A 57,671-nucleotide genomic window follows, 5' to 3' on the forward strand; every position below is an offset into this window, starting at 1 on the left:
GCTAGTGCAACGCCTTTTCGCCCACCACTAATACGGAAACTGCTACCTGGTTGAGGATAGGCTGGGTGATATCGCTCATAAAAATTTCTTTCCAACCACTGAAAATGCGTGAGCGCCCAATTACAACCAGATCGTATTCCCCTAGACGAGCTTCGCGCACAATTTCATCAATTGGAATACCGCGGCGGAGTTCGAGTTCACCATTGATATTGCGAGCATCTAATATTTCTGCACCGGCGCGTAAATGCCGCGAAACGGCTGTGTCTGTTTTGAGTAAATCTTCAAGCGATTCTTCGAAGGCAGGCAAACCTGTATACATGGTTGGCACTGCTCCTGCAGCTACGTGCAGTAATGTGGCTTTAGCCCCCAACGCTTGCGCCATATCTGCGCCAGACTCAATCACTTTGCCATGCCCTTCTGGGCCACCTGTACAGATTAGAATTCGTTTGACTTTGCGCAATGCCCCTCTCAAGATCAATACAGCCGGGTAAATTGACTGAGAAATAATATTCTCAATTGACTCAATTCGTCGGTTAGCTCGCTTCTTGCCACCAGATTGAATAATCAAAAGATCATGTTTTTCCCGGCGAGCTTCGGACAATAACACCCCAACCGGGTCACCCCATCGCAACAGCGTTCTGACAGCAACATCCGCACATTGCCCCGCTGTCTGGGCAAGAATAGCTTCACCCTGCTCCTGATCTTCCCCTTCGGATACGATATACAACAATGTTAGCGCGACAGGGAATGTTCTCGCCAACCTCTTGATGAATGCAATTGCATGATAATCTTTTTTTTCTTGATCCAAATAAATCAATATATTCATCTTAACATCTCACGCCAACACATTACTATACAGCCGTCAGCCCCAATAAGCGCAACATCACCATAATCGCCCCCAATAATGGCAAAACCGAGAAAAACAAACGAATTCGCGGCCCAGCAAAAAAACGCGTCATTGAAGCGCCAATTTGAGCGCCCAAAACCGCTCCAGTTTGCATCACCAATGCCATCAGAATATCCACATTGCCCTTCAACGCGTGCGTAATAGTGCCAAAACCTGCCGAAAATACAATTTCGAATAAATCTGTGCCAACGGCAATGTGTGTAGGGACACCGATAAAATATACCAGGAAAGGCATACGAATGAAACCGCCGCCTACCCCCAATAATCCAGCTAACAAGCCAGTGATGAACCCCACACCGACTACCACCCACAATGAAATTGCTTCAATGCCCGATTCGGGTAAAGAAATCATTGGGGGAATTTTGATACGATGTACACGACGGGCAATGCCTTCAAAACCAATCGCATCTTTGACATCTACACGATCCGTGCGCACCATTTGGATAGCTCGCAAACTCTCCCATCCAGTAAAACCACCAACGCTCAACAAAATGACGATATAGATATATCCAATAATGCTATCAATATTCCCAGAGAATTCCAATACTTCAATGATTTGAGCGCCACACTCAACCCCCAGAACCGTCCCGGCAATCATTAGAATGCCTAACTTAACATCCACATGGCCTAACGAACGATGGCGTCTGGTAGCACTCATGGCTTTACCAGTCATATAAGCCAGATCAGTGCCGACCACGAAATTCATCGGCACCCCCAGCCAAAACATCACTGGCCCGGTAAGAAAACCACCACCAACACCAAAGAAGCCTCCCAGAGTACCAACCACAAAACCTAAACCTATCAGGAATATAGGATTTACAGTAACGCCTGCAATAGGAAATTCCATTCGTGTATCTGATTACTCCACGCGTTCAAAACGTAAGTGACGTAAAAGGAATTTAATTATAGTATCCAGAAAAATGCTCTGTAAAATCACAAAAACTAAGCTCAGTACCGCGTAAAGAACCAAATTGCTGTGGAAAAGTTGGTTGAGCCAATCTCCAAGATGTTGTAACACTACAAAATAATATATCCAAACAGATATACCGTAAATTACTGTCTGGAGGAGGAACGTTTGAAGTAATTTTTTCATTTGTTCACGACAAGCAAATCACCCAATAAAGCTCGATTCACACGAATAACCGCGTGACTGATTTCGGGGAATTGAATCTCGATGGTTTCCCAAACCTGATCGCGCATACGCTGACTGTCGCATTTATCCTTCGGACGTGCCAAATCGCCTCTCAACCAAACTTCAGCTTCAATATCTCCAGGCACAAAATCCACATCCGTAGCGCGCAGCGATGACGCATACATCGGATTATAAAGGCCGTTATAATACTGATTGTGATTCGAGAAAAGCGCATTTAGCGCATTAACGACATCCACCTCCAGTTCCCCGGTTCGCGCAATGCTGGTCTCAATATACAGTAAACTGTCGCCTGTCTCACACCCAAAGGGGCCACCGGTATCTGTTGCGGTAAGGAAATAGTATATAAAATCTGTTTTCCCAAGCTGTGAGCTAGCTACTACTCCAGGCGTAGGTGATGGCGGCGGAGTAATGCGCGGCAAATTGGCAACATCACCTTCGAATGTACTCACACTGTCTGCAATCCAGCATTCTTTTCCATCTGAAAGTTGAATGAATAACCAATTCAATTGACCTTCAACCAGCCCGGAAACATGTACGCGTACATTTGCTTCCAGATACCCAGCAATCGGATAGTTTAGATCTGGCCCGGTTCGGCAAACCGCATTGGTATCTACAGATAGCGCCGGGGGCACAACCGAGGGAGTTATAGTGAATGTTGCCGTTGGTGACAATGTTACTGATGGCGTAATGGTCGCCGTGGCGGTGGGTGGAGCAGGGGTCGCGGTTACCGTGGGCGGGAGGGGGGTTTCCGTAGGTGTTACCGTGGGGGAAAGCCGCGGCAAACTGGAAATTTGGCCGGTAAGCGTAACAACGTTATCTGAAATCCAGCAATTTTTTTCATTATCAAGTTGGATCAACCACCAATTAAGCTCCCCTTCAACGACCCCGGAAACATCTGGCATTGCACCTTCAACTAGATATCCGGCAACCGGAAAATCTACACCCGGCTCAACTCGGCAAACAGCGTTCGTATTTACCAAAAGAGAGGGTGGCACAGGCGAGGGCGTTACCGTAAATGTTGCGGTTGGTTCCAACATCGCCGTAGTAGTTGCTGTTGCAGTCGCCGTCGGAGGCACAGTTGTCTCTGTTAGCGTAGGGGGAATATCTGTCTCCGAAAACAGGGGCAGCGTACTAGATGGCGAGACCGTCGGCTCCACAGCCGCAGGGAATGCACAACTTGCCAATAATACAGATAGCAATATCAAGAGTATATTGGAACGGCGAAAATTAACACACATCTTTTTCTTTTCTCCATTGGTAGACAAAAAACGAACCCTATTTCTCATGACAGATTTGAACAGTTCTCTATTCACGTTATTCGCGATATTATACTCTGCATCATAATATAAGTTGCTGCTCACGGAAATAAAACATGAACCGTCTCAAACAAAACTGGCTTTTCATCGCCATCCTGCTGATTTACGCTATCTACGCGGGCATCTACATCTACCAAACCAGTTTCATCATCGAGGGAACGCGCTATTTCGTGCTGTTCGATGATGCCATGATCTCGATGCGCTACGCCAAAAATCTGGCCGAGGGCTACGGCGCGGTATGGAATCCCGGCGAAGCCCCCGTAGAGGGTTATACCAATCCATTGTGGGTTCTATGGATGGCGTTTTTCCATCTATTCCCCATCTCGATGGCAAAAACCAGTCTGGCCGTGCAAATCAGCGGGGCGGTCTTTTTGGCGGTCAATCTCTACTTCGTCCACAGAATTGCTGCCGAACTCTCGAAGAACTGGCTTGTACCGCTCATCGCCGTGGGCCTGACCGCCTTCTACACTCCACTCAACAACTGGGGCCTACAGGGCATGGAAGTCAGCCTGCTGGTGTTGTTACTCAATATCGCCGTATTGAAATTCATCCGAGATATGCAAGCCGAAGCGTTCAGCCCGTGGCCCTTCATCGTGCTCGGATTCAGCACACTGGTACGCATTGACATGATCGTCCCGGCGCTGACCATCACTGGATTTGGCTTTCTCTTCTTACCACGCCATCGCTGGAAACATCTTGCCTGGGGGTTGGGGACGCTGATCGGCTTTATCGGCCTGCAAACCGCCGTCCGGCTGGGGTATTACGGCCAACCGCTGCCCAACACCTATTATCTCAAAGTCAATGGGCTGCCCCTGATGCAACAATTACAGCGCGGCCTGTATGTTTTTACTCAATTCGCCAAAGATATGAACTGGCTCTTGCTCGCCTTGCCCTTTTTGGCTATTTTATGGCGGCGTGAAAAGAAACTTCTCGTATTGGCATTGCTCGTGCTGGCCCAAATTACCTACAGCATCTACGTAGGCGGCGATGCCTGGGAACACAAGGGCGGCGCCAACCGCTATATTGCCATCGCCATCCCGCTCTTTTTTGTGCTATTTGTGTATGCGGTAGAGCAAATCTTGCGGACTATCTTTAACCACGATACCCTAAAGGGCACAGGCGGCACAAAGGGCACTAAGAAGTTCACAAAGGTATTTTTAAATTTTGCGCTGATCGGGTTTTCGCTGGCGGCGTTGGCGAATTTCAACTTCATCCAGCGCGACCCGGCTTATCTGCGGCGCTGGCTGCTGCTCAGGCCGCCCATCTTCATTGAAGGCAACAAGGAAGATACCCGCATTGCGCTGGCCGTGCGCAAAAGCACTACGCCCGATGCCACCATTGCCGTGGTGACTGCCGGGGCAATCCCCTACTTTTCGGAGCGGCCTTCACTCGATCTGCTCGGCAAAAACGACGCCTACATCGCTCAACTTCCCGCTCACACCGCTGTAACGCTCGAAGAGATTCGCCCCGGCCACATGAAGTGGGACTATGACTATTCGATTGGCGAACTCAAACCCGATATGATCGTGCAACTCTGGGGGGATAAAGAAATTGCCTACAACTATATCGAAGAATATTATTCCGTGATTGAAGTGGACGGGATGCTTTTCTCAGCCCGGAGCGATTCTACTGAAATTTTGTGGGATGCTGTTCAGACTCAGCCCTGAGAGGGTTTGTGATTTCCCCAAGAGATAATTTGGCCCAAAGCCGCGGATTCCAGCGCGCCATTCGCCAAACGCTGCGCCCAGATGCCATCTTCGAGGGTACAGATCGGCTTTTCGGTTCCGCGCACCACCCTGATAAAATGCTCCATTTGGTCAAGGAACATCACGTTGCGCTCGTAATTCTCCGGGATGGGGAAATCTGTCCATGCGTCCGCTTCCGCCTGATATATTTTCAGTGTGCTTTGAACATAATCCCAATAAATCGTGCCTTCGGTGCCGATGATCTCTAACTGGTGCGTGTGCGGGCGCTGAATATAACTCAAATGGACACTGCCCAACACGCCATCCACGAAACGCAACCCCATCTCGGCCACGGATTCAACTTCATCAATCTCCAGGGCTTTCACGGGCTGGGTAAAAGCCCATATTCCAACCACATCCCCAAAAAGCCAACGCAAATAATCTAACGGATGCGTCAATGTGAGGATCACACCGCCGCCCAAATCGGCGCGGGCGCTGAAACCCTTGCGGTAATCTTCCCACGGATGCCAGCCAGGCAGGTATTCACCCCAATGGACGCGCGCCGCTACGGGGCCGCCAATGGCGCCTTCGGCGAGCAAAATTTTGGCCTTGCGCAAAAGTGGATGATAGCGGTACTGAAATCCAACCAAAACCTGCCCGCCGCCGCGTTTGACTGCGGCTTCAAGCTCGTCTACGCGTTCCAGGGAGTGCGAAACGGGCTTCTCCATGAAGATATAACAGCCCAGCTCCGCGGCAGGGATGGCGACACCGAGATGCAGCGAAGTCGGGTTGGCAATCACGACAGCATTGGGTTTGTGTGTCAAAGCCGCTTCAATGCTGACTTCAACCGGGTAGTCGGCAATTTCGTCATCGGGCAGCGTGGAGCGTTGGCTACGCAGAAATACAAAGTCGCGCTCCCCGAGGGCATACAAATTACGAAAATGTCGGCGTCCGATGGAGCCGAATCCAGCGATGAGGGTTTTCATGGTCAATTACAGGTTGGTAGGTTGAAAGTTGAAGGTTATCAACATTGCTTATTCATTAAATGGCGCGTATTCCCACTCGTTAAGTACATCGCCAGCGATATCTTTGAAAATTTGTTTGTCGCGTTCTGTAAATAATTCCCGCCACGAACCTGATTTGCCTTTTTTTAGCGGCTCAACGATTTCGCTGGCTTTTTGCTGCTGCCATTTGGCATCGGGGTTTTTGTTAAGCTCGGCGTTCAGAATTTCGTTCAGTTCGGGCAATCTAGTATCTGCACCGAGAAAATCCCACAGGCGCGACATGGATTCCCAGGACGTTTTGAGTATATCTTCGTATCGCACGGCAGCATATTGTTGCTCACCAAAAAGTTCTTTCCCCATTTGATCGGTTTCGGTGACGTTCTCCACCCAGCTTTCAGCCGCCCGTCGAATGGCCTTCTCGGTGAAAATAGAACGCTCACCGCGCATAAACGGTTCGGGATCGCGTTTGAAATCCGCACGGATGGCCCAGTCCTGACGATTAAGGTGTTGCGTAGCATCAATGAAGGCCTGAAAACGATGCGAGACGGCGGCGTCGCGGCCATCGCGCACGATAAAGATCAGCTTGCCATCCGGGAAAATTTTGTGCATCCGGCGCACGGATTCGCCGTTGAGCAGGGCGTTGGGGCTTTTGTCGCCGACGATGCGCGCCCCTTCTTGCCGGGCTTCACGCTCCATCACATATTCGACGGCGGCGCGCAGCATCACGGGCGAAAGATCGCGGCCGCGGTTCCAGCGGTTGCTGCGGCGCGTCAGCCAGGATTCGATCATCGGGCTGTCCACCAGCGCTTCGAGCGTGGGCTGGCGGGTGAAGAAATGCCCCTGATAATTGCAATGCACATCCGGGTGCAGGCGGATCAGCCGCGTGAGCAGCGTGGTCCCTGAGCGGGCGTGACCGTAAAGGAAAAATTTATCCCGCGGAAAGAATTCCTTGAACTCGGCAACTTCTTCGGGGCTGATGGGTGGAACTTCGCCACGTTTTCCAGTAGTTGTTTTTCCGGTAAAAAAAACTTGTGCAACACTTTTGCTTCGGTTAATTATCTTGTGTATCACTTGTGATCCTCGCAAGTTATTTACCACGAAGACACAAAGGCACGAAGAAAAAGCAAATATTTCTTTGTGTCTTCGTGTCTTTGTGGTGAAAACTATCGAATTACTCTCCTGATCCCTTTTTTGATGAGTGGAACATTGAAATTGATCAAAAATCCCAAACGTTTTTCTGTAAGCTTAAGATAGGTCAATAATTGAGCCGTATGAACAGGGGCAATAGACGCAACCGACTTCAACTCACAAATGACCAAATTTTCGACCAGCACATCAATACGAAAACCTTCATCAAACTTGATGCTGTCAAATACAATCGGCACAACCACTTGACGTCGTGCTTCAAAGCCCTGCTTCATCAAAACATGGCAAAAAGCGGCTTCGTAAACACTCTCTAACAATCCCGGACCTAATTCGCGGTGGACTTGATAGGCAGCATCTACAACTGCAGTCGCTAGTGCTTCTTCCCGGTCTGACAATGGAGTATATTTTGCATCCATACCCTTACTCCTTTTTCTCACCACAAAAACACGAAGACACAAAAAAAGAATTTTGCAGTTCTTTGTGCCTTCGTGTCTTCGTGGTTATATTTATATTTCCAATAGTTTCAACAAAAATTCAGCCGTATGCCGCCCGGCGTGGCCATCGGTGTGGGTGCATTCACGGGCGATGAAGTCAGTGCGGGCTTGCAAATCGGCTTGGGGGTCGTCAAGGTAGCGGTTGATGGCTTCACGCAGTTCTTCAGCATTGAGCGTTTCGCGCCCGGCTCCGGAATCACGATAGCGTTGATGTGTGGGCCAGCCGCTAATCTCAGTCAGCGGCAGGGTGAATTTGCCCGGCCAGCCTGCGGGGTCATCCACACATAGGCTGATAACGGGCGTGCCGTGAATGGAGGCTTCCACCACCATCGTCGAGTAGACCGTCACCATCACATCGGAGTAGGCCATCATGGACGATTTTTCGGGCATATCTTCGCCGGAGTAGTAGCTCATGCCGCCTTCGCCCAGCGGAACGGGTTCAACGACGTGGACATGCGGCAATGTTCGGGCGAGTTCGCGGATTTTTTCGCGCTCTCCAGCATAATGCGGATGCTCTGAAAAGTGAGTAGGGTGCAGGCGAATGAGCAACTGCGCCGGTTGGGAGAGTTGGTCCTCGGCAACGAGACGCGCTAACATCGCCACATTGGGTAAGTTCGGCGAAAAGGTCACAAAACTGCTGGCATACGAAATCAGCTTGCGCGCCGGGTCAAGATTGTGCATGGCAAGGTATTCGTCACGGTCAATCAGCCACTCGCCGCGGAAATAGCCATCGTATGCCGGAACCCCCCCGATATTCACGCGTTCGGGAGGCCAATCCGCCCCGAGGGTAAGCTCCTCTTTTTGAAGCTCAGACCAACACGAAGCCCAGTCTACATTTGCGCCGGGCAGGCTGTAGCTGCTGGAGTTGTCCCAGCCAACAATCATAGCCGCAGTTTGAACTCCCCGCTCAGCCGCTTCTCGCAATAAAAAGCGGTCGTAGCGCCAGCCAGGGGTGGCAGCGACAACCAGAGCGGGTTGATATTTTTCAAAAAGGTCAGCATACAACGCCGGATTGAAGCGCGCCTGCGCCCGCATCACAATGCGGCGGGCAAGACGGCTGCGGCGCATGATGGCGACAACAGCCTGCATGAGCGGGAAGAGCTGCTTGCGGCGGGCATGGGCTTCGTCTTCGACCTGACTGATGAAACCATCCACAGCTTCGAGATTGATGCGGCTGGAAGCCCCGGCGCGGCGCAAAAAGTGCAGCCACCACTGCAACGAAGGGCTGACGGTACGCTCGTAGTGCCGCGCCTGGTCGAGCCGCAGACCTTCAATGGTCAGGCCAGGGCGAGCGAAACGCGCTTTGAGCGATTCTTGCAGGGCTTCGTCGGTGAAGAGTATGATCTCAATGCCCGCATCAAGCAACGTGGCAACAAGATCACTCTGGAGAAAATAGACAACGGCAAGACCGTGGTCGGCGCTGATAAAAATTCGTTTGGGTTGGCTCATAATGCTATAAAATTGGTTCATTCTTTACGAAGCGAGTTGTATTCACCCGAAGCGCATTCAGATTGAACCAATTTTCATTTCTTTCTATATACAATCTGATAACCCGTAGGAGCCAAGCTGATGGCTTCGTGGGGCGAGCGCACATGTCCGGGGCCAATGACCGGCTGCATAATACGCGCAAGAATACGCACACCCATCAGCAGCGCGCGCCCGACATATTGCCGCCAGCCGCGCATTTTGCGCAAAATCGGCCATTGGATATTGCGAATGCCCTCCCCCAGAAAAAACATGGGATCATAGAAACCTTCCAGCACGGAAACTTCAAGGCCGTGGTCGGTGGCCATTTGCTCGAGGGCAAAATGCGTGTAACGCACAAAATCGAGCGGAATCTGGTGCATCTTAACCATGAAGGGAATCGCCACGAGTAGCTTACCGCCGGGTTTGAGCAGTTGCGAAAGCGCGGCAAATAATTCTTTCGAATCGTAAACATGCTCCAACACGTTGAGCAGCAAAATCACATCCACGCTACCGGACTTGAAGGGGTTGGTACGCGTCAGATCGCAAACCATGTCAATCTCCGGGTAAGGGTAGACATCCAGCGCCAGGGCGTTGCGTCCTTTCAGACCATCGAAAAAATCGCCGCGGCCCGCGCCGACATCCAAAATCAGCGCATCGGGGGGAATTTCTTCGAGTTGCCGCGCCAGAAAACGCCAATTCTCTTGCCGCCAGGGGGTACCCAGCTCGGGGGAACGCTCTTGCTTCTCGGAGGGGTTGATATTCTCCGGGGCAGGGGTAAACATCGGGGTGCCGCCCACCACCGGGGTCGTCTGCCCGCAGGCTGCGCATACCAACCGCGCATCCCCATCGGGCTGGAAACTACCCCCGCAGTCGGGGCACAACACAATATCCAACAAACTTAATTTCATATTTTTTTTACCACGAAGACACAAAGACTCTAAGTTTCTTTCTTTGTGTCTTCGTGCCTTTGTGGTTTCGTTTTTATCGATGTAAAAATTCAAAGAGCCGATGATAAATCCAATACAGGATGTCTTCGGCGAGCTGCCATTTCAAAATCCACGGGCGGTTGCGCTGACGTTCATCGAGGCTGGTCGTTGGTATGCCCTGAGCGAATTCTGCCTCCGAGAGCCGATTGCCCAAATGCTGCACCCACCACTCTGGCGTAGACAGGCGCAAATAGCCCTGATCGTTGATCGCCACATCCAGCAGACGCACTTGCCCCATCGGGCGCTTGTTGGGGATTGGCAAAACGCTGCGCAAGGCCGCCGCAGGAGCGACAAACTGAAAATGACTCGCCCCAACGTAATAGCGCTGGTCTTCATACGTCAGCCGCAAATCTGTAACTGAGTCGAAATGGGCACGGGCTTTTTCTTCGCTGGCCCCCAAACTGCGCGAATGCCGAAAATAATCTTCCCAGGGGAGGAATTTTCCCTGCTCAATCTGAACGCCATTTTTCTCGGCCCAGGCCACAGTGCTGGTGGCATATTCCGGCGGACTCCACATGGGCATACCGGTGACCATGCCGATCTCTGGGAACATATCAAGTACTTTAACCTGCGCCGAAAGCCAGCCGGGATAATAGTACACATCGCTGTCGGCGTAGGCAATAATTTCGCCGGGGGCCGCGCCAAAAATAGCGTTCCAGGCCCCTGCTTTGCCGACGTTTTTTTCGGAAAGCAGCAGATATTGAATGCGCCCTGTGGCCTGCATTTCGAGCAGATATTGGCGCACTTCCGGGCAACTGGCGTTGTCAAAAACCATCAAATCATATTCCATCTGCGTATGTTGCCACAGGCTGTTGAAACACAGCTTGAGAATATCGATGCTTTGGGCGAAGTAACCGCTCGTCACCGGGATATAAGTCACGGTCGCAACGGTCACACGCGCCGGTTTAGGGCTTTCTTCAACAAATTTTGCGGGGTTTTGTCCGATACGCAAGGGGTAAAACTCCTGATTTCACCACAAAGGCACAGAGAGCACAGAGCGTCTTTGTGTTTTACTGATTCAACTCTGTGAACTTCGTGTCTCTGTGGTTGTTTTTTGCTAATTGATCTAATAAAAGCGCGACAGCCATCCAACCAGCCAGGCGAAACTGGATTCCAACCGGGGCGGCGTGACGCTCGATTTCAATAGGGTTGCCATGCCAGACGATGAACATCAGCGGGTATAAGCTCACCAAAAATACCGCCACAACCAGCCAGGCCGGGGAAAGGTTTCTTTTGCTGAAAAAATAGGCTCCCGCTCCAACACTCATCAGGAAAAAAAAGCCCCACATCACCCAGGCATCGCGTGGGTAAAAACGCGCCGTGAGGGTTTGCAGCCAAAGTGGAATGGTCGGCACGCCAAAACGCGGCAGATGGTATTCCAGATTGTCGCCGCTCAAAATTGAGGGAAGTTGCTGTAAAGGGGCGATCATCGAATCCAATGGATGGGTGATGAGGAATTTGGCATAGGTGGCGACACCATACTGGTTGATCCAGTTCATCGCGGCAGCCATTTGGGGATCATTCAACAGGTAGGGTTGATACTCGTGCCCGGGCATGGCACTCATCTTCAAGAGATTCTCGCTCATCGGCAACCCAGCAGCGATGAAATAATCCACTGCTTTGGCATCAGGCAAAATACGCAGGGCCAGCAAATCGGCCATGTGAATTTGCCACAGGTCACTGGCCCCAAAGGATACATTTTTAAGTACAAGCACGCCGAAAAAGAGCAAGAGATAGACCCAATAGAATTTGCGATTCTGCCGAGGCACTTTGCCAAAAAGCCCGGCAATCGGGAACAAGAGCGCGCCGAAAACGGCAAAATATTGATTGCTCTCACGCGTGAAGCTATACAAAATCGTCAGTAGCGCGGCCAGAAATACAAAAGCCACGCCTGCCTGGGGGGGTAACGGTTTCTTGGTAGCGGCGTTCCACCATAACCAGGCAGCAATCAGCAAGGCGAAGATCGAAAAAGAGAGCGACTCGGAGAGTAGAAGACTCTCCCACAGGCTGACCTCCAAATTCAAGCTAAAGAACAGAATTATCCCAAAGGCCAGCGGACGGAGCCACGATTGACGCATTAGCAATGAAAAGACCAGGCCTAATGCCGCCCAAGAGAGAATTGAAAACCAGTATTGCGCATCCACGGTGTCGCGGATGACATTGGCATCCAGATAATTTGCCTGCGTCACGCCGGTAAGTTTGTAGAAAAGCGGCAGTGTGAAGGGGCGCGTTCCGGCCCAGAATTCGAGCGAGTTGAGCGGCTCGTCGGCGGTTTCGACATACCAGGCGGTATCCCGAAAAACGCGCTCCCCGCTGAATGTTGTATAGCTTAGTTTTTGGAAAGTAAAAACAGCGAAGATGGCAAGATAGAGTATGACCAACAGCGCCTTGACGGCGGCGGGATGCAGCCAACGCGTCTCAACGATGAATGCGAAGATAAATATTAGCACCCACAGCGCCAGGAAATAGAATCCCTTGACAAGCAGAATCCAACCCGAGGCCGCGTCCGTTTGTCCCAACACAATATCGGTGGTCACGCTCTGGGGAGCGGATAAATCAATCTCGGTCGGTTCTCCATCCCACAGCAGTGACAATTTCCCCGCGTCCACATTATGGCGCACGCTCAACACCACGCCGCCCGGCATCATCCCGGAGAGATGCCAATCATCCGTAAGCTGGAACACATCCAGCGAGACGGGCGTACCATCCAGATATTTCACCTGACGAATTTCGACCGGGCCGCCGAATGCAGTCATTTGCAGGCTGTGCTGCGCCGAAAGCGCGGGAATGGGCAGCGGGAAGAGACAGAGTAGCAGGACGGCAATCAAACCGCAGATGAACGCAGATACACGCAGATTTTTAAAACAGGTTGGGGTACCCCATTTCGTCCAAATAATAAATCCAAGAAAAATAAACGGCAACAGGATGGCGCTTTTAAGCAGGCCGCGCGGCGCGAAGTAACCGTATTCGTTGCCGAAGAATAGCGCACTGATCGTCAGCCAAACCGCTACCGAGAGCAGCAAATTAAGCCCCCAGACAGCCAATGATTTCCTGGTCAAAGGTTCCCGATTATTAAACACCAAATACCTGCAACCTATTTTTTCGTGTAGAGAAGATCAAAAAGCAACGAATACAAACGCCGGACGATGCGCTCCAGAGCGGTGAAGCGCTTCACGGCTTTGACCAGCATGTTCTTTACCAGGTTATGCTTTTTGTGCGTAGCATTGGACGCTGGCATAACAGACACACCGGCACGCTGGCGAACTTCAAACGCTTCCGCGGCATGACGACCTTGCAGGCTGTTGCCCATGTGGTAAACCAGCGCATCGGTGGTGGAAAGCTGCAAATAACCCAGTGCTTCCATCCGCCGATTGATTTGCATATGGTCATCGGAGTCGAGCGTGTGGGTGGTGGGCAGTGGGATGATTTTGCGCGCCGCGTCCCGCCGGATTATAAATTGCATGGAGGTACTACCCATCACTGCCTGCGTGTTACCTTGCGAAGGAATGAGCAACAATAACCGGTTTTGCGCCATTTTTTTGCGAATTTCAGCGGATGCATTAACACCATCGCAATATTCTTCAAAAGCATAAGAGAGGGGGTTAACTTCGTCGATTTGTACGCCCGAAAGCGCGCGGCCCATTTTTTCAGCAATCTGACGCATACGCTGCGTCTCGTTGAAAAATCCTGGCTGCGCGCTAACGATGCCAACTTGCTCGAAAGTATCAAAAATTTCCAAACTGCGTTCAACCCATCCGGGCCGAAACAGTACATCGCTATCCGTTGAAACGATGAATTCGTTGGGCATAGATGAAAAAATCCAGTTCAGTACCCCGGTTTTACCCAGATTATGACGCGAAAGCATCAGCCAATCAATCATACCATCCTGATATTGCTGGGTCAGAAATTGGGTCACTTCTTCGCAACTACCGTTATCAAAAACCATCACATCGGCCTGATCGCCAATCGTTTGGTGCAAGCTCTGCAAGTGGATAGCGAAAACATCCAGCGACTCGCGAAAAAAACCTTCCAGCACCGGCATAAAGGTGATGGAAACAATACCTATCCGTTTGGGATGATAGACGGGGTAACGGTTACGAACCGGGTTACTGCCAATGCGCATAATTTAAAAGGGTAAATTGGTTCAATCTGAATATAAGTTGGGATGTATTCATACCGGCGGGAGAGAATTGAACCAATTTTTCGGGTTCAACGATCAAAATATAGGCTAAAGATTTGATGATACAGCCACATGAGCGGCTTCTTGACCCAGGGCTGATTGACAAGCCGTCGGCGCGGGCGATAGGGTTGGGATATATACTCGCCGGGCAGGGTATTGCCCATGTGCGCCACCAGCGGATCGGCCGTCATCAGACGTAGATATCCCGCTGCGTTAAGTTGTTCATCGAGGGTGCGCACCTGCCCCATCGGCCTGTCCATCTCAAAGGGCAGAAATTCTTGCAGCACTCGTTTGTGCGCTACAAATTGAAAATGCGCCGCGCCCGCATAGGCTTGCACACCGCAGTAGCTCAACTTCCAGTCGCAGCTTTCGCTGAACCACTCGATCGACTGTGCCTCCTCGATGCCGCAACTCAACGAGTGCTGGTTGAAAATCTCCCAACTCGTGAATTGTCCCTGTTCCAGTTCTGCATCCGAGGTTTGACGCGCCCAATCGAGGGTAGCCGAAAAATAATGTTCTTTGCTACGCAACGGTCGCGCCGTGACCATGCCCACGCTGGGAAAGGTCTGTAATATCGCCAGCGACTGCTCCAGCCAGCCGGGATGATAAAGAATATCGCTATCGGCATAGGCGATAACTTCGCCGGGCGCGGCGTTGAAGACGAAGTTCCACGCGCCCCCTTTGCCAATATTTTTCCCAGAGAATATCAGATATTGAATATTCCCGGCATCATATTCGGCTTGTAGAAAAGCGCGCGTCTCTGAACCGCTGCCGTTGTCGAAGATGAGCAAATCAAACGGCTCTGGCGTACTCTCGCGCAGGCTGGACAGGCTCTTTTTGAGAACGTCCAGGCTTTGGGCATAGTATCCGCTCAAAAAGGGGATGTAGGTGACGATGGCAACAGTCACAGCCCGGGGCTGGGCAACGCTATCGACTGATTTGGCAGGGTTTTGTCCGAGGCGCATTTTCTATTCGCAACCGCAGATGCACGCCGATAAACGCAGATAAAAAACATCCGCGTGCATCTGCGTTCATCAGTGGTTCACTTTACCGGAATCCAGGTTTGTTTGGGAAGCAATTTCGTCAACACTCGCCGCCAGAGCATCCCAACACGGCGTTTGAAACCAACATTGCGCTCGCCCCTCACCCCTGGCCCTCGCGACAGCATACCCGAAGGGTGCTCTCCCGAGGCGAGAGGGGAAGCGACTACGGTAAGATAAAGCGGCAGCAGCCTCGAGCGCGGCTGGCCGTGTTTTTTCAGCGCAATAACTTCGTACCCGGCTTGAGTCAGAATCTGTCGCAGGGTGTGGGCGCTGAAGCTGGTCATGTGGGCAATTTCGAAGCTCTCATGGGCGTAGAGATTGGGCACTTCAATCAAGATCACCCCCGAGGGAATCAGCACGTCTCTGCGCAGTTTTGCAAGATACGCTACCGGGTCGGGGATATGTTCCAATACGTGCGCCATGCTAATCAGGTCGAAAGGCTTTTCATCTGCATCCCTCATATCAGAGAGATCGGCGAATACCGTCAGGCCGTTTTTATGGGCGTAGGCACGATAAGCTTCGCCCGGCTCAATCCCCGCGGCGACGCAGTTGAAGGCTTCTGCAAAACGCCCTAACAAAATTCCAGAGGATGCACCAATATCGAGGTAACGCCGTGGGGCAATCTTTTGCGCGACGAGGAAGGCCAGTAGCCAGTCGGCGCGGCCATTTTGTACGACCAGGTCTTTCTGCGTAGGGCCTTCAGCGCCCTGGTAAACCTGACGATATTCGCGAGCGTAAAACGTATCCAACTCGGCCGCGGTCATACGCGGTGACTGGAATACCAGCCCGCAATTGGCACAAAGGCGGTTTTCCACCACCTGTTCTCTAAACTGGCGTTGGTCAAAAAGTTGGCTTTTCTCGTGCTCACAAAGCGGGCAATTCGTTATGTTTTCAGGCATAGGTTTTCAAACCAGGTTACAGGCACTTTATATATGCCTGTAACCTTTAAGGATTATTTACTGCCCCACCAGCTTGCGGCGCAGCAGGCGCAGGCGTTTGGTAATAAGCCAACGCAAACCGCGCTGGCTGGGCGAATAGACCAGTCGTTCCAGGCGACGCACCAGTCGTTCGGGCTGGTGCCGCGCCGGCTGCACCTGTCCGGAAAGCAATTCATGGCTGGCATCCAAAGTCATATACATATTTTGCATTCCACCCCCTAGCGCGGCATTGATGTGCGTCTCTTCGAGATCGTAGTGCATTTGTCCATCAGGCAGGTGGCTATAATCATGATTTTGATGAATCGCCATCAGGCTTCCGGATGCGTCCACCACAGGCCATTTTTGCTTAAGCCCCTGGTAGATCATCCAGTTATCCCAACCGGCGCGGCCAATCGCAAAATCGGGGATATTTTGGAAAATAGAACGCGGAAAGATGAAATAATCGCTGCCCGCGGGGGCGTGCAGTTCCCCCTGAGAGCGGACGATCTCACTCAGGGCTGATTCCCATCCCGGTGTGAAGGGCAACCCCTGGCGGATGTCCAGGTCCCAGCGCCGCCCGACGATGAGGAATTTCTGCACCTGAGCAGCCACCAGGCGCGCAGTCTCGATGAAATCGGGCAACAACAATATATCGGCATTGACATAAGCCAGCAGTGGCGATTCGCTATATTGGCGCGCCAATGCAAAAATCGAACTCACCAGCGGCGTACCAAACTCGTTGCGGGCCACATCTGGCAGATGTTTGACGCCATACTCAGCGGCAACTTCGGCCAGACCATTTTCTTCACCAATTAGCAGCACCTCCACATTCGCGCCAAGTTGAATCCACGATTGAATGGCATTGCGTTGGATAATATTGATATGCCTGTCGGTGAAGGGTTTAGGGGAAGTAAAGATGGTGAGGTAGGGCATCATCACTAATTTCGCTCGTCAATGTCTAAGTGAGTCTTGTGCTGCACGGCGGCGTTGATGCGTGCCAAATTGGGTTCGCGCTCGATGAGGGCCAGCACATCTTTCCAGGAGAAGCGATCATCGGGGAAACGCGCGGCTATCTGGCGGATGAGTTCCAAATCTTCAGGGGTGTCTACCGTCCAGCGCTGATGCCCGAAATCCGGATGGTAGTGCAGCAAGGCAATTTGCATCCCGTCAGGGGTCATCCCGCTAGAGAAAAGGGCATCTGTTATTTGTGGACGCAGATACGCTACCGGAGTTTCTTCGTAAAAAAATGGGGTCACATGCTCGCGCTGGTGTTTTGCGATGGCGCGCTTCCAGGCTTTTTCCAGGGCGCTAAAAGTGAAAACTTCTGTATCCAGGCCAATGGGATACGTACGTCCCCAGGGCGGGGGCAAGCGATTGGCAACGAAGTCGAAGCGTGGCGTGCGGGTTCTGCCACCAATCAGCGTGTTGACAGCATCATCCACCAGAACGGGGTCAATCAAGGGGCAATCGGCGGTGATGCGCACAATTACATCGGCTCGTGCGGCTTTGGCGGCCTGATAATAGCGATCTAATACATCATGCACGCTACCGCGCGAACAATTATAGCCTTGAGCCTGGCAAAATTCGACAACAGCATCATCGCTGGGGTCGGTGGTTGTGGCAACCACTACTTCTTCAACAGTCTGCGCCAGGCGGGTGCGCTCGACAACCCAGGCCAGCATGGGACGCTCTGCGATGGGTAACAGCACTTTGCCCGGCAGGCGGGATGAACTCATGCGGGCTTGAATAATGGCGACAATCTTCATGCGACTTGTGTCTCACCAGGAATTGGCAGATGTTCAACGAAGCCCTTCGCCCGGAACTTCTCAACATACTCGCGCACGACCCAATAGTCCAGGCCAACTTCCTGGGCGATATCGAAGATACTGTGCTGGCCTTCAAAACTCATCATAATTTTTTCGATGGCACGGTTGAGGGCAAAATTTTCTTGCCAGTCTACCCACAGACCATGCCCGGAGAGAAACACAGGCCCTTTAAAAGTGCGTTTGGGAATATAGTTACTGGCGTAGATACGCACAATTTTTTCAACAACATCCGCCGCGTCTTGTAGCATTTCTTCTTCAATGATGTCAGGGTTATCGTCCGTGGTGTGGTATTCATCGTAGGGCCAGCGATTGATGGAAATACACGGCACATTGACGCCCGGCCCGTTAATGACGCGTTCATCATTGGGCGGAAAATCGGCAAAATTGCGCTCGACGTGTTCAGCATTCTCTAAAACGTGAGCCGTGATGCGGTCAAGCAGGTGATTATACTGGCGGGTGTGATGCCAGGCAATCGGGCTGTCGTTTCCAGTCATTTCGATAAAAATTCCACCCTTTAATTGGGGGATCAAATCTTCATGATGCGCCAGATAGACAATCGTACCGATGGTTTCGGGACCAAACCAAAAACGCACATCCATCGAACCGGACGGCAGGGGGTTTGTGGCTAGCCGCTGAGCAACTTCGACAGCGGTGACGACGCCAGCGGTATCATCGTTAGCCTGCATGGGGTGGCACAGGTGAGACGAGATGAGCATCTCGCCCGCATCGGGTGTAGAACCGCCCTCAGGCTGGATGACCCCCACTGAGACCCGAAAGCCGCCTGCTTCGGGGGCTGACAAAAACTCCGAGCGAATCACCACTTGATAACGCGCATCCCGCGGTAAAACGTCAAAGACATCTTTGGGCAGACAAAAGCCCCACTCACGCTGATAGTATTTAAAAATCCAGGGCGTGGCCCAGGGGCGCGCTTCGTTGTAATGCAGGTGCGGAGCCAACTCGTCCCAGGTGAGTACTGCATCGATTGGCGGCGAATAGGAGACAATATGCAGCGGGTTATCAGCAAAATCCACAATGCGGCGACCATCTTCGAAGGCCAGGTAGGCTTCATGCACGCGGTAACGCTCTGGTACGCGCCACGTCCAGACTGGCGTATTAGGAACAAAACTCTCGACGGTGTAATTGGCCGCAGCGGGCATGGCTTCGCCGACAATGCGCAGGGCTTCGTCCATCTCGGCGGAGGCGAGAGTGCGATGTAGGGGGTGGATGCGTGTGAGGAGGGATTTGAGTTTCATATTTTTTCACCACAAAGACACAAAGGCACGAAGGAGATAAATAACATCTCCTTTCTTTGAGTCTTCGAGCCTTGGTGGTTCATTTCATGGCGCATTATCAGAAAGTATCCTTGGGGAAACCTTATTTAGCAATTTCATACAACAATTTTGGATCGCGGCGCATTTCGCGAGCGGTGAAATCGTAGATTTGGTTGGCGTTCATCAGCGAGACTTTGGCTGCGCCAATTTGCGCCACGGTGATAATTCCGGCTTCTTCGGCCAGGGCGCCCATCGGGTCTACCATCGTCTCAACGCCTTGATCGATATCACGTACCAACATTTGGAAGGAATCTTCGTAGGTTTCGCCGTTCTCGTCTGTGACTATACCGGTGAAGGTTTTTAAATAACGATAATCCACACCTTCGAGTTCTTCAACATGGTGAAAAAAAGTCATGCTATCGTTGTAACTCAGGCCGACGACCATAATTTTGCCGTCGAGTTGGCGCAGCTTACCAAAGAGCGAGTTGCGCTCGTAGCTGCTCTTGTAACGTTCACGAGTGAGAAAGTCGGCCTGCGCTCCAATGGCGGAAAATGAGTAAATCGGATGAAAGACGCGCTGGCTACGCGGATCTTTGCGCACTAACTCAGTAATAATGCCCATGTGCGAGGGGGTTTCGTTGACATCCCAGGTTTGACCTTTGCAAAAATCAAAATTGAAGGTGGGCATAATCAGAGTGCCTTCCTCGCCCAGCACATGCAGCAGGGCATCAATCACAATCTGCGGGCCGCCCTCTACGCCGCCGAAGGATTTGTAAGATGAGTGGGTGAGCAGCGTGTCACCTGCTTTTACCCCGATGGCTTGAAATTCTACAATCAAATTATCTTTGGTAAGCATCTTCAACTCCAAATTTATCACGAATGAATACGAATAACACCAATGACACGAATTTGATGAACACAGATTTTTTATCGCTTCATCCGATTTATCTGTGGCTATTTGCCAAATGCACGGTAGAAAAATTCGTGATAAAAGTCCATAAATTTTTATTTTAGCGACAACACCCCAAAAGCCTGTGGCCGTGGCAGCACAGCGCTAAAACCGGCTTGCTTCAAACGCCGAACAACACCACTGGTCACGCGTGCGCCGGATTTGCTCTCCGGGCTGCCAATATAGTGAAACATGCGTCCGTTGGATTTCAGCACACGATGGGCCTGACGATAGAATTCCAGCGAATATAGTTCCCCAGCCAGACTAAACATGGGCGGGTCGTGGATGATGGCGTTAAATCTCTCGGCGGGAAAGGTCTCAATCAGATCGTTGCTGTCGCCAATGAGCTGCTCAATCTTGGGGTTGTCGAACAGCCCTTGCGACCAGGGGTTTTGGCGGGCAATTTTCTGCGCCGCGGGGTCAAGCTCCACGGTGGTGATATGTGTGGCTTTCTCGGCGGCTAAAATCGCCGTGTAGCCCAACCCGGTAGTGGTATCCAACAGGCATCCACCCACTCGCCCCAACGCTTTGATCTTGCTGCGCGTATCCCGCCAGGGGTTGGTATCCTTGATACGGTGCATCGGGATACCAGAAACCAGCATCGTCGGAGCCGACTCGGTGGGGTAAAGCGTGTAGGCGCGTTGAAAAGTCTCTGAAAAAACCTGAATAGCCTGGGCTTGACCATCTTCGACCCAAAAGCAGCTATTCTCATCGGCGGCAATTTCGGCAAGCACATCCCAGGCCAATACGTTATCGTCTGAGAAACGCGCACCGATTTCTGTCAAATCAACTGTGAGCCTAGAAATGCCTAAATCGAGTGATATTTCGATTGTGGATTGGCGATCCCGAACCTGAAGCAAGGGTCTGGCTTGATGATGTGAGAGAACAATCATGCGGATAGGGCCAGACGGTAGACTTCGAAAAGTTTGGGGAAATTCTTCTCCCAGTCGGCGCGTGACTCTGCTAAATGGCGGGCGGCTACACTCATAGCAGGTAACTGCTCCCGAAGGTCAAGGGCATGAAGAATGCCATCCCGCAGAGAGGCCATATCGCCATCTTTGAAGAGCCAACCGCTGCGACCCTCACCCTCCCCCGCTTCGCTCCCCCGCTTCACCCACTCCTGATTGCCGGGAATGTCAGTCAGCAGCACGGGTGTGCCACAAGCCAGCGCTTCGAGCAGCGAAATCGATGTTCCGTCGCTGTGAGATGTACTAATATATAAATCGGCGGCGCGGTAATAGTTGGGCAAATCGGCCTGCTTGACCTGCCCCGGAAAATGCACCCGGTCGAGCAGATCGGCATTCATGAAGATGCGCCGGATGGTTGGGGCCAGCGGGCCATTGCCGAGCATCAGCAGGCGTAACTCCGGGCGCTGGCGGGCCGCCTGGACGAAGGCCTGCGCCAAATCTTCGACACCATAAATGGGCGACCACCCGCGGGTGGAGAGAAGAACAAAGGTATCAGCACCCCAACCCAGACGCTTCCGCAAGCCGCCATCATCGCCGGGAGCATATTTCTGGATATTTGCCCCCCACGGAAAGGTCACAATCCGCTCCGGATTCATGCCATGTTGGACAGCCAGATTGCGAATCGTATCGCAATCACCTAAAAAAGCCGCACTGCGCTTGAGGGTGTATTCGGTTGCCCACCGCCACCAACGATTGCGGTCTGCATCCATGAGCAGATCGTAGCCCCACGACATACTCACAAGCCGGCGAAAGCCAGTCAGGGCGGTGAGCAAAGCTGCCGTCTGGATGGGGCCGGCTTGAACAATATCAGGCTTGAAAGTGCGAATCACCCTCTTTAAACTGCGAACCAGCCGGAGCGCATCCCGCAGTTCCGCTTTGGATTGGCCACCCGCCCAGTGGAGTTGTTCAATTTCCGGGGGCAAAGGCCGATCATCGAGGGCATGTCCCCGACTTTCCAAACGCAGATAGCCAATCTGATGCTCAGTCTGTGCCAGCTTCGATAAAAAGCGATGGTCGTGAGTCGTATACTCTCTCGAAAAGTATAGGATTTTCATGTTGGGTTGAATGTTGAAAGTTGAAGGCTACAAACAACCTTCAACTTTCAACCTATAACTTATGAACTGATATTCTCCCAGCGCAAATCCATGCCATAGGGCATATCGATGAGAGCTTTTTTGCCAACGAGCTGCTCAAGTTCCCAGGGCTGAACCGCGCCTTCAACATTTGGGCGCAGCGGCTCGAGCATATCGGCAGTTATGATTTCTCCAGCTTTAATTTCACAGGCGGCGCGCAGGCAGCGGCGTTGCAGCCAATAGGTCTCCTGCTCGTTGCCGGTGACGAATTTGTCATACGAGCCTAAGGCGCGCTCCAGCGTGCGGACTTGCAGCACCATCTCGGCCCAGTTTTCGGGGTTCATGGCGAATTTGTGGTCGGGGCCTTCACGGTCATTGCTATCGGTGAAGTGACGCTCAATCAGGCGCGCTCCCATCGTTACTGCGCCAACCACCGGTGCTGAACTGTGGGTGTGGTCGGAGAGCCCCAGCACAAGATCGGGGAACATGGCGGCGTAAGTTTTTAGTACATTGAGGTTGAGGTGATCGTAGTTCGAGTCGGCGGCGGTGTAGTTGGTATTGCACTGGAAAAGCACGATCTCATTGTTGTGAGGCCGCACAGCGCGCACCGCCCGCACCACGTCGCCAATATCAGCCGCACCCGATGCAATCAATATGGGTTTGTCGAATTTCGCCATGCGCACCAGCGCATCGGGCCAGGACATGAGGCCCGAACCGGCTTTGAAAGCCGGGACGTAAGCATCGAGCATGTCTATGGCTTCGTAGTCGTAAGGCGATGAGAAGTAGTGAATGCCGACTTTGTCGCATTCTTTTTTGAGGATCGGCGTCCAGTCGAAGGGGACGGCAGCATCGGCATAAACTTCAAATACGCTCTTCTTCCAGGATGCCTGATGCGATAGCTGCCCGCCCAGTGATTTGAAACCATAATCGGAGACAATCTTGGAAGCACGAAAGTTCTGGAATTTAGCCGCGTCGGCTCCGGCTTCTTTCGCCAGACGGATGAGCATTTTGGCGCGTTCCAGGTCGCCGTCGTGATTGGCAGCAATATCGGCAATGAAATAGGTGGGGTGATTCAGGCCAATTTTTTGACCGGCGATGGTGATTTCGGGAGCGGGGATTATCATAAGATGTCTCCTTTATCTCGGTTACGGGCGCAGGCGAGCCGAAAGTTCACGCAACTGGTGGAAACTAATGGGCTTGGTCAATACAAGATCCGCTTCACCGCGCAGCGATTCGGCCAAAGCCGCATCGGCACTGACAATGATCACACGCATATCTTCCAAACGTTCATTAGAGCGAATATACAACAAAATATCCTTACCAGATACTTTTGGCAAATGAATATCCAGGATCATAATGGCTGGAATCGTTTCTTCCAGACGATCCAAAACAGCTTGCCCATTGGAAAAAATTTCGGTTTCGTAATCCGCAGCTTTCAAAGCCTCTTCAAAGACCGTTACGATGGTCAGATCATCTTCAACAATAAATGCCAGGGGCTTGGTCATGATGCTTCCTCCATACGCTCAGATGTTGGGATTTCAAGGGGTAACAGCACCGTAAACACAGCGCCCTCTCCCTCTTTGCTAACTAAACGCACTTCACCACCCATCAAGGTCACAAGTTGTTTAACGATGGCCAATCCCAGCCCAACGCCATCTTGCTCTCTGGTAATCGAATAATTCGCTTGCCGAAATGCATCAAACAAGTGTACTTGCACCGGCTCAGGAATGCCAATGCCGGTATCAGCAACTTCCATTGCCCAATGCGTATCATCCGGACAAAAAGCACGAACTTTTACACTGCCCTGATCGGTGAATTTAATGGCATTATCAACCAGATTCGCCAAAATTTGATATAGCCTAGTCGCATCACCACACAGCATGGGAGGAATATCAGGCGCTATCTCTATGGAAAACACCAAACTTTTCTCTTGAAAGGCAGCCGCAAAATTTTCCTGTATCTGTTTTATCAAGTCAGCTACCTGATAAGCATTCATCGCCAAACTAAATTGACCACTTTCCAAACGCGTCAAATCCAATAGATCATTAACAAGGCTGGTCAGATAATTCGTTCGGCCAATAATGCGCCGTAAAACCTCGCCCTGTTGCTCAGTTACCGAGCCATAGACCCCATACTCCATCATTTCCACCAGCCCTAAAATGCCCCCAATCGGGGTGCGCAACTCGTGCCCAACTTTAGCCAGAAACTCTGTGCGTACCTGAGCCATCGCCAACGCTTCTTCAGCCAGCTTGTCACGGGTAATATCGCTCAACATCACCAGGCGTCCGGTAATTTTGCCCGTCTGCGTATGAATTGGCGAAATTTGCACTTTGAGATATTGCCGAGCATCACCCACAGGGACAGAAATCTCTTCGGTAATTTCAAAAACGCCCGCAAATTGCGCCAGGATTTCAGGCCACCGGCCAAACACCTGATCGGCTGTCAAACCGTTGATACTGCTACCTTCACTATTGATCATCACTAAAGCAGCCGGGTTCGCATCCACCACACGATCATGCTGATCGAGGACAAACATGGCTATGCTCATATTATCCACAACCAACGAACGCGCCACCGGCACCATATCAAACAACCGGAACCGGAAGATCCCCCACCCCAGGATGATGGCGCTGCCGGTGAAAGCAAACGGCCCTAAATCAAGCTGTGGAACCGGGCTGATTCGAGCAATATAAAGCGCGTTCCCCACCCAGGGGAGAATCGGGCTGAGGATCAACAAAACCAATTGCCAGCGATAAGCCGCCGGAAAATTCCACAGGGCAATGATCAACGCCACAGAGCCAACAAAGAGCAGCACATAGGCGTACACGAAATATATCCACCACCCAACCCCATAAGTTGCATCCAGCATCACAAAAGGGCCATCCGTGTTGAGCGTCAACGCAGACCAGTGCCAACCGTGCCACTCATTCGTGAACGCAGAAATAACGGTGAGTACCGGAATAACACTTAAAATGGCAATCCACACGGGTTTCCACCACTGCTCGCGTCCGGAGAAACCCATCGCAAAGAGAAACCATCCCACCGGGATATACGCGATCCCCACATACTGGAATTTCGACCACAGAATAATTGTGGTAATATCTTGCGCCCAAACTTCCAGGGCATAGAAAAGCGACCAGGTAGCCAAAGATGCCGTCACCATTGCGAAAGCGCGCGCACCTGGTAGCTCCCGGCGTTGCCATGCAAAAAATGTCATCACCAATGCCGCAACCGCCGAGATGAACAACAATACAAAAACTAGAAGGGTTTGCCAGTTCATATCAATTTCTCCGAGTCATTTCTCGCAACATCTGTGGATAACTCTGTTGATAATGTTGATGAAACCGCTCCAACCCTGTGGATATTGTGGGGGGTATTGTGCCTAAATCGTGGATAAGTTTATCCACGCTCATCGTCAAATTGGGGGAACGCGTAGCCCGCAGACCCGCGGCAGAAACAGCGATGGGCGCGATCAGCTCGGGGTTGAGTGCAAATTTTTGAGCGATTTCTACCCCGAAAGTGTACTTGCTCATATGATCGCTGCTGAAAACATGGTACAACCCGCTCAACCCCTTGGAAAGCATCTGCAAGAAGATATGCGCCATATCATTGGCATATAATGGACAAAAATATACATCCGTAAAGCCTTTAACTGACGCCCCGGCCTGGAGATTATAGAAAAAGAACTCTGCCAGACTACGTTGACCGAGCAGGCTCCAGCCAAACAAGTTGACTCTGACAATGATCGCATCGGGGTTGGCTTCCTGCACGGCGCGCTCCCCGGCCAGCTTGGTTTGAGCATAAACGCTCAGGGGATTCGGCGCATCTTCTTCAGTGTAGTTCCCCGTCACGCCATCAAAGACCGCATCCGTAGAAACATGCAACAGGCGCGCTCCGCCCCTGGCGACATAGCGAGCCAGTTTCCGGGGAAGATCAATATTCAATTCCCCGGCCAGTTCGGGGTCTTTCTCACAAGCTTCTAAATTTGCCAGGGCGGCACAATGGATTACCCAATCGGGTTGTACGTTATCGAAAAGGCGTTCTACTGTGCCGGGGGTACGCAGGTCTACCTGTTGAACCGAGAAAGCCTGTGTTTTCAAGGGGTGACGGTTGACAATGCCAACCACGTCATGATTTTGAGCAGCTTCTAAAGCAATATTGATACCCAGCAAGCCGCTTACCCCGGTCACTAAAATTTTCATAAACACTTGCCCATATGCATTGCTAACGGGCCACGATTGAATCGTCGAGGCTATTCAAACTTGAGGGTCATGTTAATTTTCCTTGAGCAAATTCCTCCTCAAATGGAGCAATAATCTTTTTAATTTCGTCCAGTTCCAACCATTCAGTGTTTTTATCACTGGAATAGCGGAAACCATCGAGAACGGGGTCCCCTTTTTCTTGCCACTCACCACCGAACCAGAACGCTTCCACCGGAAGAACTACATACATATCGTCGAGTTCAATCGTCGAGCGTGATTCGTCACGCGAAATCATCATCTCATGCAATTTTTCCCCGGGGCGGATTCCGACTATATCGAGTTCAGCATTGGGAGCAATGGCTTTTGCTAAATCAACAACTTTCATGCTGGGAATTTTGGGGACGAAGACTTCCCCGCCCTGCATGTGTTCAATATTCTTGATGACAAAGCGTACACCTTGTTCTAGCGAAAGCCAGAAACGAGTCATGCGGTCATCGGTAACGCTCAGTGTGCCGCTGTCGCGCTGGCGCAGAAAAACTGGTACAACACTGCCCCGGCTGCCCACCACATTACCATAACGCACACAACTCAGGCGGGTGGCATATTTTCCGGCGTAGGCGTTGCTTTGTACAACCAGTTTTTCGGCAGCCAATTTCGTAGCCCCATAGAGATTCACCGGGCTGACCGCTTTGTCGGTACTCAGCGCGAGTACTTTTTTGACTCCGCTGTCGAGGGCGGCATTAACCACGTTGCTGCTGCCAAGAATATTGGTTTTGATGGCTTCCATCGGGTTGTATTCACACGCTGGAACCTGCTTGAGGGCGGCGGCATGAACCACAATATCCACCCCTTGCATGGCGCGCTTCATACGTTCCAAATCGCGCACATCGCCAATGAAATAGCGCAAATTGGGGTGATCGTAGCCAGCGGTGCGCATTTCGTGTTGTTTGAGTTCATCACGGCTGTAAACAATTATCTTTTTGGGCTGATATTCATCCATCAAGATGCGAATGAATTTTTTACCAAATGAGCCGGTGCCACCGGTAACGAGGACAACTTGTTCTTTCCAGTTCATATCAACTCCACAAGTATTATTTTTTTCTCACCACAAAGACACAAAGCTTTTTTTCTTCGTGTCTTCGTGGTAGATGTTCTTTCAATCTTTCCGAATCACGACCAACGGATACTGCCCGTTTTCGCCAAAGTAACGCGGGGCGCGCGCTTCGAGCCAGAATAACAGGCGCAGTAATATGCGCCCACCAAAACCGGAATGTACAAAAGTACGCAAGTGTTTTACACTGACGGCGCGCCAGACGAAGATGTCAAACGCCAGGATTGGAGTAAGCTGGTCTTTGAGCCACTCAGCATCGTATTTGCGTACGAAGGTGCTTTTGCGCTGTTCACTCTCCGGAGTTGGGGAGGGTTTCGCCGGGTGTAGCGGTGCCTGAATGCCAAAGATGCGCCGTAGAATGCCAATAATGCGATTCATCCAGCGCATGGGTTTGACTAATAACCGCGGGATGCGCGCATCCCCCCAGCCATTGACCACCACCCCTGTCGAATCAACCTTCAGGACACGGTACAACTCCTGATAAGCAGGGATGTGCTCATCCTGCGGCAGGTGATGCAGCGTGTGCAGCGAGACCAGTCCATCGAACACATCGTTGGCAAAGGGTAAATGAGCCACATCAGCAACCACGCACAGGGCATGGCCTTCGCCAGCGCGCTTGCGAGCATCTTTCAGGGCGACGTGCGAAATATCGGCACAGACACGAAAATCATAGCCCTGTGAGTAGGTCAAATATTCCGGGTACTGGATCGGGCCAGAACCAGCATCGAGCAAAAAATGCCCTGTCGGTTTGAGATGCCGATTGACGCGTAAATGACAGCGATGAATATAATCACGCGAGACCGGGCGCAAGTCTTCGTAGCGCGCATTTTGATACACACCCTCGCCGACTTCCTGCCACCCCACCTGATCGTAGAATTCGCGAACTTCTTGTTTTATGTCTGCTTCCGTACTCATGCCTGTCCTATAAATCAATCCCGGAAATATCCGTAGGGTCAATATTTGATAATACGTGGCGATAATAACTCAGCCACCCGCGAAAAATATGCAAACTTGAGGCCAGTGATGGCTTTGTTTCAGTTAAGTAGTCCGAACGCTGCATGGTTCTTCCAGTAATTTGCTCGATGGTCTGTGTTTCTAGTAGGGTGAGTTCGTCTTTCCAGCGTGCAACCGGCTGAGTGCTGATACCTGCCAACGAATCGGTAAAGGTCGAATTGCCTTCCCAGGGCATGCCCAACTCCGAAGGGGTTTTTAAAGTATCCGCGTACTCAATTTCCAGGAAACTCGTCAATTCTGTCAGGGCATTTTCCGGATTCTGTACCAGGTGCTCGTATTTGAAGATCAAATACCGACCGTGGCCATATTTGCGCTGATTCGCCCATCCCTGTTCGGCGCTTTTTTGCCAACGCAGGGCAAATTTGCGCGGCAGCACTTTTTTACGCCGAGGGTGATAGGAAACAAAAACATCGCGCGGATCGCGCATCACATGGATGCAGCGCGCTTCCGGCCACCAATTGAAAATCTGCTCGGCGAAGAATTCATTGAAAATCGATTTTTCCAGCCAGTAGCACGTTTCGGGGCCGATCAACTGGTATACCTGTCCAAACGCCAGAATCACCGCAGCCAATAAATCGCCGTCGTGACGATAGCCATAATCCTGAACATGCTGCTGAACCGCCAGACAGATTTGGGCGAAGGCTTGAATTTTGCGTGCCTCGGCAGGGAATTGCTCGAATTCGGCAGCCATCTCTGGGCGCAGTTTAAAGAACTGGAGTAAATATCTGGCAGCAAATTCAATGCGCTTATCGGCATTCAGTTTGGCGGCCTGAGGTAAAAATCCGCGGAAAAAGAAACTCTCAAACGGATATACAACGACCTGAGGATGCCCGTCAAACAAGGAGCGCAGCAAGCTGGTGCCAGAACGCGGATGACCACATAAAAAGATGGGGCGGTCGCGCAGGCTTTCAATCACGGCTACTCGTCTCCTGCCGCAGACAAAGACCAGTCAATGGGATCACCGACCAGATAGCGGAAGGTATTGCCAAAACGCGCCATCCCTTCCGGGCTGAAGACGCGCTCAATGCTCCAGTCTTCGACACTTTTCCAGATATTGGGCACACGCCAGGGGTAAGGTTGTGGATACTCGAAGAAAAAGCGGTAAGCGTAACACCAGGCTAATTCCACTTGTTCTTCGGATAAATAATAGTCCTTCGGGTTTTGCAGCACATTTTCCAAGAGTTCGAAAAATCCATCCCAAGATTCGGCATCCAGAGTAAAGCCTTTGCCGCGGTAGTGCGTCTGGCCGGATACGATGACCGGCTTGCCAATTAAGGCCATCTCCATACCAGTAGTGGTGGTGAACACCAGGCCAAAATCGGCGGCGTCTACCAGATCGTAGGTATTGACAGTCGAATCGGCAGGCAGAACGCGCACATTTTCGGGAAATTCTTTGAAGCGTTCCAGCAATATATCGTAGACTGAAAGCCCCCAGCCGACGCGCTCGCCCGGATGCACGCGGATGACCAGTTGCGCTTCGGGGTGCTGACCAAAGAATTTAATTGTGCGCGTCATCCATTCGGTCATCGATTCGCTAAAGAGATGGCGGCCCAATGTTAAGCTGTCACCCAGCACATTGGCAGGAATCAACACCAGGGGACGAGAATCCAGCCCGAGGTCGCGCCGCACCGCGCTCCCACCTACTTTGGGCGCATCCTGCCATTGGCGGGCGAAATTCTGCCACAAATTCGCTCCCTGCCGGGAAGCAAATAACTTTTCGATGCGTTCCTTTTCGATCGCGGTCAATGGCGTTTTGCCGCGCGCTTCCCACAAAGCCGAAGTATCCTGCCGCATAACATCATCATTTTGCGCCATCCACATGCGGCTGTCTTGCTCACCGAATTCGTAGGTGTTAACCGGGATGCCCAGATAACGCGCCACACGGTAGGTGATGCCAAACTCCAGAATACTGCCATTGGGCACGACGACAACATCGGGACGCTGTTTTTGCATATAGGCCAGCATCCGGCGGGCGTGAACTTCATTGCGCGCCTGACGCAGATAATACAGGTCGCTCTCGGGGTCAATATCTTCACGCAGCAGGCTGTATTGCGTATCACGGAAAGCCGCCGCGGGCATCTGCGCAGCCAGTTCAGCGGGGAGTACCCGCGCCTGGGGCGCATCGAGCAAGGATTCGATCTGGATAAAGGGCTTGACTTGCTCGACAACACTCTTGACGTACATATCTTGGCGACGCAAATCGAAGCGGTTGATATGCTTTTTCCAGTGGGCATAGGGCAGGTAGGTGAGGGTCACATCGTGCCCCAACGCGGCCAGCGCCAAACTGGTGATAAGGGTGTGTTCCAGCCAATAGCGCAGCACGCCAAATACCAGCACGCGTTTGGGCTGTTGCGCGTCAGTTTTCGCCGCCTGAGCCTGTTCCAACCATTGCGGTATATACTTTTCGAGGTTATCCAGGTGATAGCCCCCCACTGGCGGCTCGCTATTCTGGCGCAGCAGCCAGTAGAGTTCGGCGGTCAGAGGCAGTTCGCCCAGAATTTTTTTTGCGGTTTCTTTTGCAATCATTCAAATTTCCATAAGGAAGCCAGGAAACCAGGAGAAAATTCCTGGCTTCGTGGTTTCATCATCATTTACGATTTTTTTCTTCGATGCGCCATTGCAAACGCGGGCGGATCAAACCCACGCGCCGCTCCGACCACTGCTTTCCGGGTGCGCCCATGCCATCTACGTTGAAAGTCAGGGCACGTTCATCCATGAAATAACGTTTCACACGGAAAGAACTGGCGTTCAAACCCACAGTATAGCGACCTTCGTTGAGCAAATCCGGGGGAATGGTGCAAATGCTGCAATAATGCCCCGCCGGGCGGATACCAAATTGATTGTATTGTTCTGGCTCGTCGGTGTCGAAGGATGTAAAGACGTACTCGCCGCGGGCGCTCATCAGATACAGGCCAACGCGCAGCCCCTGGATGGGTTCGGCGAGTTCGTACTCGACCTCGAGGTGGATTGCCTCGGTGGAGCGGACGACATCCACGTTGTTTTGGCGTGCATCCCGCACGCGTAGCGCAATGGGGGTAAATGGCGCGGCGGCGTCAGGAATCTCATCGACTTCCCATTTGCGCTCTCCGGCTTCGGAAAAACCAGATGTCATATAGTAATCTACGGCTTCGACGGTTGGGGCGCGATATACGATCTTGCCGCCTTCTAACACAATCGCTTCCTCGGTCAGGCGTAAAATGGCCGACATATCATGGCTGACAAAAAGCACCGTGCGGCCTTCCTGAGCCACATCACTCATCTTGCCGATGCACTTGCGCTGGAATTCAGCATCACCCACAGCCAAAACTTCATCCACAACGAGAATCTCCGGCTCCAAATGGGCCGCCACGGCGAAGGCCAACCGCAAATACATACCGCTGGAATAGCGTTTGACCGGCGTATCAATAAATTGCTCCACACCCGAGAAATCCACGATCTCGTCGTATTTGCCATCGATTTCGTTACGCTTCATACCCAAAATGGCGCCATTGAGATAGATATTCTCGCGCCCGGTTAGTTCGGGGTGGAAGCCAGTCCCGACTTCGAGTAGAGAACCCACTCGACCGCGAATCTCAACTTCACCAACAGTCGGTTCGGTGACGCGCGAAAGCACTTTGAGTAGGGTACTTTTTCCGGCTCCGTTGCGACCAATCACGCCCAACACGGAGCCTTGTTCTACAGTGAAGGAAACATCACGCAACGCCCAAATCGTATCAGATTGCTCCGCGCCCGTAGGAGCCAGCCCGCGGCGGATGCGTTGAATCGGCCAGGTTGCGACATTGACAATACTCTCGCGCAGCGTACGATATTTTTCCGGCGCGATGCCGATGCGGTATTGTTTGCCGAGGTTTTCTACTCGGATAGCAAGGCCATCCGGCGACGGAGGACCGAGGACGTGGGACGGGGGAGTCATTTACGATTTCTCTTTCGGAAAGCTTGTAGTTTTATAAAGAATTGATGACCGCTATCTATCACGGCGTTTAGATCATCGGGTTTCATACTCCCGTCCTTAAACCATATCCGCAAATGTACGTTCCATGCGACGGAAATAGAACAAGCCGGAGACCAGCACCACAATCGCCACGCCGACCGAAATCGCCATGGTAACAGATGCCGAAGGGTCTAACTCTATGCCAAGCAGCGCCCAGCGGAAACCATCCACCGCCCCCGCCATTGGGTTGAGGGCGTAGATCAACTTCCAGGTTCCGGTGATATACCCGGCAGAGTAGGCTACGGGTGTGAGGTATTTCCACATTTCAGTGATAAAAGGCAGCATATAGCCAACATCGCGGTATAGCACATTCAGTGAAGAGAACCACAATCCAACACCTAGCGCCGTAATCATGGTCAACAACAAGAAGAGCGGCAGCGTCCAAATGGCCGGGGTCAGGGGAATTTTATAGTAAAACAACATCCCGATGAGAACCAAGAAAGCGATGAAAAAATCTACCAGTCCACTGAGTACTGTTGATATGGGAATCACCAAACGCGGGAAGTAGATTTTGGTAATCATATTACGATTGGAGACCATCGAGCGCCCGGTATCGTTCATTGCTTTGGAAAATAACTGCCAGGGCAAAAGCGCCGCGTAGGTAAAGACCGTGTAAGGAACACCTTCTGAATCCAGATTCGCCAATTGACCAAATATCAACGCGTAGACGAGCATCGACATTACCGGACGAATAATTGCCCAGGCCATCCCCAGAACTGTTTGTTTGTAGCGCACTTTAATATCGCGCCAAGTGAGAAAGAAAATTAACTCACGATAACGCCACAAATCGCCCAGATTCAATGCCGTCCAGCCGCGCGTGGGGCGCAGGAGGATCGTTTCGGCAGGGGCCGTGATGGGAGTAGGGGAAGTTTCAGTCATAAGGGTTGAAGGTTAAAAATTGAAGGTTGAAGGTTGAAGGTATATAAAATTTTCAACCTTCAACCTGTAACCTTAAACTCGTATCACGCAATGGAATTCTGGTTTTGACGGAACCACTCAATCGTCCGACGAAGTCCTTCTTCAAACGACATTTGGGCTTCAAAATCGAAGTATTTTTTTGCCAGGCTCGTATCCAGCGCTCGGCGCGGTTGTCCGTTGGGTTTGCTGGTATCCCAGACAACTTTACCCGCAAAATCTGTCAGGCGCGCGATCATCTCGGCCAAATCCTTAATGCTGATCTCCATCCCCGCGCCAAGATTAACGGGTTCAGAACCATTATAACGCTCGGCAGCCAACACAATACCGCGGGCGGCGTCACCAGCGTAGAAGAACTCACGCGTCGGGGAGCCATCGCCCCACAGGATCACTTCAGCATCGCCGCGCTGCTGGGCTTCGATCATCTTGCGCACCAGTGCCGGAATAACGTGTGAAGTTTCCAGATTGAAGTTATCACGCGGCCCATAAAGATTGACCGGCAGCACATATATGGCATTGAAATCATATTGCTCGCGATAGGCTTGCGCCTGTACCAGCAGCATTTTTTTAGCCAATCCGTAAGGCGCATTGGTCTCTTCGGGATAACCATCCCACAGATTTTCTTCCTTGAAAGGCACCGGCGTGAACTTAGGGTAGGCGCAAATTGTGCCAATGGCAACAAATTTCTCCACGCCCTGCTCCCAGGCGGCGTGCATCAACGGAACCCCCATCATCAGGTTTTTGTAAAAGAACTCCGCCGGACGCTCGCGGTTGGCCCCAATGCCACCGGCCAACGCTGCCAGATGAATAATCACATCGGGCCGCGCATCCACCAACATGCGTTGGATGTCGCTTAACTGCGTCAGGTCGTAATCTTCAATATGAGGGATGAAAATCTCGCTTGCGCCGCGTTCCCGCAATTCGGCCTGCACAAACGATCCCAAAAAACCAGCCCCACCGGTCACACAGACACGGCGCTCAGCCCAAAATTCTTTCGGATTCGGGTATGTATTTTCCATGTTCATCTATCCATGCTGATAACTTGATCTTCCCAGCGATGCCAGCCATCGAAACGCTCCGCCAGCAGGCGCTTGCCCTCGCCGGGAACTTCTAATCCTAACAATTCCAGATCGGCATCCATCATAATGCGCACCAACTCGTGGAAGCGGATTTTCGGCTCCCAACCCAGCAGCTCGCGCGCCTTCTTCGGCTCGGCCAGCAAATAGTCGACCTCGGTAGGACGAAAATACTGCGGATCAATTTGAACATAATCTTCGTAATTCAGGCCGACATATCCAAAAGCTTCATTCAGAAATTCGCGCACGGTGTGGGATTCGCCGGTGCCGATGACAATCTCCGCGGGCTGGTCGAGTTGCAGCAAGCGCCACATGACTTCGACATATTCGGGCGCGTAGCCCCAATCGCGCAGCGAGTCGAGATTACCCATATAGAGTTTTTTCTGCTTCCCGGCCAGGATCGACGCGACCGCGCGCGTGATCTTGCGAGTGACGAAAGTCTCACCCCGGCGGGGGGACTCATGGTTGAAGAGAATGCCCGTGCTGGCAAAAATACCATAGCCATCGCGGTAATTTTTGGTCAGCCAATGAGCATAAGCTTTGGCCGCGGCATACGGACTTTGTGGCTCGAATGGCGTAGTTTCGCTCTGAGGTGGCTTGGCGCTGCCAAACAACTCACTGGTGGAGGCCTGATAAAAACGCACCTTTCGTCCGGAACGGCGAACGGCTTCCAAAATTCGCAGCGTACCGATTCCAGTCACATCGCCGGTATACTCCGGCATGTCGAAGCTGACGCGCACATGACTCTGCGCCGCCAGATTATAGATCTCATCCGGCTCGACGGCCTGGATCACATTTTGCAAGCTGTCCGAACTGGCAAGGTCGCCGTAATGCAAGCGCATTTGGGCTTTCTCTCCGTTGTGCGGATCGCGGTACAGGTGGTCGATGCGCCCGGTGCTAAACGTGCTTGCGCGGCGCACAATGCCATGAACTTCGTAGCCCTTTGAGAGCAACAACTCCGCCAGATACGAACCATCCTGTCCGGAAATTCCAGTAATTAATGCTTTGATCATATTTTTTTCCTTCTATTCAACAACCAGGAAACCATGTTTTTTCCTGCAATCCAGACTCCCTAACAAAGAAATTGTTTAGCTTTGAACTGAAAGAGGCCGAAAAAAGGGGTGTGCGTGGGGGCTGCGCCCCCACGCACACCCCTTTTTTCGGCATTTTCTTTGCGAAGACATTAGCCTGAGCAGTTACCAAATACTAACTCAATCCTGCTTCACTGCACGATAAAACGCGCATTGCGATAACGCGGATCGGTGGGGTTGCGGATCAGGCCATTTTGCAGAGCCAGCAGAATTTCGCGCACACCATTATCCACCGTGTAGCGGGCAGTAAAACCCAACTCGCGCTGGATTTTCTCGAACGAAACGGCAATATCGCGCATATCGCCGCCGAAGGTAATATCTTTATTATCAACAATCGTCTCCGGCAGGCGTTTGAGGATTAGCTGCACCACCTGATCTTTGGTCAGGTTGCCATCATCCGCGCCGACATTGTAAATTTGCCCGCGGATTTTCTCCAGCGGCGCTCGAAGACCCAAAATAATACCATGAACCGAGTCGGCAATGTGGACAAAAGAGCGCGAGTAACCGCGTTGATAAATCATCAAGCGCCGCTTTGTGAAGGCATCCAGCACAAACTGATTGACGATGAGATCGAAACGTGGACGCGGCGAGAGGCCATAAAGCGTCGCCGGGCGGAATATCAGCGGCGCACATGTGCTGCTTTCCGACTGCGCCAGCAAATAACGTTCTGAGGCAACTTTCGTTTCGGCATACAGCGATTGCGGGTTTACTGGCGTCTCTTCCGTTACAGGATTTCCATCCATGGAAAGGCCATAATTACTATACGTAGAGATGTAGATGAAACGCTCCACGCCCATATTTTCGGCCTGCTCGAAAACTCGCTGAGTCGATTCGACGTTATAGCGCCAAGCCACCTGTCGTCCTACCGACTGACAGGCCGGAAATCCAGCAATCGCAGCCAGATGTATTACGGCTGCGGGCACAGGCCAATCATCGGGTGCGGCAGTGCGGATGGCGCGGTTTTCACAGACATCGGCTTTGACGAAATGAAAATCATCATTGGGCAAATAGGCCAACAGCGACTCACCGCCATAGAGCAGATCATCCACTACAGTCACGCGATGCCCTCGACGCAGCAATTCGCCAGTTAGATACGAACCAATATACCCTGCCCCTCCGGTAATCAGAATATGCTCGCTCATGGCTGCATCTCCTTCTCTGAACGGTAAACTCGCCAGCCGCGTATTTCCAGTGCGGGTGCGGCTGGGTCACCTTCAACGCCCATACCTTGTTCCAGGCACGTCAGACGAATCACATCCACCAGATCGCCGTTGCCCAAAATGCGGATGCTTTCATAACCTTCAGTGCGAATATCCATCAGCAGTTCCAACGTCCGGCGGCGGGTGCGGCGGAAAAGCAACATCGAGTTTTCCACATAATTCACAGTCAACTGAGCGCGAAAAGCCAGCCCCTCGGGGGTGATGATATAGCGCAGCTTTTTGCGCTCAGCGCGTTTCAGCTTAATGAAACCTTTTTCGACCAGGCGCTTAATATGCCAATTGACCGTACCAACGGCCACATCCAGCTTGTCAGCCAAAGTAGTCTGATTCACATCGGGGTTCTGTTCAATGGTTTCGAGCAGAAGCAACTCGCGGGTTTCGTGTGCGTCATCCAGATTCATAGCATAAGTCCTAAAATTCAATTCCTGAATTATAACCGCGGGCGTCCACAGGTCAAGATACGGGTATAATCTGAATGCAAAAGCAGGAGGGGTGGACATGCAAGTCCACCCCTCCTTTTTGAGCAAAGATATACCCTATCAGATAGACACACCCGCGAAAGACAATCCTCATGATTAACCACATTGCACCTAATTTGCGTAAGCCACTCGCCCTGTTATTTGATATCGCCGGGATCATGCTCATCTTTGGCGTGCTGAAACTTGATTTGATTTACAACCCCGCCGGGAGTTATGGCATCGGGGCGATGCAAATCGCCGGGGTGGTGGCCGGTTTCGTGGCCGTCATTTTTAGCAGTTTCATCAACCCTCGCGAGGCGCGCTACACAAAATTCGCCAGCGCGGTTGCCTTCGGCATCAGTGTTCTTTTGCTGCTTATCAACTTCAGCGGCGTGCTGATTCCGCTGCGCAATCCAGCAGTATATGATGAAATCGAGTATGCAGGCAAACAGCGCACAGCACAATACGCCCCCCAGGAAGTTTACACCCAAATGAACCGCGACGTGGCGATTGACGAACAGTATCCCGAATATGTTAAACGCCTGACGCAGCTCATTTTCGATGGCACGGTGCATTACTGGCCGGAGAGCGGCGACCCGGCTTTCCGATTGCGCGTACCACTGCGCGAAAATTACCTGATCTTCTTCGATCAAATATTACGCGGCGAGCGCGCCAATTACGAATTCTGCCGCGCCGAACGCGCCATCGAGCGAGCAACTTCAGTATGCTCACAATCTTCCAAAATGCTGGCCGATATTCTGGGCCGCAACCGCGTTAAAGCCCATATCGTCGGGCTGGAGGGACATGTGGTAACACGCGCCCGCGTGGATAATGAAAACGACATTTGGTGGATTTTAGATGCCGACTACGGGGTGGTCGTGGAGCATGATATAGATGCCATCGAAGCCGATCCTGAGCGAATTCGCCCCTTCTACGCGGCCCAGGGGTATAACGATGCGGTGATTGATATTTTGGTGGGAATCTACGGCCCCGAGGGGAATCAGACGATTGACGAGAATCTACAATGCGAGGGGGAGGATCACTATTACCTGCTCAAGTGGCTGCTCCCCGTTGTGGGGCTGATCCCGCTCCCGCTGCATATTCTGATCGCCTGGGCGCGCGGGAAAAAAGTTCATCCTGAAAAAAACTAACCACAAAGACACGAAGGCCACAGAGATTTTTTGTTTTTCTGTAATAATCAAGAATAGCTTGAACACTTTGCTTGCCGATGGCACGTCACCGCGTAGCGTGAACGGAGTGACACTTGCGCCTGCGCTAGACCCTTCGCATTCGCTCAGGGTGACGATCAAATTTTTAGACATACTGTTCAAGCTTCTGTTGACCAATACAGATTTTTTGTTTTTCTCTGTGTTCTCCGTGTCTCTGTGGTTAAGTTCTATATCAATCTACGATCTTATAGTCGGCGACGCGCTGTTCGAGTTCATTCCATACATCCACAGGGGGATGCCCGGCGGAAAGATTCTCGGCGATGAAGCGCCCCATATCCACGCAGTGATCGGAGTTGTTGTAGTTATACATGCCGATGCGCCCGGTTAGCAATAAATTTTCGGTTTCCTGCAACTGATTACTAACCTGCTTCATCTTCTCAACATAGGTTAGATCGTAACGGGGGTAAAAATTGCGCGTCCGCGTGACGTAATATCTGCTAACATCTTCTTCTTTTAGGAAACCGCCCTCAACCAAGCCTTCAATGGTTTTCTGGGCCAGTTCTTCGTCGCTGGCCTGCCACTGCCAGCTATCTTCGTTGCAGGTGAAATCGCAGGCTATCGCCGTACGGCCAGCGGGCCCCAGTTCGGGATTCATCTGCTTTTGTTCAAAGATGCGGCTGAAAATATACTCGCGCTCGGGGAAGAAAATCCACTGATCTTCAAGCAAAAGATCTTTTTCGGCGAAAATATACACCAGCACCAGATGACGGAACGCTAACTCGTCGATCGATGGCAAAACAGCAGCGTCCGAGCCAAAGAGCAAACGCCCCAGCACGGGCAGAGGAATGGATGAGACAAGATAATCGATCTCAAATTCGGCAGGCTTACCAGCCACCGTGCCGCTCACGGCAGTGATTTTTGCGCCGTCGCGCGCCAACTCGCGCACATCGGCATTGACAATCACCTGCCCGCCGCTGGCTTCAATCATTTCCACCATCGCCTGAGGCAGATCGCCAAATCCGGCGCGCGGGTAGTAGAAGAATTCGGCGTTGGTTTCGGCAGTCTCTTTTTTGATGCCCAACAGTTTGAGAATCACTTCGATGCCACCCGAGGCGGGGACGCGTGCCCGCGCCATCTCGGGGTGCAGGGTGTTGGGGCCGCCCCAGACTTTGTCGGCCAGGGGTTCGAAAACTAATTCGTAGGCAGGCCGCCCAAAACGCTGGATCATATATTCTTCATAGCTCTTCGGGGTTGGACTTCCTAAAATGCCACGCGCCAACTCCAGGGCGTAGCCCAGTCCCAGCCGTATAAAGGTGCCAAATCCCAGCACTTTCGCCAGATTCCCCAATTTAAGCGGGTAATCCACCAAATGTCCCCGCAGAAACAGGCGGTTCTTTTTGGGCAGGGTCAGCAGACGGTCGCCCATCAGGGTTTGGATTTCATCCAGCACGCCGGGGATGACGGAGTAAATTTTGTGCGCCCCATAGTCAAGGGTGAAACCGTCGTGCTCAAAGCTGGCACACAACCCGCCGGTTACGCGGGCCTTCTCTAAAACGGTAACTTCATATTTTCCAGTTTTGGCGAGGAAATAACCCGCCGAAAGTCCGCCGATACCGGCGCCAAGTACAACAATTTTTTCTTTCATAGTATCCAAATTTTTAACCACAGATGAACGCAAATGAACGCTGATTTTTTATCCGCGTTTATCGGCGTTCATCTGCGGTTTCCTTCTTATTTTATTTCTGGTTGGGCGATGACAAGGATTTGGCCCATCCAATAGGGGATTTGTAAATGTTCGATGTGCAGGGCTTTGACGATTTTGGTGCCCAGCTTGGAAAGCCAGGGGATATACGGTCCCATACGGAAAAGGATATAACCCAGCTCGAGGCTTTGCCAGTGCAATTTGATGCGCCGGGTGGAGAAGCCGCTGGCGGCGAGCATCTTTTGGATGGTCTCGCGGGTGAAGTAGTAGAGATGCACCGAGAGCAGGAAAACCCACCTGCGCCCCATGAGACGCGAGACCAGGGCGGCGATGTCGGGGTAATTGACAACCAGGACACCATCGGGTTTGAGCACGCGGCGGCATTCGGCGAGTACAGCTTTGGGGTCGGGGGTGTGTTCGAGGACATCCCACAGGGTGAGTACATCAAAACTGTTGTCGGCGAGTTCCATATCGTTCATGGTTCCGGCCTGAATTTCGATGCCGTAGTGCTGACTGCCCCATTCGGCCATCCACTTGTTGGGTTCGCAGCCCGCTACTTCCCAGCCAAGGCGATGGGCAACGCCGAGGAAAGCGCCGCCTGCGGTGCCAACATCGAGGATGCGGCCGCGTTGGGGTTTGTATTTCTCGATAAGATTGAGTGATTTAGCGAAGGTGATCTCGCGACCTTTATTCTGCGAGATGAAGGCTTCGTCGGTGCCTTCACTGTATCCGGTGATAACCACGTCGCTCTTCAAGCGCGGGGTCAGGTACTGCAATCCGCATTGGTTGCAGCGCACGAGTTGATCAACCAGAATTTCATCGCCCGATGAGCGGAAGGTTTCCAGGATATCATCGGGGCGGGCATCTTCGTAGCGCGGGGGGTAGACAACTTCGAAGTCGTCCGCGCCGCACAGGTTGCAGGGGACATCTTCGAGCAGGGCTTGATATTGTTCATACGAGTTTGTCATAATTTCCTTCTATAAGTACCAGAACCCCCATCCCGGCCCTCCCCCGCAACGAGGGAGGGGTACCGGCATTCTTCGCCCTTCCATTTAGGGAAGGGGCTATAGGGGATGGATCGGCAGTTATTTTCTCTGCATAATTTGTTTGAGCTGCCGGAAACGCGTATTGACGGCGTTCAGCACCAGTCCCAATCCAAAGGATGATGCGCTTAAGAGTGCCAGCAACGCGCTGTAGATCAATAGGGATAGATTCCCCGCCAGAGTCAGCGCCAGCAGCACCAAAGCCGCCAATAATAACACAAAAGCAAGCAACCCGAAGACACGCAGTGGATTATGATCGCGCAGCAATATCGCCGCGGTGAGCATAATGCGATAACCATCGCGCACAGCATTAAGTTTGGAATGACTATCGGCAGGGCGGCTGCGGTACGAGATCGGCATTTCGATGATTTCCATACCCTCTTCCAGGGCTTGCAGGGTCATCTCGGTTTCGGTCTCGAAGCCCGGCGTCAACAGGGGGACATTTTGCACAAAACGACGGCTGAAAACGCGGTAGCCGGAGAGAATATCGCGGTAGCGCGTCCGAAACATAAAATTGATACTCCACACAATCAGCCGGTTGCCCAAATGACGGTGCCAGCGCATATTCTCATCAGAAGCCGTCGGCAGGCGGTCGCCGACGACCATATCCACGTTGCCGCTCAAGACCGGCTCCAGCAATTTATGCACATCTTCCGCAAAATAAGTTCCATCGCCATCTGCCATTACCAATGCGTCGACCACAACAATTTCAAAGGCTTTCTGGATTACATATCCTTTGCCTTGTTTACGGACCGAATGCACAATCGCCCCGGCTTCGGCGGCTAGCTTTGCGCTGTCATCGCTGGAATTATTGTCAAAGACATGAATTTCAGCGTCGGGCAGTTGGGCGCGGAAATCGGCGATGACCTGTTGAATGGTAATCGCTTCGTTATAGCAGGGAAGGACAACGGCAATATGCAGGGTTTGGTTTTTAGTCATTTTATAAGATTCTCAACGCAAGGACGCAAAGGGACGCAGGCGCAGAGATTTGCTTTATTTTCCTTTGCGTCTCTGCAGCTTTGCGCCTTTGCGTTAATTAGGCCCTTCATGGATTCGTCTTTCGGTCAAGCCATTTTAGCACGAGAGCGCGGTACGGCACCATCTCCATTTTCGTCTCAAAGCGGCGGCGGAGAAAATTCCACGCCTGACGGATGATTTTGCCGGGGTAATGGCGCAGTTTCCACAACAAGAAGGCCCCGTACAGTCGCAAACGGAATTTACTCAAGTCTTCGTAATCATCGCGCCAGGTGGGGGTGAAATTCATATCCGAGAGCGACTCGTAACCACGAAACTCATCGAAAATTGCCGAACCCGGCACGGGCGTGATAATGAACAGGGCGATCTCGTCCACGCCTTTGCGCGTCAGGTCGTGTACCATCTCCCAAGTCATCTGCAAATCTTCGGCGGTTTCACCGGGGAAACCCAACACAAAGCAGGCCTGCGAGCGGATGCCCACCTGATTCATGCGCCGCACCAAGCGCACGGCATGATCCAAATCAAAGGGTTTGCGCATCAACTTTAGCACGCGCGGCGAGCCGGTCTCCGGCGAGATCGAAATATAGCGGCAGCCTGCCTGCGCCATCAGGTCAAGCGTTTCTTCGCTACGGATCGTTTCGACCTTCGTCCCGGCGACGATCTTCCAGGTGATTTTCAGACCGCGGCGCAAAATCTCGGCGCACATCTCGCGAATACGCGCGTCCGAAATCGTGGGGTCAACATCTTCAATATGAAACTCGCTCACACCAAACATCTTGACGTGATGCTCCATCTCGTCCACAACGTTGACCGCCGAGCGCGCCCGCCATTTTTGGCCGTTGGTCGCCGGAACCACGCAAAAGCGGCACGGATACGGACAGCCGCGCGAGGTCAGCAGAGGCAGATAGCGATTATCATGCTGCGGCCCGTGGGCGAAACGCAAATTCCAGTAATTATCGATGGGAAATAAATCCCAGGCCGGAAAAGGGAGCGAGTCCAAATCCTGAATAAATTCTTTCGGGGGATTATAAAAGGACGCGCTACCCAGGCCCGCGAGTTGATTCAGTTCGCCGGGTGGATTCTGCGCCTCCAGGTGACGCGCCAAAATTACAGCCGCGCGCTCCGACTCGCCTGTGAGCACATAATCGGCTCCGGCATCGAAGAAAACCTGTCGCACATGCTCCAAGGCATAGGCTGTAACGGCCTGCGTATTCTCCAGAATCACGACGGGCAAATCCGGGCGTTCGCGTTTGACGGCCCGCAAAATATTTTCGCTGGCAATATGATTGGTCAGGTTAATGGCGAAAAGAAAGACCAGCCCGGCATCCGCGGGGATGCGCGCCAAAACTTCATCATCCGTCAAACCCATCAGGGTGAATTTTTCGCTGCGACGCGCCTGGCGCGGGTCTTCGGCAAAAGCATCAATCACCTGCACAGGTAGACCGGCTTCACGCAGCGCGGCAGCCGTATAGGCCAGCCCGATGGGCATGTAAACAATCCCCGTGGTGAAGGGATCATTACGCTGAACAACAAGGTTGGGGTTGATGAGGATGATCGGTTTCTTCATAAAATACAAGCGCAACGCAATACCCCAAAGGGCACAGGTGGCGCAAAGGTGCTAAGTCGCGAAGCGCTTTTTATTTTCTTCTTTTGCATCTTTGCTCCTTAGCGGCTTTGCGTTAAAAATTACGGAATGTCGTCGCAAGATAGCTCAGACGACGAGCGCAGGGTAGTATACCCGTCTTCGTTGTGCAGGACAACCAGCCGGGCCGAGATGTAGTCATCGGCGCGGCAACCCAGGACGAGGACATCGGCAGCGTGGGGAAAGTAAGCTGGGGCTTCGTCGAGGGGCATGACAATATTGGCGTGCGAGACCGTCAACAGAACAAAGCCCAAACGGCGATAATCACGCGGCGAGAAAGCCGTCCATTCGTTGCCGGGTTCGCCTTCGTTGGGCAGGTAAAAGCGCGGGTAGAGGGCACGCCCTTCTAGCAATGTAGCGCGCTCGTCTTCGAGCAAGGCTTCCACCGAGGGGAGAATCGGCTCGATTTCGGAGATCAACTCGAAAGTCGTGCGAATATCCGCCGGGAAAGGAGAATCAAGCCGAGGGATGAGGGCTTCCATCATTAACGGACTAAATCCCAGAGCCAGAAAAATCAATCCAAGAAAAATGGTTGAAGGTTGAAGGGTATAGGTTGAAATGCGTCGGACGTTCGATGCTGGATATCTGACAAAAGCGCCGGGGTCGCGCTGAATATAGAACCGCAGCCAAACGGCACCCTGACCCAAACCAATCGAGAGATATAGCAGCACCACCCAGTCGGCGGGGAGCAGCAGCCGCCAGCCGGAGTAGCGGCCCACGGCGGTGCTGAGGATATAAATCAGCGCCACGCCCAACGGCAACCAACCGATAAGTTGATTTCGACGAAAGGCCGCGCTCAGGCCAAGCGCCAGCATCCCCAAATTGAGGGCCAGCATGAGGGTGTTTTCAGTGGTGAGTGCGTCTTTCCAACCCTCCCAAAAGGGCTGAGCGCCAACATAGGCTTTAGGAGAGCAACAATCATCCCACAGATCGTCGGCTTGCGTGCGCCAGTAGGGGAATAGGTCACTCTCGGCGGCCTGCACGACCCAAGGAGAGAGCGGCAGGGCAAGCAGGGCTTCGACCCAATTATGGGCAAAATGGCGCGTAATGAATGTAGTCACGTAACCAGGGTTAGCGCGCACAAATCCGGAGAGATAGGCATCCACGCGTTGGGCAAATTCAGCGTCGCTTTCGCCAGAGTTGCGTACAATGCGGCTCTCTCCAGGTGTAAGGCTGTACTGTTGGGTCAGGAAGGCGTTTTGGGATGGATCATTAAGGGAAAATTGGCCGATGAGTTGATAGCTGCGCCACAACCAGGGGAGCAGGGTGAGCGTCAGACCAAGAATGAAGAATGCTGAATGCTGAATGCTGAATGCTGAATGGCGGGTGGCGGGCGACGAAGGTTGAAGGTTAAAGGTTGAAGGTCGAAGGGATACAAGCAGAATAAGCACGATCAGCGCCGGAATGAAAACAACGATCTGCGGGCGGACGAGCAGGAGCAAGCCAAGCACACCGCCAATGGCGAGGGGTGCGGCACGACGGCGATCGGGCTGGCGCAGCCAGTAGACGATGATGGCGGTCAGCAGCACCACACCGAGCGTGGCGGGCAGGTCGGACATGAGCAATTTGGCATTAGAAACGCCGATGGTACCGGAAAGCATGAGGGCGTTGCGCTCGCGCAGAATAATCAGTGCGGCGGCAATTACCCCGGAGACGCGCAAATGCAACGTTTTCGTAATCCAATAGAGGCCAACCGGCAGCAAAGCGAGCACCATCATTTGCAAGCGGGCAATCTGGGCATAATCTTCCCCGGCGAGCCAATGCAGCCACGTCAGAAAAACCGAATAGAGCGGCTTACGAGCGACACCGTCAAAACCATCACCCATCAGCAAACGTTGGGCGGCGATGTCGTGCATGGTCGCGTCGGAGTGGGGATAATATGCGAAGTTCGGCGGCTGCGGCGCGGGGGCAAAATAGTCGGCGCGCATGGGTTGTTGATTCCAAAGGAAGGCAGCCACACCCCAAATAAGGAGACTGATAAAAATATCGAAGAGTAAGGGTTTGGGGAGATTTTCCGTTGGCAAAGCCAGCCAGACAAATGCCACCAGCCATACCAACCCAACGGATGCAACCGTCAGCGGAACCCCCGGAGGGTCCCAGCCAATGGCATCGGGCTTCACCCCGAGACCGGTGAGGGCAACGATGGCCCAAATGAAGAGAAGCAGGCCAAAGATGATGCCACCAAGGCGTACTACTTTGCCATCTAGAAAATCAACCCATCCGTGACGCAGCAGAGGGAGGATGATTAGGTTTTGCAGGCTGAACGTGGTGACAAGAAGAAACAGAGGTACCAAACGAGTCAGAAGGCCACCTATGTAGGGATCGGCAACAATGTGTGCAAGATGCCAGAGTTGAGAACCAAACATAAATCCGAGCAATGAGCCGAACAACGCAAGCCCGTAAAGCCAGCGATTGCTTACCCATGTAAGAATGCGCTCACGCAAAGATGATGAACGACGCACAAGCACAGCGGTGCAGGCCACGACAAGTACCCATAAGAGTAAGGCGATGGCCAGCAATGCGCGGGTTTTAGAAATGCCTAAAATCCAGGCGCTGGCGGCTTCGCTGGGTTGGGCAAAGAGCAGCACCAGCGCGGCCAATGCACCCGCCGCAGCGATCCAGAAGTAGATTTGAAGTAGCGTTGAAGAAGAAAGTTTTTTCATCAAAAAATACTGCAAAGACACCAAGACTCAAAGCTATTTTTCTTGGTGTCTGTGCATCTTCGTGGTGAAATTTTTGTCTTTTTGTCCATTATCGAAAGACCGGGCATAGGGCTTCAATTTCAGCCGAAGCCGTGTAAAGTTGTTCGCGCTTATCGTGCACATATACCGCCAGAGCGTAGACAACGTCATCTGCTTCGCAGCCGATGAGAGTCACGTCAGTCGCGTTGGGGAAATAGTCCGGTGAGGTTTCATGCAGAAGTATGATTTGAGCATCATTCGGGCCGACTAATGTAAAGCCTAAACGGGGAAAATCTCTGGGGATATAAGCGCTCCACCCTTCGCCGGATTCGCCAAAACCAGTTTCGTAGTAACGGGGATATAGGGCGCGTCCCTGTAGGATAACGATCTCATCCTTTTCCAGACTCTGCTGGAGGGTAGGCTCATCCAGTGCAGGAAATTCTTCGAAGAAATTCATCTCTTCAAGTAGGGCAACCCGCTCTGAGGTCGAAAGTGCCGCGTAGTGCTGGGGAATCAAATTTTCCACCATCAATGGAGAAATCCCAAAACTCAGTAAAATTATCCCAATCGCCATATTCAGCTTCCAAGCGCTTCGATAGTTGCTTTTGACAGGTTGAACACTTTCTTCGATCCAATCAGAGCTGTTCACACTCGATAAATACTCAAAAAGCCAAATTGTCACTTGGGCGATACCGATGGCAAGGTATACAAACTCTACCCAGTGAATAGGTGTGACAAAACGCCAGCCGGAGCGGCGCGCAACTGCCGTGCTCAGGCTGTAAGCAAGGCTCATAACGAGGGGGATCAGGCCAACAATGCCATATTGCGCCCAGGCCGCACCCAGGCCAATGGCGATCAGCGCCAGGTTTGCGCCCAGCATAGCCACCATGATGGGCGGCAAATGCCCATTCCATCCCGACCAAAACGGCATTTGGGCAACATACTGGTTGACCGTGCAGCAATCTTCCCAAAGGCGCTGTAAATCGCCTGTTTTTGCGTTGAAGGCGACCATGTTGGGGTCTTGCAGATACCACGGCGTGAGGGGCAGGGTGAACAGTAGCCCCAATTCGTTATTCAAAAAATGCGCCAGCACAAAATCAACCACAACGCCGGGATGGCTGAGCGTAAAATCGCGCATATAGGCGTTGGCGCGCGCAACATATTGTTTTTCGGTTTCACCGGGCAGGCGCGTGAACTCGATTTGACCGATTTCTTCGGTGTACAATTCGGCGTGAAAAACAACCTGCGCAGGCTCGTTGAGCGTAAATTGCCCCGTCAACTGATAACTGCGCCACATCCAGGGGAAAATGACGAGCATCAGCCCCAGCGCAAACAAGCCTGCCGGGGCAATGGCCGCACGCCATTTACGATAAAACGCAACCGCAATCGCCCCAAGCACCACGGGCAGCAAAAAAATGCTGTTCGAGCGGATCATCACCGTAATGCCAAAAACACCCCCGGCCAGCAGCGGGAACCAGCGCCAGCGCTCCGGGTTTTGCAGCCAGCGCATCACCAGCCACGACAACAAAACCACGCCAAACGCGGCAAACATATCCGGCATCATTAGCTTCGAGTTGGAAACCCGAATATCCGCAGAAAGCGCAATGGCATTTTTCTCTTGCAAAATGAACAACAGCGCGGCAATCGTCCCCGTAAAACGCCAGTGCAGCGATTTTGTCAGCCAATACACCATCACCGGGAGCATGGCCAAAAACAAAATTTGCAAATTGACAATGGCGTTATAGCTATCGCCCACAACCGCGTGCGCAAAAACCAAAAACAACACATAAAAAGGCTTGCGATCAATACCCGAAAACCCTTCGCCCACCAGCACCCGGTGCGCGCCGCTATCATACATAGCCGCATCCGAGTAAGGATACAACTCAGCGTTTGGCGGTCGTTCCATCGGGGCATAAAAAGCCCTGTCCAGCGGGACATTGCGCCACAAATAGAATGCGGCCAAAAAAAGTACCAGACTGAGAAGAATATCAAAAAAACGGGTTAAAAGTTCGGATTTCTGGTTGGAGAGAGACCATTCTGCAAAAAAGATGAACATCCCCAAAAGCCCGGCGATAGCAATCTGGATGGAAACGAGCGGCGCTCCGGGTGGGTCCCAGGCGAAAGCATCGGGCTTAATCCCCAGGCCGGTTGCAGCAATCATGCCCCACAGTAGAAGCAACACACCAAAAATACCCGCACTCCAACGAAAAACGCGCTTTTGTCCATCACTCCACACCTGACGATCTTCATAGCGCAAAACAGGCAATATAAAAATGAATTGCCAACTCATCACCCCGCCCCAGGCGATCAGCGGAACCAGACGCGTCAACACGCCATGCAGAAATTCATCGGTGAGTGTGCCGGAGAGCCATAACAGATGACCAGCAATAACGCCACCGAGCAGGAAAAAGAACACTGTCGGATAGTAAAATTCACCACGCTGAGCAAGAGATTGCAGAGGCGTGAGGGTTTCTGGTTTGCGCCAGAAGGTAAATGCGACCAACACAAAAACGGCGATCCCGGCTAGCAGCATAGTCGCCAACGCAAAGCGCGTTTTTGAAAGCCCTAAGAGCCAGGCATTTTGCACGTCGCCGGGGATGCGCAGCAAGTAAATGAGCGCGGCAACCCCCTCGAGGGCAAAAATGCTGGCGAAGATGCTGATGGTTTTATTGCGCCCACCGATTTGGTTCATCAAAAATCTCCAGAAAAATATAACCACAAAAGGTACGAAGACACAAAGGAATGCAGCTATTTACCGATGTCAACTTCGAGTTTTGGTGTCTTGATGGTGAAGATCATTACGGATAATACGAACAATCGCCAATCTCTTCACGCGGGACAAAGAACCAGACATGCGTCTTGTCTTTCGAGTATTTAGGTTTATAGTAACAGTACAACGGTTCTGTAACCCACTGTACCCAGGTATCGTTCTCAGCATCCCATTGCTCTTCTTCGCGAGAGTAACGGATGCGCTGCGGATCAGTGATAATCAGGCCGAAGCGCTGCTCGGCGAGATCGCGGTAAAACGGCATCAAATATTCCATATCTTGCGCCAGAGCGCGATCCATGACCTGTTTTTTTTCATATTCCGGCACCAGAGGAATATCCACCACGCCGAAGGTAATCAGTTGACGTTGATCCATAAAGAGGACTTCGCCGCCTTGCGCGACCACATGCTCGGATTCAGTGATGAGCAAGTCGATGGTGTGATCGACATACTGCTGCTCGGGGAGTTCTAGCGGCATGGCATCCATGAGGGGTAAGAAGGCGGGAATCAAAGCCAGGAATAAAAAGAGTATCTTGACTCCCGAGGTTTGTTCCTGCAAATTCGCGAGAATCTGTCCGCCGCCACGTTCCCACGCCGCCGCGGCAACAAAGACCAGACTAACAAGGAATATATCCAGGTTGTGCAGGTTGCTGCCACCGCCAATTTTAACGCTAATAATCAGCCCGATGCCCAAAAAGCCCAGCAACCCGCCAGCTACGGCCAGTTTTTGCCAGATGTTGAGCTGCCAATTTGGACGCGGATCAACGCGGACACTTGCGCCTGCGGTGTCAAGTGCAGGTGTGAACGCGGATTTTTTGTCATGTATCCTGCGTTTATCTGTGTTTATCTGTGGTTCTTTATTTTGTGACTGTATTGCCAAGTAAATCAATAAAATGACAAGCGGCAAAACGGCTAATGCCAATTCTAAAACGATGCCCAACCCGTTGGTGGGGTTGGGCCACAGGCGCTCCCAGAGCAAGGGCTGATCAGTGAGAAAGGAATTGCTGCCGCTGCTGACGGCTTCGACCGTGTCGGCGGTATCGGTGAAAATTGCCGCGGGGGCAGGCATCGGCAAGTTGACCTGCACCCCACCCTGAGCTGCGTTCGCCAATCCCAGTTGTCGCGAGATGCGCTCCCAGCCGCGTTTAATTCCCACGCCGCCAAATAATCCCGCCAAACCATATAATCCAACCTGCAGCCATGAACGCCAGGGCATACGCTCGCCGGGGGATGTTTCATCATCGAGCAAGGCTACCAACACTGCCCAAACTGCCGGGGCAATCATCCAGGTCAGGCGGCTGAGTTGAGCATAATATCCGGCCAGATAAATCAGGGGCAGGGCAATCCATAACGCTTTGCGGCGCGCTCCGGCGACGAGAATGGCGCTCAGAACGAGGGGGGTGTAAATGGGGCCTTGATAGAGGAACAGGAAGAGCCACACGCCCGCCCAGGACCAATCTTTGCGGAGGGCGGGGAGCGCGCGCAACGCTAACCAACCCAGAAACAGATACGGCACAGTGAAAACCAACGCCGACCACAGACGCACGCCTTCAAGCGTCACGCCGCCAAATAAGAAAGGCAACCCCCACAATGACTGCCGCCCAATATCAATATACGCTTCGAAACGCTGATTGAGCGGATAATCGTAGAAGCGTCGCCCGTAAAGCCAGGAATAATCCCAGATGCGGTTGCCCTCCGACCAGGTTAATGAGAGGGGGTAATCAACCACGGTGACGAACTCGACAGCGAAGACAATCACCGCGCCCACAGCGACAAAACTTAGCATCAAAGGCCGCCAACGGATCAGATGACGCGGATGACGTGTGGCAAATAGCGCCATCGCCAGCCCTACAGCTATCAGGAAGGCCAGCCGAAAGGCCGCACCGGTGATTTTATAGCCAAGCGGGGTGTAGAGAAAAATTTTAGCGGGCAGAAAGGCCAGCGCGGCGAAAAACAGCCAGCGCAGGGGGCCAAGTTTGTCACGGCTGCGCGCCAGTGCCACCACAAGGTCATCGGTTTTCTGTGGCAGCCATAAACTTGTCAGACCCAACGCCACCGCCAACGTGCCAAAGAGCATCATCCCGGCCAGCGGCAGGCCCCAGGTGATGGTGAATTTGCCGATCCAGTTCTGCGTGCCTTCAACGACTGCGTAGAAATCGCTCCCGGCAAAAACCAGCAAGAGCAACACGGCAAACGTAACCAGTAAACGCGCCATCAACGCGCGATCAAATGGCTTCATGCGGCACCACAGCGAAATTTAACACATAGGCGCAAGGAAACCAAGCTGCAAAGTTTCTTTTTTATTCTTTGCGTCCCTGCACCTTTGCGACTTTGCGTTAGATTTTTAGAGTATGCCATCTTGATACAATCGCAAAAATAATGCTTCATAATCCGAACACATCCGCTCCAGGGTGTAGTGTGTCAGCACCAGGCGGCGACCCTCTGCAGCCAGCCCCTCTCGCAGCGCGGTATCACTCAGCAATCTCGCCAATGCAGACGCCAGCGATTGTACCTCACCCGGCGCAGGCAACAACCCATGCCGCCCATCTTCGACCACGCTGGCAATTCCCTCTAACGCAGTAGCCACCACCGGAAGCCCCATGCCCATCGCTTCCAGCAACGCCATTGGCAAGCCTTCAGAGAGCGAGGGCAGCACGAAAATATCCGCAGCGTGCAACAGGGCGTAAACATCATCACGCGTGCCTAAAAAGCGCAGCGATTTTTCGATACCAATTTTTTTGGCCTGATTTTTTAAAGCTGGATGGAGAGGTCCATCGCCAACCAGAGCAAATACCGCCCGAGGATGCGATTCCAGCACCGCGGGAATAGCCTCCAGGAGAATCGAATGCCCTTTTTGGTGGGTCTGCCGTCCCACAGTGATGATCAATTCCGAGGTTGAATCCAGTTCGAGCGTGTCCCGAAGGGTTTGCCGCTTCTCGAGGATAAACGTCTCAGCCCCAGGGATTTGCACCCCGTTGGGAATCAGAATCACCTTTTCGGGCCGCGTGCGCTCCACCGCCAACGTCAATTGCTGCACCCGCGTCGAGACCGCCACCAACGCCGATACCATCCGGGAATTAATCATCATCCCGTGCAGGCGCTCCACCAACGGCGAGATATTCTCAATCAATCCGTGATGTGATCCCACCCGCACCGGAACGCGTGCAAAAAAGGCCAGCGGCAAGCCGAGCAAATTGCTGTCCGGGGTGAAGGTCTCGATGATGTCGAACCGCTCCCGGCGCAGTAAACGCCACAGATTCAGCAGTCCGCGCAACAAACCCGCAACACCGCCGCGGGCCGAGCCCGGCTCACGGGTGCGTAAATCCACCACAGGGAAAGGATATTGGGCTTCCCAGGCAGCGCGCAAATTATCTTTATCGTAAAAAAAGGCTACCGTCACCCGATAGCCGCGCGCGTGAAACCATTCGGCCTGAGTCAGCAACACGCGCTGCGCCCCGCCAATAGTCATTTGTGTGCCCAAGAATAGAATCGATAAGGTCATAGCCAAAAATTTTAACGTAAAGGCGCAAGGGAGCAAAGCTTTTTGATGTTTTTTGCGTCCTGCCTTCTTTGCGACACCCATGCCCTTTAGGGTATTGCGTTAAATTAACGGAGCTTGCGCCAGAGAACGAGCAGCTTTTGACGCATCTGCGGCCCAATCCACGAAGCCAACCAGCCGAGGTAGGCGCTCCATTGGGCAGGATTTTGGCGAATGGCTTTTAGGCTATACGCACGAACGGCGGACATTTGCTCAAGCTGCCCCGCGGCAAGAATATTGTGTCCGGCGTTGCTGTACAATTTTGCCCATGCCCGACGGCGAAATTTGGGCGAGAGCACCAGATCATCATCAAGCGCTTTTTGCAAATAACGCTCAAAATCGGCAATGGCGCGCAAATCGGCTTTTGCAACTGAAGTATTTTCGGTGTGGACGCGCATCGTAGTTAGAATCTCGGGGATAGCGGCGAAGTGATAGTGCCGCGCCACGCGCCGCCACAGGTCAATATCTTCTCCCCAGCGCATGGCTTGGTCAAAGCCGCCGGTTTCGATCAGTGCGGCAGCGCGCAGCATCACGCACGAGGGCGGAATCAGCACCGACCAATCGAGCAGCATCTCTGGGTAGACATTTCCAGAAAAATTTGATGTATCTCGCTCGGCCAGCAAATTATCGTCCATGTCCACGCGGCGAAAACTGCCATGCACCAGCCCAATTTCAGAATCTGCATCGAGGAGGGCGGCCTGTTTCTCGAGTTTATCGGGGGCAAACAAGTCATCGGAATCGAGGAAAGCGAGATACGCCCCCTGCGCCAGCGCAATTGCCCGGTTGCGCGCCGCTGAAACCCCGCGATTCTCCTGACGAGAATAGCGAATTTGGCCCGCGTCGATCCACGGTTGAAGTACAGCCTGTGTGCCATCGGTCGAGCCGTCATCGACAATGATAATCTCAACATCGCGAAACGTCTGCGCTTGCACACTCTCGATGGCTTCGACAATATAGTCGGCGCGGTTATAGGTGGGGATAATGACGCTAACTTTGGGCATGACAAGTATTTTCACCACCAAGACTCAAAGACACGAAGGGAAATTGTCAAAAAAATTTATGTCTTTGTGCCTTCGTGGTGAGATTTTTAAACCAATATTTCGCGCCAACGCTTCACACGGCGGGCGATTTCGGCGGGGTTGATAGCATCGCTTTCGTGCGCTGTCCAACCTTGATCCTGGGTTTGGATGCCCAGCGCGGCGAGGGTGTTCTGAAACAGCCGCCAGCCATGTTTGCGCGCCGTACGATACAAACGCTCCGCAGTAACACGTTCCAACTGACGGGCAATTTCCAGTGGCGGCGGGGTGGAAAGTTCACCCTTCGCTTTGACGGTGAGCATGCGGGCGATATTAGCAATGGCGTCGCCGCGGCTCATCATCAGGGGAATGAGCCATTTTTCCAGTTCAACCCAATTCTTAGTGAGTTCTTTCTGCGAGATCGCTGCGAGAAAATCGGTCTGGGTTTCGAGTTGGTCGGTGAGCGCGTACCAATCGGCGTGGAGCAACGCAGGGAAGGGCTGCGGGGCCAGCATATACACCGGTTTGCGAGCAACCGCGCCTTCGAGCATGGTGGTGCTGTACGAAGAGACGACCACATCCGCTGCCAAAATCCACTCGCGCACCGTACCGTGTTTGATGAAATGCAAACGGTTGGGCAAATCTCCGGCGCACTCACGCACCCGCTCGATAAAATTTTGCGCCGGGATCGCCGGGCGGGGACGGATAATAATTTCCAGTTCATCAATTTTCGCAGCTTCCCGCCACCAGATAGAGACAGCACGCAACGAAGCACGAGCAAAATCACGATACTCGTAGGCTTGCTGCGGGTCAAAGCCCCGCCGGATGCGGGCGCGTACCATGTGGTCTTCAAAAAAGGCCCAGCCGTAATTTTCAGGGATGAAAACCCAGCGTTTCCCCGCGTCCAGGCCAAATTGCTTCGCCAACGCTTCACGTTGATTGTCATAATAATCTGCATAGGGCGGGCGGTAGAGCGCATACGAGGGATTGCCGTTGATATAAATATGTTCCGGCGGCACGGCATGGGTTTTTAAATACTCGGCGAAAAAATCACCCCAGGCGTGATACAAAACAAATTTTTGGGCAAACTCGTCTTTGGGCGAGTTCAAATCCTTTTGCGCCTGCCCCAAAACCTGCTCATACGAAAGACTGACATATTCGGCCTGCGGCCAGCGCGCCACAATTTTGTCCAGCCCGGCTTCATGAACAGCGACACAATAGGGCAGGGTCACGACGCGCGGCTGGAAGTTGGTCAGTGTTTCCTCGATGCGATGTGTAATCGAAACGATTTCGACTCTTAGTTCCGTATCGCGCTCGATAATGGCCTTCACCGCACAAGCAATATCCAGCTCGCGGGCGACGTGTTCAACAAAGTAGAGAATATCAACGGATTTCATAGGGAATTTTTCTGGCGCGCCAACCAAAATTCGGCCAAGTCCAAATCTTCAGGCGAATCAATATCTATCGAGGAAGTTGGATCCATCTCATAGGGCAGGGTTTTTGCCCCGTAGAGGTGGTCCTGCTCGAGGGTGGCGCGGCGAATAACGAGCACGGCTGGCCCGTTGCGGGCGTAAACGCGCGGTTTATCTTGCCGCCGAAGGATCATTTCACCGGGTAAGAAGGGTTGCAAACAACCTTCATCGTCGAGTTGCATCACCGAGACGGGGTTGAAGTGATGGGGGACAGCCACAACCGAGACGACAGTATCTGCCCCTTTTGTTAGGAGCAACTCCACCGCCGCGTCAATGTGCTCCGCGCTACGCAGGGGTGATGTCGGTTGGAGCAGCACCAGCACATCCACAGGAAAATCTTGCTCGGCAGCCATCCAATCCAGCGTGTGCTGTAAAACGGGCAGCATGGGGGTATCGTCGGCGGCGAGATAAGCGGGGCGCATGAACGGCACATCGATACCACAGGCGCGGCCAACTTCAGCTATTTCGGGATTATCGGTATTGAGAATCACGCGAGACAACCGCTGACTGCTCAACGCGGCTTCGCAGGTGTAGGCCAGCAGGGGCTTGCCCGCCAGGGGGGTGATATTTTTGTGCGGGATGGCTTTCGAGCCGCCGCGAGCGGGGATGATGCCGAGAATATTCACACTAATACGTCATGCGTTTGTTAATATTGAACTCCGCCGTCGCCAAAATATCGGCGATGCGTTCACCGGCGCGGCCGTCGCCATAGATGGGTTCGGAGGGGTAATGACCATGCTCCACCTGCTGTTGAATGGCGGCCACGATTTGGGCGCGGTCGTAAGCCACATCGATGACGTTCTTACCGCGTTCGCGGCCAATCTGACGCGTGCCCACGTTGACAGCGGGAACGCCGAGAAACGCGCCCTCGCGGATGGCAGCGCTAGAATTGCCAATTTTGCAGGCGCAGTTTTTCATCAATCGCACATAAGTATCTACGGAGAAATTTTTGTAAAAACGGATGTAGTCGTGATTATAGTGTTCACGGAATTTACGCATACCACGGGCAATATCATCGGAACCGGCATCCACATTGGGCCAGAGCATGATGGTGGGCATTTTAAGTTCCTGCAATGCCATCAGGGTTTCGGTAATCTGACGCTCCCCATCGCCATATTCGGTGGTGACGGGGTGCTGCGAGACGAGCAAAAAGGGTTCATCCAGACTAATCTGCCCACCCACACCTTCATATTCCAGCCAGGCTTTTTCAGGCAAGCGATGATTCTCGGATGCAATTTCAGCCACCAAGTCAATGCGCGGACAGCCGGTGACATGCACAGTGGTCGGGTCTTCACCCATGCGGAGAATGCGCGTGGCGGCATCCTGGCTGGCGGGGAAGTGAATATGCGAGAGCTTGGTGATGGCGTGGCGGATATTCTCATCGATGGTGCCAGAAACTTCGCCACCCATGGTGTGCGCCAGGGGGATGTTCATATAGGCCGCGGCGATAGCCGTTGCCATGGTCTCGAAGCGATCGCCCACGGTAACGACGACATCTGGGTTGAGTTGTTCGATCACGCCGGGCAGTTCCAGCAGCCCCAGGCCGGTGGATTTTGCCATCGTGGTGGGATTTTCGCCCTCAATAATCATGTGGACGCGAGCGTCAATCTCGAAGCCGTCGGCGATTACAGTATCTACCACCGCGCCGAAGCGGTCGAGCAGCGCTGAGGCTCCGGCAATAGTCTGTAAATTTAAAGCGGGATGCTGCTGCACGGCGCGCATCACACTTTTGATGCTACTGTAATTGGCTCGTGAACCGACAACGATACATATTTTTCTCATAGGTTTCATCCACAGATTTTTTACCACAAAGACACGAAGGCTCAAAGAAAAAATAAAATTTCGTGTCTTTGTGCCTTTGTGGTGAAGTTTTTTTATCTGAAATCTTCTTCAGCCAGCAAAGCGCCGACTGCTATATCACGCGTAACCTTACGCCCAATGAACTCATCCAGGCGCGCCGCGGAGATGCCAGTACCCGGCTTTTTGATGCCGACCAGCTCACGGGTCAGAATCGTTCCGGCGGGGATGTCCATCGCCGCGACCAGGCTTTTTTCGAAGATGTTCTTCATGTCCTGGTACGGCTCCGTCCGTTTCTCTACATCCGCAGCTAACATGCGTTCAATGGCGCGCACACCTTGCACCAAATCCATCATTTCAGCGGGTTCGAGCGAATGGCGCGCATCGCTGCCATACATCAGACGGC

At 52.5% G+C, this 57,671-nt stretch carries 48 protein-coding genes (1 of these 48 running past the window's edge); 2 read left to right on the forward strand and 46 right to left on the reverse strand.

Annotated features, from left to right (window positions below; translation table 11 throughout):
- Position 1: 1 nt before the first annotated feature.
- The 3 genes from HN413_17070 to HN413_17080 form a co-directional block, all read right to left on the reverse strand.
- On the reverse strand, positions 2-826 hold the full coding sequence (locus tag HN413_17070) for a universal stress protein (protein MBT3392112.1): 825 nt from the start codon (positions 824-826) through the stop codon (positions 2-4).
- A 25-nt stretch (positions 827-851) separates the two neighbouring features.
- Entirely contained in the window at positions 852-1,754 is a 903-nt protein-coding gene (locus tag HN413_17075; GenBank protein MBT3392113.1) for a sulfite exporter TauE/SafE family protein, read from the reverse strand.
- Positions 1,755-1,996: 242 nt separating this feature from the next.
- Positions 1,997-3,298, reverse strand: coding sequence for a hypothetical protein (locus HN413_17080; protein MBT3392114.1), 1,302 nt, complete (start codon positions 3,296-3,298; stop codon positions 1,997-1,999).
- Between the two features lie 134 nt (positions 3,299-3,432).
- Here HN413_17080 and HN413_17085 point away from each other — a divergent pair, with 134 nt between their 5' ends.
- A complete protein-coding gene (locus HN413_17085; protein MBT3392115.1) occupies positions 3,433-5,043 on the forward strand; it encodes a hypothetical protein in 1,611 nt (536 codons plus the stop codon).
- Here the strand turns inward: HN413_17085 and HN413_17090 are convergent.
- From HN413_17090 to HN413_17235, 30 genes are all read right to left on the reverse strand, one after another.
- A complete protein-coding gene (locus tag HN413_17090) occupies positions 5,034-6,047 on the reverse strand; it encodes a Gfo/Idh/MocA family oxidoreductase (GenBank protein MBT3392116.1) in 1,014 nt (337 codons plus the stop codon). The two genes, HN413_17085 and HN413_17090, sit on opposite strands and share 10 nt — an antisense overlap.
- Positions 6,048-6,095: 48 nt before the next feature.
- A complete protein-coding gene (locus HN413_17095; GenBank protein MBT3392117.1) occupies positions 6,096-7,136 on the reverse strand; it encodes a sulfotransferase in 1,041 nt (346 codons plus the stop codon).
- Positions 7,137-7,228: 92 nt separating this feature from the next.
- Entirely contained in the window at positions 7,229-7,627 is a 399-nt protein-coding gene (locus HN413_17100) for a GxxExxY protein (protein MBT3392118.1), read from the reverse strand.
- Positions 7,628-7,717: 90 nt separating this feature from the next.
- The gene (locus HN413_17105) at positions 7,718-9,154 is read right to left on the reverse strand and encodes a hypothetical protein (protein MBT3392119.1); all 1,437 of its coding nucleotides are present in this window, start codon (positions 9,152-9,154) and stop codon (positions 7,718-7,720) included.
- A gap of 74 nt (positions 9,155-9,228) precedes the next feature.
- Positions 9,229-10,080 (reverse strand): methyltransferase domain-containing protein, encoded by an 852-nt coding sequence (locus tag HN413_17110; GenBank protein ID MBT3392120.1) that lies wholly within the window; start codon positions 10,078-10,080, stop codon positions 9,229-9,231.
- Between the two features lie 73 nt (positions 10,081-10,153).
- Positions 10,154-11,110 (reverse strand): glycosyltransferase, encoded by a 957-nt coding sequence (locus tag HN413_17115; GenBank protein MBT3392121.1) that lies wholly within the window; start codon positions 11,108-11,110, stop codon positions 10,154-10,156.
- 58 nt (positions 11,111-11,168) lie between these two features.
- Positions 11,169-13,217, reverse strand: a complete 2,049-nt coding sequence (locus HN413_17120) for a hypothetical protein (GenBank protein ID MBT3392122.1) — start codon at positions 13,215-13,217, stop codon at positions 11,169-11,171.
- Between the two features lie 35 nt (positions 13,218-13,252).
- Positions 13,253-14,281 (reverse strand): glycosyltransferase family 2 protein, encoded by a 1,029-nt coding sequence (locus HN413_17125; protein MBT3392123.1) that lies wholly within the window; start codon positions 14,279-14,281, stop codon positions 13,253-13,255.
- An 86-nt stretch (positions 14,282-14,367) separates the two neighbouring features.
- Positions 14,368-15,303: a glycosyltransferase family 2 protein gene (locus HN413_17130; protein ID MBT3392124.1), complete on the reverse strand. Its 936-nt coding sequence runs from the start codon at positions 15,301-15,303 to the stop codon at positions 14,368-14,370.
- Between the two features lie 77 nt (positions 15,304-15,380).
- Entirely contained in the window at positions 15,381-16,280 is a 900-nt protein-coding gene (locus tag HN413_17135) for a class I SAM-dependent methyltransferase (GenBank protein MBT3392125.1), read from the reverse strand.
- A 57-nt stretch (positions 16,281-16,337) separates the two neighbouring features.
- The gene (locus HN413_17140) at positions 16,338-17,234 is read right to left on the reverse strand and encodes a hypothetical protein (GenBank protein ID MBT3392126.1); all 897 of its coding nucleotides are present in this window, start codon (positions 17,232-17,234) and stop codon (positions 16,338-16,340) included.
- 2 nt (positions 17,235-17,236) lie between these two features.
- Positions 17,237-18,064, reverse strand: coding sequence for a glycosyltransferase family protein (locus HN413_17145; protein ID MBT3392127.1), 828 nt, complete (start codon positions 18,062-18,064; stop codon positions 17,237-17,239).
- On the reverse strand, positions 18,061-19,377 hold the full coding sequence (locus tag HN413_17150; protein ID MBT3392128.1) for a DUF4910 domain-containing protein: 1,317 nt from the start codon (positions 19,375-19,377) through the stop codon (positions 18,061-18,063). The genes HN413_17145 and HN413_17150 overlap by 4 nt, the downstream gene beginning before the upstream one ends.
- 121 nt (positions 19,378-19,498) lie before the next feature.
- Positions 19,499-20,251: an AAC(3) family N-acetyltransferase gene (locus HN413_17155; protein ID MBT3392129.1), complete on the reverse strand. Its 753-nt coding sequence runs from the start codon at positions 20,249-20,251 to the stop codon at positions 19,499-19,501.
- A gap of 149 nt (positions 20,252-20,400) precedes the next feature.
- A complete protein-coding gene (locus tag HN413_17160) occupies positions 20,401-21,237 on the reverse strand; it encodes a methyltransferase (protein MBT3392130.1) in 837 nt (278 codons plus the stop codon).
- On the reverse strand, positions 21,234-22,367 hold the full coding sequence (locus HN413_17165; GenBank protein ID MBT3392131.1) for a glycosyltransferase family 4 protein: 1,134 nt from the start codon (positions 22,365-22,367) through the stop codon (positions 21,234-21,236). Before HN413_17165 ends, HN413_17160 begins: the two co-directional genes overlap by 4 nt.
- A 59-nt stretch (positions 22,368-22,426) precedes the next feature.
- Positions 22,427-23,509, reverse strand: coding sequence for an N-acetylneuraminate synthase (locus tag HN413_17170; protein ID MBT3392132.1), 1,083 nt, complete (start codon positions 23,507-23,509; stop codon positions 22,427-22,429).
- A gap of 21 nt (positions 23,510-23,530) precedes the next feature.
- The gene (locus HN413_17175; GenBank protein ID MBT3392133.1) at positions 23,531-23,890 is read right to left on the reverse strand and encodes a response regulator transcription factor; all 360 of its coding nucleotides are present in this window, start codon (positions 23,888-23,890) and stop codon (positions 23,531-23,533) included.
- Positions 23,887-25,665, reverse strand: coding sequence for a hypothetical protein (locus HN413_17180; protein MBT3392134.1), 1,779 nt, complete (start codon positions 25,663-25,665; stop codon positions 23,887-23,889). The genes HN413_17175 and HN413_17180 overlap by 4 nt, the downstream gene beginning before the upstream one ends.
- 1 nt (position 25,666) lies before the next feature.
- A complete protein-coding gene (locus HN413_17185) occupies positions 25,667-26,587 on the reverse strand; it encodes an SDR family oxidoreductase (protein MBT3392135.1) in 921 nt (306 codons plus the stop codon).
- A 67-nt stretch (positions 26,588-26,654) separates the two neighbouring features.
- Positions 26,655-27,662, reverse strand: a complete 1,008-nt coding sequence (gene pseB / locus HN413_17190) for a UDP-N-acetylglucosamine 4,6-dehydratase (inverting) (GenBank protein MBT3392136.1) — start codon at positions 27,660-27,662, stop codon at positions 26,655-26,657.
- Between the two features lie 81 nt (positions 27,663-27,743).
- Positions 27,744-28,613: a class I SAM-dependent methyltransferase gene (locus HN413_17195; protein ID MBT3392137.1), complete on the reverse strand. Its 870-nt coding sequence runs from the start codon at positions 28,611-28,613 to the stop codon at positions 27,744-27,746.
- A 7-nt stretch (positions 28,614-28,620) separates the two neighbouring features.
- Positions 28,621-29,628 (reverse strand): sulfotransferase, encoded by a 1,008-nt coding sequence (locus tag HN413_17200; protein ID MBT3392138.1) that lies wholly within the window; start codon positions 29,626-29,628, stop codon positions 28,621-28,623.
- A 2-nt stretch (positions 29,629-29,630) separates the two neighbouring features.
- Entirely contained in the window at positions 29,631-31,238 is a 1,608-nt protein-coding gene (locus tag HN413_17205) for a hypothetical protein (protein ID MBT3392139.1), read from the reverse strand.
- Positions 31,239-31,299: 61 nt separating this feature from the next.
- Positions 31,300-32,625: an ABC transporter ATP-binding protein gene (locus tag HN413_17210; GenBank protein MBT3392140.1), complete on the reverse strand. Its 1,326-nt coding sequence runs from the start codon at positions 32,623-32,625 to the stop codon at positions 31,300-31,302.
- 96 nt (positions 32,626-32,721) lie between these two features.
- On the reverse strand, positions 32,722-33,582 hold the full coding sequence (locus tag HN413_17215) for an ABC transporter permease (GenBank protein MBT3392141.1): 861 nt from the start codon (positions 33,580-33,582) through the stop codon (positions 32,722-32,724).
- 83 nt (positions 33,583-33,665) lie between these two features.
- Positions 33,666-34,643 carry a GDP-L-fucose synthase gene (locus tag HN413_17220; protein MBT3392142.1) on the reverse strand — a complete coding sequence of 326 codons (978 nt, stop codon included), beginning with the start codon at positions 34,641-34,643 and terminating at the stop codon, positions 33,666-33,668.
- Positions 34,640-35,707 carry a GDP-mannose 4,6-dehydratase gene (gene gmd, locus HN413_17225; protein ID MBT3392143.1) on the reverse strand — a complete coding sequence of 356 codons (1,068 nt, stop codon included), beginning with the start codon at positions 35,705-35,707 and terminating at the stop codon, positions 34,640-34,642. The genes HN413_17220 and gmd overlap by 4 nt, the downstream gene beginning before the upstream one ends.
- A gap of 209 nt (positions 35,708-35,916) precedes the next feature.
- Complete coding sequence (locus tag HN413_17230; GenBank protein ID MBT3392144.1) at positions 35,917-36,927, reverse strand: NAD(P)-dependent oxidoreductase; 1,011 nt, start codon at positions 36,925-36,927, stop codon at positions 35,917-35,919.
- Positions 36,924-37,406, reverse strand: a complete 483-nt coding sequence (locus HN413_17235; protein MBT3392145.1) for a winged helix-turn-helix transcriptional regulator — start codon at positions 37,404-37,406, stop codon at positions 36,924-36,926. The genes HN413_17230 and HN413_17235 overlap by 4 nt, the downstream gene beginning before the upstream one ends.
- Before the next feature lie 170 nt (positions 37,407-37,576).
- On the opposite strand from HN413_17235, the gene HN413_17240 reads away from it, so the two are divergent.
- The gene (locus HN413_17240) at positions 37,577-38,614 is read left to right on the forward strand and encodes a hypothetical protein (GenBank protein ID MBT3392146.1); all 1,038 of its coding nucleotides are present in this window, start codon (positions 37,577-37,579) and stop codon (positions 38,612-38,614) included.
- 250 nt (positions 38,615-38,864) lie between these two features.
- Here HN413_17240 and HN413_17245 read toward each other — a convergent pair whose 3' ends face one another.
- The 13 genes from HN413_17245 to HN413_17305 all read right to left on the reverse strand — a co-directional run.
- Positions 38,865-40,277, reverse strand: a complete 1,413-nt coding sequence (locus HN413_17245; protein MBT3392147.1) for an NAD(P)-binding protein — start codon at positions 40,275-40,277, stop codon at positions 38,865-38,867.
- 86 nt (positions 40,278-40,363) lie between these two features.
- On the reverse strand, positions 40,364-41,302 hold the full coding sequence (locus tag HN413_17250) for a class I SAM-dependent methyltransferase (protein MBT3392148.1): 939 nt from the start codon (positions 41,300-41,302) through the stop codon (positions 40,364-40,366).
- A 117-nt stretch (positions 41,303-41,419) separates the two neighbouring features.
- A complete protein-coding gene (locus HN413_17255) occupies positions 41,420-42,316 on the reverse strand; it encodes a glycosyltransferase (protein ID MBT3392149.1) in 897 nt (298 codons plus the stop codon).
- Positions 42,317-42,422: 106 nt separating this feature from the next.
- Positions 42,423-43,919, reverse strand: a complete 1,497-nt coding sequence (locus HN413_17260) for a B12-binding domain-containing radical SAM protein (protein ID MBT3392150.1) — start codon at positions 43,917-43,919, stop codon at positions 42,423-42,425.
- A gap of 119 nt (positions 43,920-44,038) precedes the next feature.
- The gene (locus HN413_17265; protein MBT3392151.1) at positions 44,039-46,657 is read right to left on the reverse strand and encodes a hypothetical protein; all 2,619 of its coding nucleotides are present in this window, start codon (positions 46,655-46,657) and stop codon (positions 44,039-44,041) included.
- An 88-nt stretch (positions 46,658-46,745) separates the two neighbouring features.
- Positions 46,746-49,367 carry a hypothetical protein gene (locus HN413_17270; GenBank protein ID MBT3392152.1) on the reverse strand — a complete coding sequence of 874 codons (2,622 nt, stop codon included), beginning with the start codon at positions 49,365-49,367 and terminating at the stop codon, positions 46,746-46,748.
- Between the two features lie 106 nt (positions 49,368-49,473).
- Complete coding sequence (locus tag HN413_17275; protein MBT3392153.1) at positions 49,474-51,681, reverse strand: hypothetical protein; 2,208 nt, start codon at positions 51,679-51,681, stop codon at positions 49,474-49,476.
- 105 nt (positions 51,682-51,786) lie between these two features.
- Positions 51,787-52,944 (reverse strand): glycosyltransferase family 4 protein, encoded by a 1,158-nt coding sequence (locus HN413_17280; GenBank protein ID MBT3392154.1) that lies wholly within the window; start codon positions 52,942-52,944, stop codon positions 51,787-51,789.
- A 104-nt stretch (positions 52,945-53,048) separates the two neighbouring features.
- Positions 53,049-53,981 carry a glycosyltransferase family 2 protein gene (locus HN413_17285; protein MBT3392155.1) on the reverse strand — a complete coding sequence of 311 codons (933 nt, stop codon included), beginning with the start codon at positions 53,979-53,981 and terminating at the stop codon, positions 53,049-53,051.
- Positions 53,982-54,067: 86 nt separating this feature from the next.
- Positions 54,068-55,393, reverse strand: a complete 1,326-nt coding sequence (locus tag HN413_17290; protein ID MBT3392156.1) for a hypothetical protein — start codon at positions 55,391-55,393, stop codon at positions 54,068-54,070.
- Positions 55,390-56,094 carry an acylneuraminate cytidylyltransferase family protein gene (locus HN413_17295; protein MBT3392157.1) on the reverse strand — a complete coding sequence of 235 codons (705 nt, stop codon included), beginning with the start codon at positions 56,092-56,094 and terminating at the stop codon, positions 55,390-55,392. The genes HN413_17290 and HN413_17295 overlap by 4 nt, the downstream gene beginning before the upstream one ends.
- Before the next feature lies 1 nt (position 56,095).
- Entirely contained in the window at positions 56,096-57,259 is a 1,164-nt protein-coding gene (gene neuC / locus HN413_17300; protein ID MBT3392158.1) for a UDP-N-acetylglucosamine 2-epimerase (hydrolyzing), read from the reverse strand.
- Positions 57,260-57,342: 83 nt separating this feature from the next.
- A protein-coding gene (locus tag HN413_17305; protein MBT3392159.1) for an N-acetylneuraminate synthase crosses the window boundary here: on the reverse strand, positions 57,343-57,671 show its 3' end. It continues 673 nt past the right edge of the window; only the last 329 of its 1,002 coding nucleotides appear in the window; the start codon falls outside the window, past its right edge; it ends in the stop codon at positions 57,343-57,345.

The organism is Chloroflexota bacterium (assembly GCA_018648225.1).
Classification (GTDB): domain Bacteria; phylum Chloroflexota; class Anaerolineae; order Anaerolineales; family UBA11858; genus NIOZ-UU35.

Bases quoted from the DNA above. Each gene is read 5' to 3' on its own strand.
- HN413_17070 (MBT3392112.1), bottom strand. From the start codon at position 826: ATGAATATATTGATTTATTTGGATCAAGAAAAAAAAGATTATCATGCA.
- HN413_17075 (MBT3392113.1), bottom strand. From the start codon at position 1,754: ATGGAATTTCCTATTGCAGGCGTTACTGTAAATCCTATATTCCTGATA.
- HN413_17080 (MBT3392114.1), bottom strand. From the start codon at position 3,298: ATGTGTGTTAATTTTCGCCGTTCCAATATACTCTTGATATTGCTATCT.
- HN413_17085 (MBT3392115.1), top strand. From the start codon at position 3,433: ATGAACCGTCTCAAACAAAACTGGCTTTTCATCGCCATCCTGCTGATT.
- HN413_17090 (MBT3392116.1), bottom strand. From the start codon at position 6,047: ATGAAAACCCTCATCGCTGGATTCGGCTCCATCGGACGCCGACATTTT.
- HN413_17100 (MBT3392118.1), bottom strand. From the start codon at position 7,627: ATGGATGCAAAATATACTCCATTGTCAGACCGGGAAGAAGCACTAGCG.
- HN413_17105 (MBT3392119.1), bottom strand. From the start codon at position 9,154: ATGAGCCAACCCAAACGAATTTTTATCAGCGCCGACCACGGTCTTGCC.
- HN413_17110 (MBT3392120.1), bottom strand. From the start codon at position 10,080: ATGAAATTAAGTTTGTTGGATATTGTGTTGTGCCCCGACTGCGGGGGT.
- HN413_17125 (MBT3392123.1), bottom strand. From the start codon at position 14,281: ATGCGCATTGGCAGTAACCCGGTTCGTAACCGTTACCCCGTCTATCAT.
- HN413_17130 (MBT3392124.1), bottom strand. From the start codon at position 15,303: ATGCGCCTCGGACAAAACCCTGCCAAATCAGTCGATAGCGTTGCCCAG.
- HN413_17135 (MBT3392125.1), bottom strand. From the start codon at position 16,280: ATGCCTGAAAACATAACGAATTGCCCGCTTTGTGAGCACGAGAAAAGC.
- HN413_17140 (MBT3392126.1), bottom strand. From the start codon at position 17,234: ATGATGCCCTACCTCACCATCTTTACTTCCCCTAAACCCTTCACCGAC.
- HN413_17145 (MBT3392127.1), bottom strand. From the start codon at position 18,064: ATGAAGATTGTCGCCATTATTCAAGCCCGCATGAGTTCATCCCGCCTG.
- HN413_17150 (MBT3392128.1), bottom strand. From the start codon at position 19,377: ATGAAACTCAAATCCCTCCTCACACGCATCCACCCCCTACATCGCACT.
- HN413_17155 (MBT3392129.1), bottom strand. From the start codon at position 20,251: ATGCTTACCAAAGATAATTTGATTGTAGAATTTCAAGCCATCGGGGTA.
- HN413_17160 (MBT3392130.1), bottom strand. From the start codon at position 21,237: ATGATTGTTCTCTCACATCATCAAGCCAGACCCTTGCTTCAGGTTCGG.
- HN413_17165 (MBT3392131.1), bottom strand. From the start codon at position 22,367: ATGAAAATCCTATACTTTTCGAGAGAGTATACGACTCACGACCATCGC.
- HN413_17170 (MBT3392132.1), bottom strand. From the start codon at position 23,509: ATGATAATCCCCGCTCCCGAAATCACCATCGCCGGTCAAAAAATTGGC.
- HN413_17175 (MBT3392133.1), bottom strand. From the start codon at position 23,890: ATGACCAAGCCCCTGGCATTTATTGTTGAAGATGATCTGACCATCGTA.
- HN413_17180 (MBT3392134.1), bottom strand. From the start codon at position 25,665: ATGAACTGGCAAACCCTTCTAGTTTTTGTATTGTTGTTCATCTCGGCG.
- HN413_17185 (MBT3392135.1), bottom strand. From the start codon at position 26,587: ATGAAAATTTTAGTGACCGGGGTAAGCGGCTTGCTGGGTATCAATATT.
- pseB (MBT3392136.1), bottom strand. From the start codon at position 27,662: ATGAACTGGAAAGAACAAGTTGTCCTCGTTACCGGTGGCACCGGCTCA.
- HN413_17195 (MBT3392137.1), bottom strand. From the start codon at position 28,613: ATGAGTACGGAAGCAGACATAAAACAAGAAGTTCGCGAATTCTACGAT.
- HN413_17205 (MBT3392139.1), bottom strand. From the start codon at position 31,238: ATGATTGCAAAAGAAACCGCAAAAAAAATTCTGGGCGAACTGCCTCTG.
- HN413_17210 (MBT3392140.1), bottom strand. From the start codon at position 32,625: ATGACTCCCCCGTCCCACGTCCTCGGTCCTCCGTCGCCGGATGGCCTT.
- HN413_17215 (MBT3392141.1), bottom strand. From the start codon at position 33,582: ATGACTGAAACTTCCCCTACTCCCATCACGGCCCCTGCCGAAACGATC.
- HN413_17220 (MBT3392142.1), bottom strand. From the start codon at position 34,643: ATGAACATGGAAAATACATACCCGAATCCGAAAGAATTTTGGGCTGAG.
- gmd (MBT3392143.1), bottom strand. From the start codon at position 35,707: ATGATCAAAGCATTAATTACTGGAATTTCCGGACAGGATGGTTCGTAT.
- HN413_17230 (MBT3392144.1), bottom strand. From the start codon at position 36,927: ATGAGCGAGCATATTCTGATTACCGGAGGGGCAGGGTATATTGGTTCG.
- HN413_17235 (MBT3392145.1), bottom strand. From the start codon at position 37,406: ATGAATCTGGATGACGCACACGAAACCCGCGAGTTGCTTCTGCTCGAA.
- HN413_17240 (MBT3392146.1), top strand. From the start codon at position 37,577: ATGATTAACCACATTGCACCTAATTTGCGTAAGCCACTCGCCCTGTTA.
- HN413_17245 (MBT3392147.1), bottom strand. From the start codon at position 40,277: ATGAAAGAAAAAATTGTTGTACTTGGCGCCGGTATCGGCGGACTTTCG.
- HN413_17250 (MBT3392148.1), bottom strand. From the start codon at position 41,302: ATGACAAACTCGTATGAACAATATCAAGCCCTGCTCGAAGATGTCCCC.
- HN413_17255 (MBT3392149.1), bottom strand. From the start codon at position 42,316: ATGACTAAAAACCAAACCCTGCATATTGCCGTTGTCCTTCCCTGCTAT.
- HN413_17260 (MBT3392150.1), bottom strand. From the start codon at position 43,919: ATGAAGAAACCGATCATCCTCATCAACCCCAACCTTGTTGTTCAGCGT.
- HN413_17265 (MBT3392151.1), bottom strand. From the start codon at position 46,657: ATGAAAAAACTTTCTTCTTCAACGCTACTTCAAATCTACTTCTGGATC.
- HN413_17270 (MBT3392152.1), bottom strand. From the start codon at position 49,367: ATGAACCAAATCGGTGGGCGCAATAAAACCATCAGCATCTTCGCCAGC.
- HN413_17275 (MBT3392153.1), bottom strand. From the start codon at position 51,681: ATGAAGCCATTTGATCGCGCGTTGATGGCGCGTTTACTGGTTACGTTT.
- HN413_17280 (MBT3392154.1), bottom strand. From the start codon at position 52,944: ATGACCTTATCGATTCTATTCTTGGGCACACAAATGACTATTGGCGGG.
- HN413_17285 (MBT3392155.1), bottom strand. From the start codon at position 53,981: ATGCCCAAAGTTAGCGTCATTATCCCCACCTATAACCGCGCCGACTAT.
- HN413_17290 (MBT3392156.1), bottom strand. From the start codon at position 55,393: ATGAAATCCGTTGATATTCTCTACTTTGTTGAACACGTCGCCCGCGAG.
- neuC (MBT3392158.1), bottom strand. From the start codon at position 57,259: ATGAAACCTATGAGAAAAATATGTATCGTTGTCGGTTCACGAGCCAAT.